Source organism: Aureimonas sp. Leaf454 (assembly GCF_001424685.1).
GTDB lineage: Bacteria > Pseudomonadota > Alphaproteobacteria > Rhizobiales > Rhizobiaceae > Plantimonas.
Genome location: NZ_LMQT01000019.1, coordinates 395,553 through 453,223, shown reverse-complemented (window position 1 = coordinate 453,223; position 57,671 = coordinate 395,553). Strand labels below are relative to the sequence as shown.

Sequence of the window (57,671 nt, the reverse complement as noted above, 5' to 3'; positions counted from 1 at the left end):
CGACGGCGATTGAACGTTGAGGTCGACCAGATTGCCCACAAGCAGGTTGACCCTGTTCTTGATGAAGGGCCAGATCCAGGCCGACACAGCATCCGACGAAGACGCTACCGACACCAGCTGCCACAACCTCGAGCCGTCCTTGTCCTTTTCGGCAACGATCAACTCGACGTTCGACGTGTCCGTACCCGTAAATCGGGAGATCCTGGCTTCCTTGAGCGCCTTCAGAAAGGTCGACGTCTTGACCGACTGCCTCTGGAAATAGGCCATGAGCGTCGGCTCGATGGCGACTTCGTCGGCTTCGGCGTCCGCTGGAGCAGGGTTCGCTGCTTCATCTTCGGAAATGCCCGCGATCGCCGTGGCGTCGGGCTCGTTTGAGGCAGCGTGATCGGTAGCAGGGGACCCTGTCACCGCGGTATCGACGACAGCCTTCGGCGATTCGACAGGTTCGATCCGGGACGAGGACGCTCCGATTTCGACGACAGGCTCGGGTGATGCGACAGGTTCGATCGGAGACACTGGCGCCGCCGTTATCGCAGTCTGCCTGCCGTCCTTGGCAGGTGGCTGTCCCTTGCGATGGTTGCCTTTCCTAGAAGGCTTCCTGATGCCGGTTTTCGGCTGATGGCTGATCTTGTCGTTCATCCTACGGACTACCGTTTCCTGCTAGTGCGGCAGATGCCCATCCGTCGAACGGATAGATGCTGGCGATTTGCTGCAGGGCATATCTTGCGGCGCCTCGATCACCAAGGCGAAGGGCGGTCACCGCCCAGTAGGCGAAGACCTTTCGATGATCATCGGCATGCAGGAGCGCGTCGGAAGCCGTCGTACGGCATTCTTCCCTCAGCATGGCGCTCCACCGATCGGCGTCGGCAAGGCGGTTGGCGAGTGCTATGATGCGGCTGGTTCCATGGTCGATAGGGCAGAGGGGCAATTCTCCGGCTGGCACCGACCCGCGGACCGAGGCTCCGTAGACATCCGGGCCGCGGAGCATGTCGTAGGCGACACCGATCTGTCCCAGACCTGGATCTCCGTCACCCGACAGGTCGTTGCGTATCAGACGCACCAGAGAACACACTGAACGAGCGAGCTTACGGTCCATTCCCTCGAGCTTCTGAAGGGCTTCGCCAAATCTTTCGGTGTGCAAGGCATAGGCGGAGATAAATCCATTGTCGCCAGCCCCTTCCTTCAGCAGGAGGGCGTGCACGTAGGCATAGAGGCCCGACGCATACTCCTCTCCTACTCCGGTGCAGCGAGGATCCTCGAGGAAAATTCGGATCCTGTCGGGATTGGGGATGGCTCGAACAAGATATTCCTGAAATGCCTCTTCGACCTGAGACAGCGCCTCCGTGTCGGCGATCCGAAATTCCAGCCGATAGGACGAGACCGCGGCAGCCATTTTCTTGTCGGGTCGGTTTTCAAGTCGCACTCGAACCGAAGCGTTCGTCGCCGACCCCAGAAGCGCCTCCAGTTTCGCAATGTCGATCGTCTCCTCGGCGGCTCGATCCACCGAAATAATAGCCCTGGTGCAGTTTGCTATCTTGAACTCACCCGGCGTTGCGATCTTCCGTTCACGCCCCACCTCATGGCCCCGCCACATGAGGAGCGGACGACGCAACTGATGCTGGCTCGATGCATGGCGCTGCATCGAGGAGAACTCGGTAAACGTGCTGCTGCAGAAGGGACAGAGGAAATTGACCGGAGCCCTTCCTCCTGGGGAGGGGACCGTCTCGGTATTAGCCTGATAGGCCTCGCGAGCGTCGTCGTAGACCCAGGTGATCCCCATCTTCTCCCCTTACGACCGAATCGTCAGGGTGGATTACAGTGGTCTCCCATTGCAGCTGCAAGAGGAGGTAGCTCGCAGCCAGACGATTTCTGATATGCTGCAATCGTAAGGCTAGCAGGGTGTCGAACATGCCGGATCCGTTTTCCCCAGCTCTCGTCCAGAAGGCGATCGAACGCCTCACGATCCAAGCCTCCTCAGAAATAAAACTCGTCAGAAAGGCCGCGACCGCCAAGGGGCTTTCCGATCTGGTCGCTGCATGTGACGAGGAGCTGGGTCGGCGTCCGTACGATGTGGATGCCGCTACCGCGGTGTCGATTCAGCGATCGGAGGAAGAGACCGAAGGCATGACGCTCGCTGAAGTGGTCCGGCACGCCTTCACGAAAGTCCGCCCGCCAAGCGACGACGAGGTCCGGTATCTGCGATGGCAGGCTGTCAACCCCGGCGGGTCCTATGCCGAGGCCGTTAAGGTCTACGGCAAGAGCGACCTAGGGCTCTGCATCGGCCACCTCGTCTACGATCGCTACGGCTGCTTCCGGCGGTTCATCGACGACAAGGAGGACCAGTCTTCGGTTCTAATCGAGAAGTTCCGGGGGCAGGGGAGCATCCGCTACACGCTCCGCCCCGAGGTGCATCAGGCACTACAGGCAATCGGGGTGGTCTGAACCGACATCTGCCATAATCGATACCGTCCGCGATTCGGCGGCATCGCAGGCAGAGGATACGCAGACCGTGGATGCTCGTGAGTTCAAGGTGACGGACGTGTTGACCCGCAACGAGCGGTTCATCGTTCCCCTCTATCAGCGCCAGTACCAGTGGCACGACGAATACGATGGTGGCAGGACAAAGGCGTTCTGGCTGGACGTCGCGGCGAAGGCTGGAGACGTGCTCGAAGGACAGGCGAAGTTCGACCACTACATGGGCGCCCTGCTTCTGGCCCCCGACGTGTCGCAGCGTTCTTTCGGTTCGACGTTGGTCACTCATGTCGTAGATGGTCAGCAACGGCTGACGACCTTTCTCATTCTGATCGCCGCCATGCGTCAGATCGCGATCGGGCGCGGGTTCGACGGCGTCGCCACGCAGTGCCAGCGCCTTCTCTTCAACGAGACCGGTCGCGCCGACACCGACGAGCTGGCCCGCTTCAAGCTGACGCCGACGCCCAGCGACAGGGACGTTTTCATCGATATTCTCGAGCAGCCGATGGCCGAGGTCCGTCGCAAATATCGAGCGAAGGGGCTCTACTGGGGTGGAGGCGTTCCGAAGAATACCTCGCGACGCGCACTCCGGGCGTACGAATTCTTCCTCGCCCAGATTGAGGAGTTCGTGAAAAACGGGCCTGGCGACGAGACGGAAATCGACATCGATGACGAGACGTCGGCCAATGCCGATGCCTTGTCGATCCCGGTCGAGGAAGACAGGTTTCTCGAGCGACTAAGCGCCGTTCTGGAAGCCGTCGTCTTCCATCTGAAGCTGATCGTCATCACCCTCGGCCCAGAGGACGATGCACAGGTCATCTTCGAAACGCTCAACTCGGCTGGTCAGCCCCTCTTGGCGATGGATCTGGTTCGCAACAACGTCTTCCACAGAGCCGAAGCCCAAAACCGGGGTAGGCAGGACGCTCGCGCCAGAACCGAGAGGCTGTACGACGAGGTATGGGGACCCTTCGACGACGCATGGTGGCGAGAGCCTGCCCCGAATGCTCGCCCGACTCGTCCGAGGATCGACCACTTCCTGGCGAACGTGCTGACCACCGAGACCGGTGATCGGACCACGGTTCGAGAACTCTATGCGGAATATCGGGCGTGGGCCACGCCCAACCGTCGACCGAGATTCGAGGCCGTCGAGGACGAGCTGGCTGTCCTGAACCGCTACGCGCCGGCGTACGAAGCGCTGGAAGGGCGCGTCGACAACGGCTCCACGCTTGCCTGGCTCGGCGAGCGATTGAAGATGTGGCAGAACACCACCGCGTACCCGATCGCCTTTCAGATCGCGGAGCCCGGCGTCGACGAGGGAACCAGGCGCAATATCGCACGCCTCATTGACAGCTATCTCGTCCGCAGGACGCTGTGCGACCTCACGCCTAAGAACCTTAACCAAATATTCCCACGCCTCTCGAGCCGCCTCCGACGCGACGGCGTATCGATCGCCTCCGTGCAGGATTTCTTCGCCGGTCTGGCGGGACCGACCACGAGGTTTCCGGACGACACCGAGCTTCGGACCTGCATTCTGGAAAAGCAGGCGTACGGCCGTATCCCCTCCCGCATCTTGAACGACATCTTCTGGGAGTTCGAGATCGCGTCACGAACGAACATGACCGAGGCGACTAGACGGCCAGGCTCGCTGTGGGTCGAGCATGTGATGCCGCAGACTTGGCAGACGAACTGGCAGATCGTCGACGACACCACGCAGGCCGCCGTCGGACCGGAAGACCCTCGGTATTGGCGACGAGACGCCGCCGTGCACACGTTGGGCAATCTCACCATCGTTACGGACGCCCTCAATCGATCGCTCAGCAATCTGTCGTTCGATACGAAGAAAGTGAAGTTGGTCGAGCATTCCAACCTTACCTTGAACCGGAAGATCGCCAAGCAGACGAGCTGGGACGAAGCAAAAATCGCCGAACGCGGGGAAGCCTTGGCTTCCTTGGCATTCACGATCTGGCCGACACCTGCCGGTCTTCTAGGATGATCGACCGGCTGCCTGACCGCCTTCGCAACTAGAGGTCAGGCAGTCCATCTCAGTATCGGTCGCGACGCCCGCTGATCGCAACAATGAAAAGCGCGATAATGCTGACCAGGACCGAGATGATCCAAAGCACGAACATCCCGATCAGGAGATACCCGTAGATCGGCTTGATCATCGGCGCGAACGGGCTGATGGCATCCAGACGGTCGGCGATGTTGCGCAGCACGAACAACGCTATCGGCAGAACGAACGACATGACGAACGTACCGGGCGATATGTCGACTGCGAGACGCAGCCCGTAAGGCAATTCATAGCTATGCCGGCGAACGAAGCCATATTGGTCGAACCAATTGAGAATCCCCAACATCACACTCGTCATGGCTTTCTTTCCTTTCCGAAGACCGAGAACCAGTCTCTGATGCGATCGAACAAACCGTTGTTGGACGGAACGGACGGCGACGGAGCTGGCGGAAGCGCGACAGCCGTATGATCCTTCGTGACAGCGTTGCCGTAGTGGCGAGCCTTCGCGGCTTGGTCCCTGGACCGTTCCCTTGCGATCTGCTCATCGGACCATGGCCCGGCTTCGATGACCCTCCCGGCCTTGATGACGTAGTGGGATCTGCAGGCGAGACTCCAGTTGCCGACAGACGGGTTCAGCGAGATGGTTTCGCCGTCGTAGGTGAGCCTCCAGTCCGTCGGAGTGATGGGGGTCACGACCTCCTCGCCGCAGCCGCAGCAGCACGAATGCGACGCGGTGCCGAACGCGACCGAGATGTAGAGCACCCCCGGGTCGAGATCGTCGGGCAAGTGTTCGACGAAGCGGTGATCGAGCCTGGAGTGACGCATCATCCCAGATCTCCATTGACGAGCATGTTGCCGTCGGTCGTGTAGGTGCAGTGGTGCTCGCGTTCGAGGTCGCGATAGAACCCTCGGATCTTCTTCCACTTCACGACCGCCAGGATCGCGTTCAACGCGTTCAAATCGGCAACCTGGATGTTGGAGGTGTAGACGTCGTCCGCGCCCCCACCGGCGAAAGAGATGCGACCCTCGTGCACGTGGCTGCGCTGTTCCGGCGTGCTGGCCGTGACGCGCAGGATCCCGCCGAGCGAACCATCGACGAGCTCGAGCCCCATGCCGACATCGACGAAGGACGCGCCGATCTCCTCGAGCTTCGCGACGATCGCACGCTTGGCATCGCCGGCATCCATCGAGATGAAGGCAAAGGTGATGCCGTCGAGCAGGTCGACGTTCTCCGGTGTCAGATGCACGGGATGCGCGGTGATCCTGCGATGCATCCTCGAGTAGATCCCGCTCAGGTAGTCGACCTTCCTGGGGGCGTCGCGAAGATCCTCGATCGATGGAGCGCCAGGCGACCGGAAGGCATTGTGCTGGAGATAGACGTCTCCGTCGAAAATCCGGATCTCCTGGACGGGCGTCTTCGCGACGAAGTCGAGGACATACCCGCCGGTCCCGCCGACGCCGATGATGCCGACTCGTTCATCGGCGAGGAGATCGGTCAACGCGCCGATGCCGGCCCTGTCCGATGCCGTCTCCACGTAGTTGAAGACGTTGTCCTCGTCTTCGTCGGGAACGGCATAGGTCTTCGCGGTCACGCCTCGCTGCAGCGTCGCGGCGGGTCCGGACAGGATGGACGCGTAGGTCGTCATCTTGTGGAAGTAGTCGGTGTACCCCTCGTCCGGCTTGCTCGAGAAGCCGAATTTCGCCCGGACGCCGTGACCGAGATCAATGTCGCCTTCATGGTGGGCGATCGCCGCGATCGGCCTGCCGGTCGCGGAGCAGGGTCGATCCCCGTCGAAGTAGACCACATGCGTATCGGGTCGGACGGTAGTGTCTCCGGCCATCGTGAGACTGGAGATAAGGGTGCCCCGGCGCACCTCGCGCCGGGAGTCGACGTAGGGGACGCCGTGCATGAGGAGGAAACCTCCGTCGATCGCGACGTGGTATCCCTCGTCGCGGAGTCGCCGGAGGTCTGGACTACGATTGAACGGTGCGGGTGACATTGAAGACCGTCCCCTTGTTCTTGACGGCGACGGTTCCGCCGGCACCCAGCTCGCCGCTGTGCGGCACCGACGCGGCGTGGCGGTACGTCATCGAGAAGGTCACGTTGGCGTCGTGGTGGCCCGGAAAGCCGAGAGCGACGACCTGTTCGAACGTCACGGCGGCTTCGGGCACGATACGCAGACGGGAGTTCACGACGATCTCGAAGGTCTGTTCGACCTTGGCGGCCGTGTAGAAGCGCTCGACCCCGTTCGTCGAAAGATCGATGATCTCGCCGTCGGCGACGAGGACGTCGTCGCCCTTGCCTCGAACTTCGAGGAAGATGTCGTTCGCCCCGACATCGACGCCGGCGAGCCGCTTCAGGACCGCACCAGTAGCGAGCCGCCGCCAGGAGAACTCACGTCCGTCGATGAAGATGCGATAGGTTGCGTCGGCTCGAAGAACGACGACCTTCTCCGCGCCCTTGCCACGCAGGTCGTAGCTCTCGTCGAGCCGGATCTCCTCGAGGGAGCCGTCCGGCAGGACCGCGAATGTCACGTACTCTTCGACGGGACGCAACCCAGCTGCCGCGATCAGCTGGCGTCCCAGCACCACCGCGTCGTCGATCCCGATCTGGCGGAAGGCGAGGTTCTCGTCTCCGATCTGGACCTTGTAGTCCTCGCGCCCCGCGTCGGGGCCTGCCTGCTTCTCGTCGGCGCTCATGGCCAGTCCTTTCGAGTTGGGACCGGCACATCAAGTACGCCGATCAGTCGATACGCTAAACAGCATATCGGCGGATCGACGTAGGAGTCAATCTCGATTCAGATTTTCTTAACCGAACAAATCGGGCGGCCGTCGTTGGCGGGTGACGATGTTCAATTCGATCAGCCTGACGGTCGCGGTATCACGCGAGACCTGGAAGCGATCGACGACTCCTTGGACCATTCGCCTCGCCGTGGGTTCGTCCACATGGACGGGCGGTATCTTCCCTTCGCCTTCCCACACGGTCCTCATGCAGGCCTGGACCGCCTTCCTCGGCATCAGGAAGGCGGCAGAAGCGTATTTCGCCTGCCATTCCATCCAGTCCTTGGTAGGCGCGACGACGTCATCGGCATCTCTCCGGCTAACGAGGCTATGCTGGTTTCCGTCGAAAAGGTCGCCACTTCCGAATGCCGACTGGAAGACGGGATCGTGGAAGAGCGCGTGCCCGAACTCATGGGCGAGCGTCGTCCGAAGGCGATTCTGACGCGACTCCGAACTTGAAAGCGTCTCCGAAATCTCGATGACGGGGCGCCGCCCTAGAGTTAATCTCGTCACCCCTTCGACGTCGGAGCCTTCCTCTGAAAGATCGGCGTAGGGATCGAGATCTTCGACATGCTCCTCGATCATGCTGCTCAGATCGTCGGTCGAAATGGGATACTCGATCCTGCCGTACTTCTTCAGGAGGAAGCTTTCCACAAGCGTCTCGCAATCACGGTCGATCTCCATCGGCTCGTAGTGGGGACGTTTTGGAAATCGACCGGTCTGGTCGGGCAGCCATTTCACCATGCGACCATCATCCTCGTCTGAATGCACTCATGGCCTTCACCGCTTCGGACGGGTCCAGGCGGGCTTCCTTGGCTTCCTTGGGCAACGTCCCTGCAAGGTAGAAGAGATAGTCGACGGGAACGTCCAGCACCGCAGCGAATTGATGGATCAGATGGTCCGACGTCGGCTGCCGACGATCCCTTTCGATGTCGTTCAGGTACTGGGGAGAGATCGGCTTGTCGTCCTCCTCCCGGAGAACGCGGGCGGCCAGTTCCTTCTGACTGATCGACTTCTTCTTCCTCTCCGCCGAAATGTACGATCCGAACGTCACGTCACTCATAAGCCCACCCCGAGTTGTCAATCAGCTTATCAGCGAATTACCAGCATTCTTCGATAGCGGATATCGAGAACCTCGGGAAGGGTTAAGACGCGACGACGGGAAGCAGGGAGGCGCAGACCGCTGCCGACCCCGGCCACGGTCCTCTCTTCCGGCTGACAAGGTCACGGCGGCCTCGGAGCGATACTCTATGCTCCGAAAGCCTCGACCCGGCGCCTGTCGTAGAAGGTCGTCAGGAATTCGACGGGATCGAAGGCCGGCCTGATCCCGGCATCTTCGAGCATCGCCTTAGCCCGCAGGAAATGGATGTCGAAGCGCTCGGCGGCCTCGAACAGGGAGATGTGATCGCTCTTGAACTTCTCCGCCCCTGCACGCGTCACGACGGTCTGCGGGCAGCGGTTGACGGCATTGATCTCGACCACGGTCGGAAGATCGCCGGAGTCGGCGAACTTCTTCACGGACTTCGCCGACATGCCCATGAAGACGGCGGCGGCGATCATCGTCAGGCCCGTTCCTTCCTGGCGGCGGACGAGTTGGCGCACCTCTTCCGGATCGAGCATCAGGGCCATGTAGTCGTGCCGGCCGGCCAGCCGTCCCTTCCAGGTCAGCTTCCCGTCCAGGACCAGCGTGACGATCTCCTGAACCGAGCAGACCGCCTTCGCCCTCGTCTCCATGATGTCGTAGATGCCGGGCAGGGAACCTGGCATTTCCTGCGCGCCGTCGAATATGCGCGCTATCAAAACGTCGATGTCGCGAAGTCCGAACTTGTGCTTCGCCCAACGCACGTCCGTCGACATCGTCAAGCTGGGCAGATGTCCGGCCTCGATCATGTAGTTCAGGTGCAGACGCGGAATGCCGGTCCGCTCGATGACCTTCGGCGTCGTCAGGGCCGTCTGCAGATCGACCAGAAGCTGGTCAACGGCTTGCGCGTCGAGCGTGGTGTGGTGATCGCGATGCTTCGCCAGATTGTCGGCGTCGACGTGTCCGGTCCTGACGAGCACCTTCCGCATCGTCCTGGCGTGCGCTCCCGACTGGAGGGATGCCGTCCGGACGGTATGGATGCGCCTTTGTCCGACCGGCGTTCCGAAGAGAACGTCGTCGGCATCGAAGGGAACGGTGTCCAACAGGAAGTCGCGGACGGCTTCGATGGCTGGTGCGTAGGCCTCGTCCGCGATCTTCCTCTCGAGGAATACGTGCACATGCCCGATCGAAGCGCGGGCGCCCCAGACGCCGCGACCGTTGCGGGTGCCGGCATGGATGCCGGCAAGGAAGGTTCGGAGGTCGGCCGGTCCGGAGCCGATCGCCGAGAAGCCCGCTTCCGCGGCGGCATACGACTGAGCGGCGGAAAGCGACGTAGGTCGGACCTTCCTCCCATGGTTCGCCACGGCACCGACGATGCCGCAGAAATCCGCCGCGGCGTGGAAGGGCATCGTATCGAGCCAGACTACCGAGCGGCGCTCGCCGGCAAGACGCCTTCGAAGATAACCCTCGAACGGTGAGGCAGGCACCGATACCGTCTCGCCGACTATCCTATCGATGCTTGGAAGAAGGGCCGCGATCGTTTCCGCGAAATGGAACGGCTCGAACTGCCTCCGTGCCGGCGTCGCCGCGAGGAGCATGATGCCGTGTCGGTCGCAGGAGCGGATATGCGGAACCTGCCATTCGGCCCGCAGATATGGCCCGATCTCGCCATGCCCCGCGGCGTCCTCCCTGACGCACGTCGGACACCAGCGGAAGAATGTTCGATCCGGGCCCTCTCTCCCGAGGTCCTGGCCGTGCAGACGCCAGGACCGGTCCGGCAGGCGTCTCGGCGACCATTGGGCCAGGCGCCCGACTCCCATCCCGCATAGGGAGGCCATCTTCCTGACGGCAGGTTCCAGGCCGAGATCGATGTCCCGGGCGAGGATGCCAGTTTCGGTCCGCAGGTCGCCGATGCTGCGGCCGTTCATGACGGCCAGGCGCGAGAGGTAGCTCACGGCGGTCTCGTGGCGGCCGACCACGGGAGCCCATGAGAACGTCGGACCCTTGGTGCCGCGGCGGACGGCCGAGCTTCTGCGCGCCATGTCAGCTCTCCGTCGCGATGAGAAACGAGCCCGCCGGCAACTCCTTCCAGTCGGAGGCCAGAAACGGGTTCAGTTCGTCGAGGCCGGTGGTGTGGGATGCGGACCGGTAGGCGTTGACGAAGTCCTCCGAGGTCAGCTCGCTGGATCCGCGTACGAGAGCCTTGTGGATCGCTCCGGCGACGATCTGAGCGACTCTCCCGATCTGGTGGTTCGCCGCATGGCACAGGCGATCCTCGAACAGGCTGTCGGTCAGCCCGTCGATGCGAAGGGTCGCAGCGTCGGCCAACTTCCGAACGATCGCCTGCACGATCTTGCAGTCGATCGTCTTGGTCATGTCCAGGGAAGGATACGCCAGGAAGCGACCGCGCCGCTCGATCTGCGGATCGACGCGAGCGATCTCGGTGGCGGTCGGAATACCCGAAAGGACGAAGGAGACGGGCCATCCCTTGTGCTCGAGGATGTCCTTCAACGCGTTCGCCACCGCCTTGCGTTCGAACTCGCTCTTCATGGATCGTGCGAGGTGCTGGGCCTCGTCGATATGCACGACGAGGATCCTGCGAAGCCGGAGCTGATCGCCGAGGATTTCCCAGACGCGGCTTTCCGGAGTGTCGAGCTTCAGGGGATAGCCGACTTCCCGTAGGATCCTCAGTCCGAGGCGCTGCAGCGTGCTCGGGCTCGGCCCCTTGACGGATACCCACGGGACGTAGACGCGTCCGTTCGTCCCGATGGGCGCCAGCGCTTCGTTGGTGTCGAACAGTCGCCTAATGGACCTCGACTTGCCGGCTCCGCTCTCACCCGTGACGAAGAAGCAACGCCCGTCCTCCCGTCGTCCGTCCGCGGAGGTGCCTAGAACGAGATCGAGAAACTCGTCGAAGCCCTCCCTGAGAAGACGGTCTCGAGTGGTCGTGACATAGGCGGCACGGACCTTCGCCATCGAGCGCACGATCTCCTGCCGCATCTCGCCGCGGCGGGCGGCCACGATGGCGGCGACATCGGGAAGGCCGCACGACTGTTCGGTGTTGCTCATGGCTATTCCTCGAAATCGGAATCGAGATTCTCGAATCTGCCCTGCATGGGTTCCGCAGTCGGCCTGACGAACCGTTCCGGCACCGCCGCCTTGCGACGCGTCGTCTTGTCGGCGTCGGCTCTCGCCGCGGGCGTCGTCTCTGCGAGGGCTGCCAGCCTTCCAAGCGGTTCGTCCGATCCCTTGTCGGTCTTCCGGTCGGCGGGATTGCGGAAGGCTGCCAGCTGCTTGCGTCCCACCCCCTTCATGTACTTGTCGAAGGCACTCTGGGTCAGGCAGTGGTTGGGTATTCCCGCGGCCGCCATCGCAGCGAATCCGCCATTGAAGAGGTCGGCTCGGGCCTTCGCACGGACCTTGCGGCCTGCCTCCGCTTCCAACTCGACGAAGTCCTTCCAGTCCTCTCGGTTCGTCAGCCAGTTCCCGAGCTTGATGCCGATCAGTTCTTCGTTCAGGCACGGAACGGTGACGAAGCTGCGACCTCCGAATACGTCACGTCCCCGGACATCTTCCGGTACCTCGAGAAGGATGGAGCCGAGGTCGTCCGGATTGATGCGGAAGACGATCTCGCGGTTCGACTCGTTTCGGAGCAGCCAGGCGACGTCGTCGGAGACGTAGTGGTTGTCCAGAAACAGGATGCCTTCGCGGCCGAGCTTGCGCCTGTGCCGGAGACCGAAGATACGCGTGATATCGTCAGCGCTCGGCGGCGGTGGAATGCCTTCCTCGTCGTTCGCCAGCATGAGCCAGGCGTTCCGCGGCGTCTGCCCGTCCAGGGCTACATGCGGAGTATTGTGGTAGACGTCCACGATCCATCGAACGACGAACTTCAGCAGGTCCTCGAGCGTCAAACTCGCCATGGCCTCGGCGTCGTAGTCGCCCTTCTCCACGACGTTGGAGAACGTCCGACCGCTGAACCAGGCCGGGAACTGCCCCTTCAGCGTTCCGAAGAAGCGCTCGATGTGCCCGCGCATGCGTGGATCGGCGTCGGGAATGGAACGCCCGGCGGCGGTTTCCCGAACCGCATCCTCGAACTCGAGACGAAAGGCCGGACCCTTGTCGGTCACGACCTGGGCAGGCCGTCCGTACATGGGCCAATCCATCTCGCACTTCGCCCATGCTGCAAGGCCCGTCTTGTCGGAGACGACGGATCGCAGGCAGGACTTGGACGTGTGGCCGCTCGGAGCCTCCGCCGACAGGTTGATCCCGACGATCGCGGACGTGCGGCAGTCGATGGCGGCCGACAGCGTGCACCGGACCCTTTCCAGTTCGCCCAACTGCTTCTTCGTCATGCGGTGGACCTGGTCGGAGCGGCACAGGAGCGCCTGCAGATCGACCTCCCAATCGTCGATTTCGATGCGCTGCAAAGGTCGATCGCAGACGATACCCTTGCCGACCATGGTGAACCAGCGTTCGGCCGCATCCTGCCCCTTGCGGCCCGCCATGACGCTGAAGGGATCGAGCGCATCGAGCTGCTTGCGGACGATCCTCGGCGATGTCCGGCAAAGCTGGTCGGATGCCGGACGATCCGCGTTCAGAAGATCGATGGCATCGTGGACGTCCTTGACGATGTCGGCCTTCGATGGCCTCTGCAGACTCATGTACCGTTCGGCGGCCACGGCGATGACGGCGCGGACCTCGGGTCGGAGCTGCTCCCTGTTTCCGCAGTTGGAGCGCTTCTCGCGCAGGGCGCCGATGGTGAAGCCCGCGGCTTCGTAGGCGCGCACCAGCGCATAGAGGGTTGACGCCGAAGGCACCTGCGGGACGGCATGGACCTTGAGCGTCGCGATCCAGCCTTCGAACGTATCCGCGTACCATGCGCCGATGTCGGGACTGAGGAATCGAATGGCGAGGCCGAGAAGCCTCGCCGAGCGTCCGACCCGGGGGCGTTCGAGATACCCGTTCTCGGATTCGAGCTTCAGGAACTCGCGGACCCAGCGATGCCGCAGGTGGATGCGGGCGTACCCTCGCTCGTCGAGATCCTGCAGGTCCGTATCGTCCTGGCGGATTTGCAACTTCTTCGCGATGAGGGAGAAGAAGCCCGGCTCGTGAGCGAAGGTACCTCGCTGGATCGCCTTCGAGATGTCGGCGTCGGACAACCGTGCGAAGTGGTCCTGGACGTAGTCGCCATCGACCAACTGCAGGATGTGGATGCGCTGATCCTTGCCGATGTGCCGGTAGGTGCGGCCGTTGTACGTGACGCGGTCGTAGCGCTCGATCCGGTAGGATGCGGTCTTGGCGGGGACGTGGATGTTCATGGGGGAAGCCTCATCCGCTGTTGCAGCGGGACGGAGGGTGGGAGGATCGGCCTCCCACCCTTACGATCACGAGTTGAAAAGTCGGTTCATGACCATGGTTGCCGAACCGATAAGATGGTTCAGGGGGACCTCGACGATCCCGGCCTGGACGAGTGCGACGGCGGCGCGGAAGCCACGGGAGCCGAGCCCGGTCATGCGACCGACCTCGCCGAGAGCGAAGGAACGTGGGGCGCCGGCGAGCCGATCTCGGACGATCGCCTGACCTTCCTCGTCGAAGTCCGACCCGCATTCCACGACCATTTCGGCATTGCGCACGCGTATCCCGTCGAGATGGCGCTCGGTCACGATGCGGTATTCGTCCGCGAATGGTACGCGGTTGCCGTTGGCGTCCTCTTCGAACGCCTGTTGGGCTATCGTCTGGAGGAGCTCGGCCAGTCCGTCGCGGTGGGCGTCCTCCTCGTACTTGAAGGCGATCGCGACACGACGGCCGCAGATCAGGCGAACGCGGACGTCGAAGCAATGGCTCCGGTCGATGCCGGCACGGTCGAGGAATCGCACGGGACGAACCTGCTCCTCGATCTCGGCGACCTGCGGCGCCGCGACCAGGACGTTGATGCCCTGGTTCTCGAGGCCGCTTTCGAACACGATCGATCGGCGGCGGAATGGATCCACGACGAAGCCCGTTCGCGAACCGCGCTTCCGAGGTGCCGGAAAACGGGACGCGACCGACGGGCGGATCAACGGAACGGCGCGACGCTGGTGCCAGAGGGGATCAACTACACTTTTCGGCATCCCGATCCGCCGGCCATGCCGCCCTCCCGGGCGGGTTGGTCGCCGCAGGAGCGACCGGCAACATCGACGAGACGTCGGCGTATGAGTTCCAGGGCACCAGAATGACGAATGCGCATGATTGTCTCCTGTGGTTCGGACATGAGGAACCGATCGCCGGCAAAGGTGCCGACGTCGGGCGTTTCAAGGATGGGACGGCGGAGCCGGGTCGGTTCTGAAACGGAAGGTCGCGAGTTGACGGCGCAAGAGGGCGCCGCCCCGCGAGGGGCGTGGTGTATCTTTCCGCTGGATGCTCGGAGCAGTTACCGCGGGCAGGGTGCCCGACGGTCTGTCGTCATGCGGCGCCGAGCTGCGCGATGCGAGCCGATGGCTTCGCACTACCAGGCGGCTTCACTCTCTGGATGAGAAGACGATCCGGCTGTTCGAAGCGGCCGGGCTATGGGCGCCGGCGGTTCGTCGAGCGGGAAGTCGCGGAACGGATCAGCAGACCGACGTCACCATCGCGGCTACGGATTTGTCCGAGCCGGTACGCATGCGCGCAAGGGTGAGGGGATCATTGCTGAAGGTCGTGCTCCACATGTTCGTGCTCCTGATGACGCCACCATACGGCACAGCCGCTGAGGTATGGTTAAGACCATCTCCCAAATTGTCTCGGACCTGAAAATGGTTCATGAAGCCGATCTCGCGGCTGCAGGTCGGAGAACAATATGTGAACAGAGCGAAGTGATAGTCAACATCGGGAGTTCGAGTCACTGACGAGCGTCGTCGTCAGGAAAGGACACTGCTTCGTGTCGAACGCTCTCCGGCTATCCGAGGACCTCGAAGCTCCAGCTGAAACTGCTGTACAGAAACTCGCCTTCGCCCAGCCGATCCGTCAGTTTCGCCTTCAGTCTGAAACGGGTGCCAACCGGATAATCCGTACGAAGCTTTCTCGCACATTCGACATGCATGTCGGCTGGGTATCCCTGACCGGGGCAGGGACGGATATGCACCTTGCCGTGCAGCCCGCCGGTCTTGGCCGGTAGATAACTTTCGACCTCCACCATCGAATAGGTCTCGAAGGGTTTTGCCACAATTTTCCTCCCTGCTCGCCGGACGCCGACGATCGTTCCTCTTCAGTCGATACCCATCGCCTTGAACACCGCATCCACAGGGTCTGCGTACAAAGACGTCCGGAATTTGGCGCGCAGATCCGAGGGTCTCGTCGAGATGTCCATGGAGCTTGCCTTGGACGATAGGATCTCTCTCGCTGCGGATGAGATACCATCTTGCCCTACACCAACCTCCATCAGTTCAGTCCGAGCGCCTTCAAGGCAGCAGTCTTGGGATCGCCAAAGAAAACGGGATCGATGTGCTCCATGACGTCAGCGGTGACTTCGAGGAAGCTTCGCTTGTTTTCTATAGGGACGAGCGCACGTTTCGCCCCGTTGTCCATGCCGACCTGGAGCGGCTCGACGAGAGACCGGACTCCCTTGATGTTTCCCTGTACGCTGAGGTCGCCCATGATCAGAGTTGCCGCAATGGCCGGCGCTTTCTTCAAAGCAGAAAACGCGGCAACGAAGAACGCCAATCCGATTTCGCCTTCCGCTCGGTTGTGCATGAGATCGATGACCTCGACATGCAGATCGGACTCGTCCATCTCCCTGGCGATCGAAAGCTCGCCCTTCCGGGTGAGCATGTAGCTGAAGGCGCGATTGATCGACTCTTTGGTGGCGCCGTTGATCCCACCGGCCATCTTCAGTTTCCCCGATCCCGTCGAGAGCGATACCTCGATCCTGTACATTCCCACTGCGCCGTCCATTCCCACGGATGCGCTGTAGACGCTGCCTGGAGCGAGCGGGTCGGACGAGATCATGTTTCGGCCGCCTTGCTCCGGAACACCGACGAAACGCTCCTCGCCGGATTCGATGTCCGTGTAGCTGAAGGACGTCTGGTAGTACTCGAAGGAGCCCATCTTCTTCAGCTGCTCCTTCACCCGCCGGCGACCTTCCATCGCGAACTCCAGCAGCTCCGCGATCTCCTCTTTGGAAGCCTCTCCGTGCGGGTGGATGATCTTCATCAATCCGGATACCGTCTTCTTGACGGCCTTGCGATCACGCGTGACGAGGTGCGAGCCCATCGCGAAATGGCGATCCACGATCTCGGTGAAGTTGTGTCGGCGGAGATCCCGGAGCGCTTCAGCGAGGTAGTCGACCACGAAGCCGTAGTGATCGGTGAAGAGATCGTTCCGCATCTTCGGAATCTCCCAGCCCGGGAGATAGAAGTGAAGTCGGTCGATGAACGCCATGTCGTCGCGAATGACCCTCGGCATCGGCTCGAACAGGTGCCCCGTCTGCACCATGACGTCGATCGGTTGATTGGTATTTCCGTACATCGCGATGCTGGCGTCGCCGGAGGCTGCTTCCTGGCCGCGCTGATAGGTGCCGGACTCGCAATAGGTCTTCATCGTGGTGATGACCTCCTTCGGCATCTTCTCGAGATCGGCCACCTCGTCGAAGCCGACAACGTCCCAGATCTGAACCAGCCCCTTCGACTTCCCTCCCATGTGGCCGAACAGGTTAGCCACCGTGGTTGGGCCCGTCATCAGCGCGGTATAGGGCGAGACCTCCTGGGTCACGTAGCTCTTGCCGGTTCCACGGGGGCCGAGCTCGACGAGATTGTAGTTCCGCTCGGCAAGGGGCACGAGACGAGTCAAAAAAAGCATCTTGAGGCGACGCGGCATTTCGCTGGGTTCGTAACCCATGCTTCGCAGGATCAGATCGATCCACTCGTCGGTCGTGAAATCTGCTCTCATCCGCTGATACTCGGCGAGATCGAAAGCCGCGATCTGGATCGGGTTGAGTTTGTCGATCTTGAAGGGATTCTTGCCCTTGTTGTCCTCGTCGTATTCGAACTTCATCTCGACCTGGGCCCAGATTCCGCCCGTCAGCAGACGTTCGTAGTCCCGGACGTATTCCGAGGGAATGCGGACGAACTTGTTCCCGAAATTGCTCAGCTCGGCCCAATAGTCAGAGTCCACCAGCCGGACCTTGACCTTGTCGATGAACGTCCAACGGCCTTTTTCCTTGACCTTGCTCTGTGCCTTCATCGACTCGTCGGCGCGGATGTAATTGTTGGCCAGCGTATCGTTGACGACTCCAAGGCCCATCTGGATGGCCATTTCGTCGGATGACGCGCAGTACTTCCCTAGAAGGAACTCCAGAACGAAGACAGGTACGTTCGCACCAGTCTTCACCTTGCGGACCAAGTCCTTGCGCACGACCTTGCCGGCAAACAGCCGATTTGCCTTATCGTCGAGCCCGTCGCGAGCTAGGGGCGTGAAGTCGGCCATATTCAAACTCCCAGCCGGACCGGTAGGTCCTTGGACTGGTAGAGGATCGCGTCGGTATTACCGTCGAGAACCTGCACAGTCAGCATCTTGGCTTCCTCGTCAGTTAGCAGGAAGCCTACAGAGACGGTCTTTTTAGGCTCCAACCTGATGGTTCCGTCGGCCTCTCTGGGCATGTCCGCCATTCCGATTGTTGCTACCTGGCGTCCCGCATGGACCGCCACCACGCGAATTGGTCGCTCGACGGAGAACAGGGTGGTTCCGAGGGACACCCGGACCGTGAAGATGCGGTTGGTGATGGCGGCATCGTGCTGGACCTCGACCTGATTCTTGGTGTTGGTGCCGGATTTGTCGGCCTTCAAACGCACGGTGAGAACAGGGATGATCAGTTCTTGCAAGCTTGCACCGCCATGATGATAGGCAAGGTCGCCTCCAGCCCTGAAGACGCCAGTTCCGACCGGAAGGACAAGATCGAGGTCGGACTGGTAGCCAAGCTTGGAAGCCGACACCCGAACGGCTCCGGGAGGGGTTGCACCTCCGCGGCCCACCCAGCATCTTCTGTGTAGGCCGACCTGTGCCCCGCCTGGTGCGTCGATGCGCATGCTCTCGTCGCGATCATGGGCGAAGAAAAGGTGGCCGTGATCGGCCACGATGACGGCATGCTCCACGCCGGCGCCCGCGAGCTTTGTCAGACACCGCGCCAGATCCTCGATGACGCCAGCCATCATCCGGCGAGCATACGAGGTCGCGCCTTCGCCAGCCTCGTCGATCTCCTGGGAGCGGACCATGATCACCGACGCGCCGGCGATCTTGCTGGCCAACGCCTTCGTCGTGCCCTGAAGCACGTTGTCCAGCGTGAGGTCGATGGAGCCAGGCAGCCGGCCCTTCGCGAAAAGCTGGCGCGCCTTCAGGTCGGGTAGGAAGGTGCCGTCCACCTCGGCGCCCAGTTTCCCGTTCCGCTCGACGACGGAGAAGGACGCCGCCGCACCAGGCTGAAGCGCCGCCATGCATACGGGGGTGATGCTCGGCAAGCTGGCCACGGCGTATCGCAGCTTCTGCTCGGTCGCGACTTTCGCGATACGAGCGGACAGTTCAACACCCATCTCGTAGCGCATCGCGTCGACGAGGATGTAGGCCACCGGCTTGGGGCTGCCGGCGACGGATTCCGCATAGACCCGGCTCTGGGGTGTGGCGCCCGGCACGGCCCAGTCGGCCTTCGCAAGGGCCTTGACGAAGCCTTCCGCCATCCGCGCCGCGGTCTCCTCATAGACTTGGCGAACGATCCCCAACGCCTGCTCGTCGATATGCTCCTCGCAGCTCTGGACGACCGTTTCGAGTTCGCGTTGCGCTCTGTCGATCCGGTGCCAGCCATTGGCGTCGGTATAGCGATCGACCCAGATCTTCACCGTGCCGTTCGCCTTTGCGATCGTGCTCTGCACCTCGCTCGCGACCAGCCCCAGGTCGGTCATCAGGCGGCACGCCTGCCAGACGGCACTGCGCTCCTGGGAGCGCTCGATCCAAAAGCTGCCATGACGCTCCTCGATGATAGCGCGTGCATCGGCGAAGCGACGGGCCGCGATGAGCCTGAAGCAATGTCCGACGACCAGGAACTCTTCGATCTTGAAGGTGTCGATGGAGCCGAAAGCGTCACCGTCGATTCCGAGGTCGTCGATCCCGAGCGCTCCCTGGACGAGGTTTGCGATGTCCTCGTAGGCGTCAGCGTCGTCCCGCCTGAGCCTCTCGGCGACGGCGCGCACGGCTTCAATCTGATCTCGCGTGGTTGGCGCGGATACGCCCGGCAAGGTGATGGCGGCCGACGTGGTATCGAGCAGGAACTCGCTGCCCAGCACGTGCCGCTGCGCGACCGACCTCAACCTAGGCAGGCTGGTATCGTCGGGCAGGGTCAAGCCGAGACGTACGGCAAGAAGCTTGCGAAGCTCGGGAACGGCGCCCTTGTCCTGGATGGCCTGATCGGCGTGATCGCCGCGCAGCCACCGAACGATGATGGCGATCGCGTCGGAGGTGTTGTCGAAGATGCCGCGAAGGATGGAGGCATTCTCCCCGTCGGCGCTGGCGGATGCGACCTTGGCCAGGTCGTCGTACCCGACGGCGTCGGACTTGAGGATCTCGTCGATCTGGACATCGTTGAAGCGCTGCTTCAACACGATCCGAGCCATCTGCTTCAACACGGGCCGATAGACGTAGCCGGCCTTTTCGACTTCCATCAACAACGAGCCCTGCTCGTCCCAGACCGTGCCCGAGACATAGACGAGGGTTCGCTCGGGATCGTCGCCCCCGGTCACGTCCTCAATGGCCAGCCTCGTCTCCAGGAACGATCCCGCGAAGGCCGTGAAGTTGGCCGGCACCTCGCCGAAGCGGACTTTGTCGAGCCGGCCGCCGATGCTGGGATCGGCGCCAGTCTCGCCGAAGAACGGTTTCAGATCGCCATTGCGATCGTAGAGCACGACAACCGTGCTGCTCTTGAGGTGGTGGGCGATCTGGGTCGCGATGTAGTCATGAAGAGGATGCACGGTATTTCCGATCATGCCTTGCTCCGCAAGCGGCTTCCAGCCGTTGGCTCGGGAGCTTCGAGGAGCGCCTTCAGTGCTTCCTTCACGGCGTCGCTGCTGCGCTCCCGCACGATGTCGCTCACCGCATGCGATGGCACATCACGCTTTGCCCATTTACCGGCCTCGGACTTGAACCAGAACACGTCTTCGAGGTCGTGCGCGATCGCGATGCTACGGTCCTCGGCACATTTAGGGACCACGCGCTCCGGCCAAAGATGCATGGCCTGACGGGACCAATCGTGCTTGCCCAGTTGAAGTTCACCCCATCTGGCTCGCAACTCCTTCTGCCATGGTTTGTGATTGCCAACCATTCGCCACAGCGGAGCCATCGTTAGAACGGTACCGTCGTCGAGGTTAGGGTTCCACAATGGGGCGACCCGCTTCACCTCATCGGTTAACTGCTTTAGCTCCTCAACTAGCTTCTGCTGGTTTTCTATGGACTTGCGGTCGCGGCTCGAAAGCTCATTGCCACCCTGCAATAGTGCCGCAAGTGCTCGCTCATCACTGATGATTTTCTGCTCCAAAATATCCTGCTTTAGCCGGAAGAACGTGTCCTTAGTCACGGCAGGCGCATAAAGCCAAATGCTATAGTTCCCCGAGGCAGTCGAAATTTGCCAGTAAATCGGCGCCTTACGCTTACTCCTTGTATATTGCTTCAGGTGTGCTGGAAAAAAGTCTCGTTGTAGCCAGTGTTGAACAGATAGTGGGATATGTGCATCTACTCGCTGCAAGACTTCCTCAATGATACGACCCAAGTCATACGGATGCCCAGGATCGTCAACAAGGAAGCCCGCGTGATGATGAAATGGCTCCAGGCCATCGGGAAGCATTCCGACACTTCTTGCAGGAAGCGGATCAAAGGGACTCGGCTCAGGCGATATTATCCGTTCGGCAGTAGCTAGACGCCAATCGAAACGACCAAACGCCACCCCGACTGTCCAGCTAAGCAGAGAGTGGCATTCGTCCCGTGGACTTACGTCCTCTTCGTGGTTGCCGTCAGCAGCGTCCTCTATACCTTCCAAGCTCTCTTTGTTGCTCCCACCACGATCGCCATGAGCAGACGCGATGTCTAAAGTATCAAATCCATACAACCTGAATACGATTTCATCGATTTCGGCCATATTGAGGGATATATCTAATTCCGTGGAACGCAGATCATACTTATCAAAGCGGCGTCGCAGTATGAGGGGAAGCACGAACGCGTTGGATGTCTCTTCAATTTCGTCAATTTTTCGTTTGAGAGACCAACAATTCTTAGAGCAACGCGACAAACTATCGGAATGCTCGTTAAAATCGGGGATGGGAAGCTTCGCTAACGTTCCATTCCTATATAGTCCAAACCCATTTCTTCCCAGCAACAATTTGTGCAAAAAATCTGCGCCAGAAGAGTTTAGTATAGCGGTCAGTGACAGCATATTATGCATATCGCTGAAGGCTTGAGTTCCATTGTCGCTGAATATGCAGCCGGAGGGTGTGATGTGAGGTGCTAACTGGTCAGCTCGCAGGGTCTGAAACATACCAGGTTTGAAATACAGGTGTGTATTTTTGATTATTCTCGACCAATGGCTGCCGTTATAAAGAGAGCCGGCCCAAGCCTTTATTTCATTACCGTCGTCCTTCCAGTTTATTTTCATGTTTACGTCAGCATAAAACGGAGAGAACTTACCGCCTTTGGCAAAATGAATCCATTTTTGATTTATCAAAGGTACCTCCCAGTTAGTTCTTAAGAACCGGAAGTCATCTGAAGACTGTAGTCCTGCGCGGGCCATACGATCTTCGGCCTCAAACGGAGGAAGAATTGAAAACAGATCCCTCAATGCTTCACTTACCCAATAGGCAAATGGAGAACCTGGAATTTTGTGAAAAGAAGCGGGATCTACGTCAAAAACAATCTTGGATGTGACACCTTCCCTGACGCAATTGACGGCGTCGCTCAATACTGATGATTTATCGGTTGCCTGGAGAGCTCTAACGAAGATTGTCATTGATTAACCTCAAGAACATAAGCCGCCGCCTCAACCATAGCATCATCCATTACACCTAGGCCCAGATCGACGAAAATATCTGGACTTGTGTGATTCAGAATAACATTTTGCCTCCAATCTCTGTAGGTTGACAAGAAGAAACAAGTGCGCGATGTAATTGCGCCTAAACGTCCTCCAGGTCGAATTATTTCTACAGATCTTTCAACAAACATTGTCGCCAAGTCTGACTTCGAGCTATTATATTCCTTAAAAACATAATCTTTAGCGCCAGAGCTTGCATCGCCGAACGGCGGATTCATCACTACCACGTCGAAGACTTCGTGGACGATATCGACAATTTTCAACCCTTGAAGCGCGTCATCTGCGAAGAGTCTGCCTTTGTATGTTGATCGTGCTTCTTTGTACATATTCGTCAATGCTTCTCGCAGACGAGATTCAGCCTTCTGCCAGTGCAACATGTCCTGTTCTGCAAATATCCCGCCGTGACCTTTGAAAACCTGCTGTATTAGCTTCGGCAATTCCTGCTCGACTCGCAGGAGCACCCCCAGCTCGGGCAGTCCCTTCAGCAGGAACAGGGTCTTCTCGAACAGCTGGGCATCCAATTCGTCGAGCCCGGCCATGAAGCTCTTGCGAAGATCGAGTTCTGCCGGCGGCGGCACCGCTGCAACGACATGACCGCGCAAGATGCGCGGGCGATCCTGAGCCCTGACATTCCCCTCATGCCAGGCGCGCTGGGCCCGCAGCCAAAGGGCAAGGGACGCGATCTGTGCCGCCCGGGGGTCGATGTCCACGCCATAGATGTTGTTCTCGATGATCAGCCGCGGGACTTCGCGCAGGAAGGCGTCGATGTCTGCATAGGTGTCGGCGAGCGGCTTCAGACCGGCGTGACCGCCAGTGACTCGGTCGAGCGATCCGGCACCATGGGTCTGCTCCCAGGCCCACGCCTCTTGATAGATCTCGTAGAACAGGTCGAAGGCGTAGAGCCCGAAGTGCATCGAGCCGCATGCGGGATCGAGCATCTTGATCGTGCGCGGATCACGCAGGCTGCCTGCCGGCTCGGGCTTCTCGTCCGGCTTGGCCAGAAGGTACTGGCACCGATCCCGCAGGCTCGTTTGGGCCCCCGTCCAGTTGAACCACAGCCGGCCCAGCGTGTTGTCGACCAGGAACTCGACGACGTATCGAGGGGTGAAGAACTGGTTCCGGATCGCCAGTTCGCGGCTATTGCGCGGAGCCTGGGACTCGTCGCGCATCTTCCGGCGTTCGTCGGTGGAGTTGAAATACTGGTAGACCCAACCGATCGTCTCGTCCTCGAACCAGACGCTGGCCAGCTCGGGAGCGTTCAGGATGTCGAGCAGCGTCTCGAACGTTGCTCGCTTCGGCCATAGGGCCGATGCAGGATCACGCCGGTCGAACAGAACCTTCACCTCGGTGGACAGCTCGTCGAAGACGGATTCAAGATACAGGCGATACCCTTCGCCGTCAGGCAGCAGCCTGATCCCCGGGAGAAGCCCCGTGAACTCCAGGTAGCCGCTGGACTGGTCACCGCGGGTCACGCACTCCAGGACGAGGTTGCGGGCCTCCAGAAGCTTGAGGGCGGCGTAGCGGTTGAACGTCGTGAACGCGGCATCGCGGACGTAGTCCTTGACCGCGTCGGCGGGCTTCATCCCCGCGGCCTGCTTGTGCTGGATCGCGGCCACGATCCGGGGGCGGAGGAGGCGCTGGCGTTCGGTCAGGTGGATGCCTGGCTCGGACGCGATCACGCCATCGGGCATCACGTCGTAAGTCCCTTGAAGCTGCTCGTAAATGTCCTGCGTCACCAGGGTCCTTGCGCGCTGCGTCGCACCCTGGAGCAGGTTGCGGGTGTCCTTCTCCATCACACGCTCCAGGTCGCCACGACCTTCTTGCCGGCACCGATGAGGCGGGTGACCTCCTCGCGAATGCCTGCAAGGGTCTGGTCGAGCTGTTCCACGGTCTCGATTCCGTCCTGAAAGAAGTTGGCGACATGCACGGTGGCCAAACGCTCGCCCTCAAGGATCTGGTGCATCTTGTTGATGGCGGCACGCAGCCTTCCCTCGCAGGCGTCGGCTTCCGACCGAAGATGGTGGATCGTCTGGTTATTGAAGGTGCGATCGGCACGAAGACGCAGGGGGCCCGCGATCTCGTCCTGCTGCGCTGGCGTCAACCGTGGCCATTCTGCGCGATGCGAGACTCGTTCGAGGGCCGAGACATAAGCCGTGACGCGTCCATCGAGGGCCTTGTCGTAGCGCCGGCGATATTCGTCGTCGATCTCACCGGATATCTGCTCGATGCGGTGCATTTCCCGGTAGAAGGTTTCGCGCTCCAACAGGTCGCGGAGCGTGTTGCCCTGTCCGATCAAGCCTTCACCGAGATCGGCTTCGTCGACCAGCAGCGGCCACCGCACGCGCAGGCTCTCCCTTGCCCTCGCGAGCATGGCGACCCGAGCGTCGTCGAGAACCTTGTCTACCTCGCCCGCATGCTGGATCGCCTCCCGGATAGCGGCGTGCGAGGCGTTGAAGTCCAGGATCGCGTTGGTCTCGCTGCCGCGCCGGATCGCCTTCATCTGGTCCGAAGCTTGCTCGACCTTCTCGCGTCCAGGCAGGCTGGATTCCCGCAGGCGCCCGAGGACGGCCAGCACCCTGTCCTCCGAACGCGTGATCGCCGCCTGGATCGCCTTGGCGACGACGGTCTCGGAGAGTTCCTTGATCTCCTCGCCGAAGGTCGTCTTGTAGTTCTCGGCGGCGTGCGCGATCTCGATGAAGTCGACACCTTTCTTGGGCCGGAACGTCGTCGCCCGAAAATGCGAGTTGTTCATGAAGGCGTCGCGTGCGGCCACGCTCGTAGCGTCGTCGATGCCCTGGCCCTTGTGCTGGGCCTCGATTTTGCCGGCCCTAAGCAGCGACAACGTTAAGAGGCGCACGGCGTCGAAATCCCAACCGAACGGCGCACGCCCGAACGCTTCCTCAAGCAGCCGGCCGAGGGCGTTTTCCCCGTAGCCCGCCTTTTCCTCGATCTGCCCGAGGATCTCGGAGAGTGGCGAGCGATCAGCCTCGAAGACGGTCCGCCCGTTCTCAGTCTTGATCAGCTTCAGCTCGTTGAACACCGCGGGAAGCCCGTTGAGGTTCTCGGCGGCGAGCAGGACTTCCAGGCCCTTCTGGAGATCGGCGCGCTTGGCCGAGGCTTCGCGGAAGCGGTCGTAGACGTCGGGGAGGATGGCCTTCATGACCTCCACCGCGGCCTTGGCCACGTCGGCCGCGGACCCGGGGCTCCGGTCATTGCCGCGGAAGTAGATCGCGCCCGAAAGGCACGCGATCTTGAGGTAGACCTTCAACTGGTCCGTATGGCGCCTCAGGCGAGCCTTTTCTTCCGTGATGAGGGTGCTCTCGTCCACGGTGGTCGGTCCGTGCCCGTGGTTCGTCACCATCTGGGACGATCGATGGGCTTCCAGCAGCTCCCTGCGGATGTCCCCCGTCAGCGTCGCCACCCAAAACACGGTACCGGCCTCGGCCTGGCTGCGAATGCGGGCCTCGGCGGACATCTTCGCCGACTCGTCTGCATCTCCGGCGATCTGGAGATTGAAAGCGATGTCGCCCTTGGCGAGTTCGTTGCCGGCGACGATCAAGCCCGCCTTGAACGGCTTCGTGTCATGCAGGCTGTATGTCGGGGCCGGCGCCCAGAACCCGGCGATCGTGTCCGCGATCCACTTGTTGTCGCTTGAGCGACTTCCGGCGATGGCGGTGCGCCGCTGCTCCCAATCGTCCTCGGCGGGCGTGGGGATGCGATAGCCGCCATCGCCCATGCGGATGACCAACGCCGTCTCCAACGCCTTCAGGGCGTCCTTGACAGCCGCCAACTCGGCATCGCCGGTGACAGAGGGATGCAGCGTGGCCGCGATGTTTTCCGCAGTCCGGTGGACGCTCTTCACGAATTGAAGCAGGCAAATCACTTTGGCAACGGCTTGGGCCAGCCTGACATCGGGGACGCGGTCGGGGATGGCCGAGATCTTCGCCCGAATGTCGGACGCGATGTTGCCCTCCACGAGGTCGTAAACCTGGTCGAGGCGCACCAGGTTGCCGACGGGCTGGCTCGCGATGTCGATCGACTGATGGATGAGCAGCTGCTGCGCCAGCTTTATGATGGTCCGATTGGCGCCGCCGACGTGCTTGCTGGCGCCGCCTTGGGTGCGAAGCCCGGATACGATCTGGATAATCAAGTCGATCTGGTAAGGCAGCAAAGGGTAGAGATCTACGAACCGCTGCCGCGTCAATTCCGGGAGGCTGATGTCGGCAGTGACCTTCGTCGCCTGGGCGAACCGCCCACGATGATCGTCGAAGATTTTGCCCAGGGTCGCCTCAGCGTTCGCGCTCTTGGACAGCACGCGCCGGCTTGTGACCTCGGAGATGTCCGACGGCTCGAGGTGAACCTGAGAAGGAAAACGGTCCATAAGTCGGGCAAGCTCGATGCGTTTGTCGTCGAGACCGCCGACGAGCTCGCTAAGCTTTTCCTGCGACGTGACTGCGATCCAATGCCGTCCGCGCCCGTGGATGCCGAGCTGCTGCACGATCGCCTGGAGGTCGAGCATCTTCTGGACGTCACGCGCGACGAACTGGCCAACCTCGTCGATGACGAAGATCATCGAATGGCCTGGCCTGCGCCTCTTCATGAGGTCCACGACGCGCCTGGCGAACAGGCCGGCGGTGATGTCGGCCTTGGCGCGGGATTTCGCCCAGCTGTCCGGGACGTGATAGGTAGCGGGCTCCAAGACATGAAGCACCGCGCTAGCCTCGTTTATGGCGAAGGCGAGCATGCCCTTCGCCTTGGACCATTCCTTGCCATATTTTTCGCGATATGCAGTCTCGAAGCCGGCGAGGCGCCCTTGTTCCTCCAGCCCAATCTCTAACTCCGCCAGGTCGAGGTCCTTGGCGTATCCAAGGCTCTCGAGGAACAGCCGATACATGATCTCGGTCAGCATCTGGTTGCCCGTGCGGATGCCACGGTCGGTCGAGACGTCGAAGATGACCGAGTGTGTCGGTATATTCTCGTTGATCGTCTTGAGAACGACCTTCAGGCGGTTGTCCGTAACCCGCTTCGAGAAAAGGTCAGCAGCGCGGTTGGCCCCGATCTCCCTGTTTCCGATCGCGAGCCCGAGATTCTTGGCGAAGCTCGACTTGCCCGATCCGAAAAAGCCTGAGATCCAGATGCCGATGCTGTCGGTCGGCTTCTGGGGTGCCGCTTGGTATTGCTCAAGAATGTCGACGTAATGCGTCTGAATCGCATCGGTGACGACATACTCCTCAATTTCCGACCGCAGAATCTCGGCATCGATCTGATCGACCTTGATGACCTCCTCGATTTTCCTATTGATGTCGTTCGCGAAAAGCGTCCCAATGGTGCTCATGCTCAATCCGGTCAAAAGATTTTGGGGCGATAATTGTGCTCGGCCTGGAGCACGCCCATGAAACGGAGCCCAGCGGCGCCATCGAGGTCGCCGGGATAGAAGAGGACGGTCGGCACGAAGACCTTGCCCTTAAGCTGCTCGAGCAAGGAGAAAGTTCGGTAGACCGGAAACAGCGCACCGGTTCGGGTGATGAAGACCACATCCTTCTGAGGGTCGGACGTCTCCGGCAGACGCTCGCTGACCATGTCGACGAGTGGGCGATACTCTTCCAACACGTTGGCGATCGTCTGGATGGTTTCGGATAATCCGATCTCACGCTCGATCTGGAACCAGTCCTCGAGAGGACGCTGGGACTCCAGCGCCTCTTTCAGACAGTCACCAAGAGAGATATGCGTAACGCGCTTCCCGACATTCTCCAGACGTGTCGCCAACAGTGTGACCGCGTTCCGCAACGCGAATTCTTCACCAGGCGAATAGCGGAAGATCGCATACGGCATGTCGTGATAGGCACTGATCTGCTTCCGCGGATCGCGATCTTCCAGGATAGGCTGGAGCCGATTGAGGCGCGATTGAAACTCGGTCATGCTGCTACCGCTTCGGCGAACGCCAGGCTGTTGGCATAGGGCAGGGAGAGTTGAATAAGGCTGCCGGCGACCTGGTAGTCGACCTTGCGATACTGGTGCAGTAGCAAAAGCCTATTGTGAACGTCGGACGGCGCCATGAATGCGGCGCGCCAGTAGCGGCTTTCGATTGCACGAGATGCACTGCCCTCGATTTCGGCGATCAGAAGCAGATGAAAAACGAATGCGCCGTCATCGAGGCCTGGATGGTTCAGCGTTTTGACCGGTGACGTTCCCGAAAGGAGCCCAAGGTCGGTGGAGTTTTTGAGCAAATCTCGTGCGGCGCGAACTACTCCATATTGGGAAAGAGGTGCCTTCTGCGCCAGCTGCCAGGAACTAGTTACGAACGGTCGAATTTCCTCTGCACGCACTTGGTAACGGCCATTTCCGCGCTCCTCATACAGCCAGTCCAAGACGAATGCGCCGAAAGGCTGTTCGGTGATGATGAGCCAAAGCCGGTAGCAGTCCCGCCAGTCTGCAAACGAGATGCCGCTTTTTGATAGTTGGATAAGCGGACGGATAGCATCGATATCGGTCAACCGCGCCCGGATTGTCGAGTGAACCTCAGCTTCCCACGCCGTAGTTCGAAATTGCCCTTCCAGTCCTCGCTTGAGATTCAGATCGACACCGACCTCGAAGTCCCATTGCGAGAATAGATCAAATGTCTCCGCTGCGAGCGGACCCTTCCTCAACAGGCGCTGGGAGAAGAGCTTCGGCGTTTTCATAGACCGCCTAGCCTTGCATACGGAACCACAAGCCTGTCTCCGCCGCGCTCGAAGCCCAACGCCAGAAGCGCCAGTTCTCTGCGGGTCGAGCCGAAGGTCCCAGGCAATTGAATAGAACGTCCTTCCACCGATCGACGCAGATCCTTGGACGCGGCCACGTCGCTGTCGTTTACCAGGCCAAGTCTCCGCATCAGTGAAGCAAGATCACCTTCGAGCGGCATCGCTATCGCATCGAAAAACTCGGACCACTTCGCGGCGTCATCGAGCCAAACGTCCCACACCGCTTCGACCTGCTCTTCGATTTCCTGCGGCAGTCGCCAGAGGGTAGCCGACTTCGGGGGGTTGAAGTGTTCGTCGCAGCGCTGCTTTGCTACCGCGAAGACGGCACGTGCCTGTGCGAATGCATGCGTGCGTGGAAAGCCTCGTTTGAACACCATGGCGCCGGTCGAGGACAACGCCTTGTTGGTGTTCCACCATTTGGCGCGGTCCATCTCACCGTGACGAGCAACGGCGACACGGGTTTTGAATAGCTGCGTAGCGTCGATCGGATCCGTAATCAAAACCAAATCCACGGCTCAGCAACGAACACGAAAGAACTTCCGATAAGCTTACACGTTTTTCCACTGGTCAGAGTGCACAAACAGTTCATTTTTCAACCACGTTTCTTGATGCGTCCACGCAATCTCTCACTGCCTCCTCTACAAGGAGGTAGGCATGCGTCCGACGATCCAGCGCCAACTTCTTAAGACGGATGATCAAATCGGGATCCAGATAGACGAGAAGCGGTTCTCGTCCGTCTGCACGGCGACTGGTCCGTCTCGTTTCATCTTCCGTCACCGAATCACCGCTAGATATCTGGCCTGCGCGATAGCAGCAGAAACCGATCCCGCGTGACGAGCATTTCACGTGCTCGCGAAACCACGCCGTGCTAGTGTGTCGAGATCGACACAGATCACGGACGCTTGGAACGATGCCACGAACGACGAAGACAGTGATGCTCGAAAGGACGCCACGGCGGCAACGCTGAAGGCGGATGGCATCGCACGCCCGAAATCGGGCAGTCTTCCCAGCTCGGACGATCGCCGGGCTTAGTTCCGAGGTCCGGCTCCATGACCAGCCAGCGCCTTCTCATCATTTCCGATCTGCATCAGGGGGAGGGTGGTCCACCCTACGATCCTGCTCGCCTGAGCGATCAGTTCGACATCGTGGTCGTTGCCGGCGACTGCGCCGGCCGTTTGACGTCTTCGATCACGTGGCTTGCGGACCGCTTCGCCGGCACGCCGACGATCTACACGCCCGGCAATCACGACTTCTACCGCGACGAAGGCCCCGACGGCTTCACGATCGAGGACGAGACGGAGGCCGGACAGGAGCTTGCGGACCGGCTCGGGATCCATCTTCTCGTCGACGGGGAGGCGAACGTCGGCGGACTGCGCTTCCTGGGTTCGACCCTGTGGACCGATCTGCGCGCCGGCGTCCATCACAGCCTCTCGCACGCCTCCGGCGATGCGCGCAGAGGCATGAACGATTACCGACGGATCCATCGACGATCGTCCACGCGGCGATCGCGGCGGCTCGATCCTTCCGACACTCTCAGCCTCCATCATGGCTCGCGACGCTTCTTGGAAAGCGCGTTCTCGACGAGCGATGGGTCGCGGACGGTCGTCGTCTCGCATCACGCGCCCAGCATCCGATCGTTGGAGATTCCGTCCGCGGATCTGAACCAGTGCTACGCTTCGGACCTCGAGCCCGAGATCGAACGTTGGCGACCGAACCTCTGGGTTCATGGACACATCCATACCGCACGGGACTATCGGATCGGGAGCACGCGCATCGTCTGCAATCCAGCCGGTCGTGCGGAGGAACGAACCGGTTTCGACCCCGGACTGATCGTTGACGTCGACTGACGTCGGCGACGACGACGATCCTTCGAGAGCTACGCTTTACAGCCGATCGTCGCATCCGTAATCGAGCGGAGATCGGAACGGCCGTCGAAATGAACGTGCGGGATGCATAGATGCGATCCAACCGACACCGAAGATCACGGGCAACCACATGTTCCAGAACAAGGCGATCCGAGCTGCTCTCGGGGCCGCATCACTCGTTGCGGCGACCACGTTCGACCACCCGGCAGAGGCCAAGACCAAGGCCAAGCCGATCAGCATCGTCGCATTCGGCGACAGCCTCACCGCAGGCTACCGGCTCGATCGCAGCGAGGCCTTTCCCGCAAGGCTGCAACAGGCGTTGAAGAAGCGCGGATACGACGTCACTGTCCTGAGCGCGGGCATCTCGGGCGACACCAGCGATGGCGGTCTCGCCCGTGTCGCTCGCGACGTGCCGAAGTCCGCCGACCTCGTCATTCTCGAACTCGGCGCGAACGACATCCTGCGGGGAGTTCCGCCGACTGTGACGGAACGCAATCTCGACGCGATCCTCGATCGCCTGAAAAGCAACGGCAGCGACGTCGTGCTGGCCGGGATGATCGCGCCTCCCGGGATGGGGAACGCGTTTTCCCGATCGTTCAACACCATCTTCGAACGGTTGGCCGCCAAGCATGGGGCTACTCTGTATCCGTTCTTCCTGAAGGGGGTGGCGATGCGTTCCGGTTACAATCTCGGCGACGGCATCCATCCGAACGCTGCCGGAGTGGATCGGATCGTCGAAGGGATCCTTCCCGTCGTGACCGCTCGCCTCGACGCGTTGTCGTGAGTTCGGTCGGTCCGAGATCGCTCTGGTCCGCCGCGGATCAGCACCTGTTCGAGCGTTCCCTCGCAGCTGTTCCGGCAGGATATAGCTGCGGAATGTTCGGGGGTAGGCGATGGTCCGCTACGAAGAAACCGTCCCCCGACGGTAGCCGGATCTGGTTGTTCGCGGAGGAACTCGGTGCGAACGGGATCGTCAGCTTCAACGCGTACCGCCTGACTGACGGGACGTTCCTGGTGAAGCCTTGTGAGATGTCCATGGCGAAGGTCGAGGAGTTCGTCCTCGGTTATCGCATGGGCCAGAATTCGGACGGATCGGTCGAGACCAGGCCGCTCGTACCGGACGACGGCCGCAATCTGCGTGGCGCCCGTCGTTAACCGAAACGGCCCACGTGCGAATCAAAACGCTTGCCTCTTCGTCTCCGTACCTCTTATGTTCTCACCATGATCGAGCTTCGAATGAAAACGCCCGTAGCCGCGATGCGGCTTGAGAAACGCCGGAGATAGAGGGTTCCACCCCGTCCTCCGGCGCCTGACGGCGTGCGGCCCGCAGCGGCTCCGGAGCGACGACCATGAACGACTCCCTCGATCATAATTCCAGATCTGCCGACACTATCGACTGCCGGAGCTTCCGATCAGGGCCGGATCGTCGGCGCTTCCTCCCGTTCAGCACGGTCCGCTGCGACGGAAGACCGACCTTCCGCACCCAGCTCGCCCGCGACCTTGGCGTTCTCCTCGATCTGGACGACGAGATCGCCGCTTGGCGCTGTCTTCCTGCAGCCGTCGAATTCCACGATTCCGATGGTGAGATCCTATCCCACGCGCCCGATTTCCTGGTGCTTAACGAAGACGGCTCGACGATCCTTATGGATGCGGAAGGGCCCATCGGGATCAGACCCTGCGATCCGACGACCGCCTACAGGTCCATTTCGACGAGCGAGATCCGGACCGAACCTGCGCTGACCAATGCACGGGAGATGATGCGGTACGCCCGGCGGACGGTCTCGCTGGGCGATCGTGTGCGACTTCTCGCCTGGCTCGAGGAGGCAGGTTCCGTGACGTTGATCGAAGCCGCATCGGCGATGCGCGAGTCGGGAGAACCGGTCGGCGCGGTGCTTGCGATGGTGCTGAAACGGCATGTCGCGATCGAATGGCACGAGATGCCGATCGGGCCCGAGACCCAGGTCAGACTGCGAAGATGAGCCTGGAATCCATCGTACGGACAAGCACACAGAGGCGTAGGGCCATGACCCGAGCTGCACCTATCGACGACATCCAGGACGCGGACGCGTCCGAAGACATAGATCTCGCAGCCTTCCTTCGGGTTGAACAGACCGCGTCCGCCCGGGAGGCGGTCGTCGGGCTGCGTCCATCGGCCAGACTGGTCTACAGGACGATGCTGTCGGCCATTCCGCCACGGACCCGGCAGGCGCTGGCGTCCCACCGTCCGCAATTGATCGTCCTGCGCATACCTTCGGATGCCTGGGCGGAGCCTGCGGTCGAAGCTTTCGAGGCCGTCGCCATGGCGATCCGCGGCACGCACCTGCGGACGGCCCACCATTACTCTCCTTCCGTCGTGAAGTCCGGCAGACGCGGCAGCTTCACGGCCGAGGAGATTCTGAAGGATCTCTACGGCGACACGGTCTGCTGCATCGTCGGCCGTAGCGACACATTGCCGGGCCGGGTGGCGGCATTCGTCGACTTCGAACATCAGGTCGCGCCGTTGACCAACGACGGCATCAGGACATCGTTCGCGGTCAGATTTCCGGAACGCCCTGACGTCCTGCCCCACGATCTGCGTGCGGATGCGGTTCCGCCCGACGTCTTCGATCTGATCATGAAGAAGGCTCTGGATTCCGACGACGCGATTCGGCTGCTGCGGGCGGTGGATACGACAGCTGTCGGTGTCCGTGCGACCGGCGACCGAGCTCGTCTCGAAGACCTTCACGGCTACGGAGAAGCTCAGGATTGGGGCCTTCGACTGGTCGCCGATCTGGCTTCGTTTCAAGCCGGCCGCATCACGTGGGCCGACGTCGATTCCGGCTGTCTGCTCGTCGGTCCGCCCGGCACGGGCAAGACGCTGTTCGCCTCGGCGCTGGCCGAGTCCGCTGGCTGTGTCTTCCTGCCGACATCGTATGCGGACTGGCAATCGGCGAAGTCCGGGCACCTTGGCGACCTCATGAAGAGGATGCGCCATGTGTTTGACGAGGCCGCATCCAGCACACCGTCGATCGTCTTCATCGACGAGATCGACACGTTGCCGGCACGCGGTGGCGCCAGCAGTCACGACGACTGGTGGCGCTCCATCACCAACGGACTGCTCGAGTGCCTGGACGGTACAAGCCGCCGAGAGGGCGTGATCATATTGGCGGCTTGCAACGACGGAACGAACCTCGATCCAGCGTTGGTTCGATCGGGACGTCTCGACCGGCGGTTCACGATCGATCTTCCAGACGAAAACGCGCTCGTCGGCATCTTCCGCAGCCATCTCGGCGAGAGCATCGCCGACGATGCCGTGCAGCCGATTGCCACGGCGCTGGCTGGAACGACATCGGGTGCGGACGTCGCCCGCATCGCCCGGGATGCACGGCGCATTGCGAGATTGGCGGGAAGGAGCGTTCAAGTAGAGGATCTGCTTTCCATCGCGCTGCCGCCGGAGACGAGGCCCACTGCCGTTCTTCGGCGGGTCGCCATCCACGAGGCGGGACATGCCGTCGTGCACATGCTGCTCGGCGGGAGACCGTCATCCCTGTCGATCGTTCGAGATGGAACGTCGGCAGGAGCGGTGGTCCTGGACTTCAGCGAGAGTTCGGTCGAAGGACTGAGGCAGGACATTGAAGCGTTGATCATTCCGATCCTTGCCGGCCGGGCCGCCGAGGAGATCGTCCTTGGCTCGGCTTCGGCGGGTGCCGGAGGCTCTGACTCTTCCGATCTGGGTCAGGCGACCGCGTGGCTGATGCGGATCGAGGCGCAGTTCGGTCTTGGGGACCACCTGTCATACGGTCAGCAGATCGACGGCGGGTCGGTTGAGGTCCGGCTGCGGCGTCTTTATGCCGAGGCGTTGATGATCGTTTCGCAACATCGCTCGGCGGTGTTGGCTCTGGCCGAACTGGCGCTGGAGCGACGGGTCCTCGGACGCGCAGTCCTGGCAACTTTCGCCAAGACGCATCTGACCTGAATCAGAGTCGAGCGACAATATGAAAAGGGCCGCGGTGGAGACGCCGCGGCCCTTTTCGTTCAGTTTCTTCGTCGGTGCTAAGCCATTGTTTCTGCTGGTTCGAGTTCAGAACAAAGGTGACTTTTCACAGAACATTGGTGTTCTCGACACAAACGGAACAATCAACTGCACCCGGAACTACCTCCGCAGGTGTCGCACTTCAGGCAGGTGCCGTTGCGCACCATGGTGAAATTGGCGCATTCCGAGCAGCTTTCGCCGGTGTAGCCGCGCATGAGGGCCTGGGCGCGGCGGTCGGCGCTGGTGGGCTTGGGAGAGCCGGAGGCCTCCACGCGCGCCTTGTCCTCCTCGCTCGCCGCGAAGGCGAGGGGACTGTCGAAGAGCCCCTGGGCCGGCGAGACGTCGGCGACGGGAGACGGCTTGGCCAGCGGAGCCTCCGCGCCGCGACGGAAGGCGACAGGCTCGCTCGCCGTCGAGGGCTTGGCCGCCGTCGCCGCGCGCACCGAACCGGTGCCGATGGCGGTGGCGCGGACCCCGCCGATGGGCGTGGCGGGCGCCGCGACGGCGGGCGTCACGGCTTTCGGCGCGGGAGCCGCCGCCGAACCGACAGGCTCGGTCGAGGAGACCAGGCGGAACTTCGCGGTCTGGCCGCGCACCATGCCGGACGAGATCGGCAGCGGCGCGGGCTTGTCGCCCTCCACGCCGCGACCCACCGTCGAGGCGCCGAAATCCTCGGGCTGGACATGAGCGAGATCCTGCCGTCCCAGATAGGACACGGCGAGTTCGCGGAAGATGTAGTCGAGGATCGACGTGGCGTTCTTGATCGCCTCGTTCCCCTGCACCATGCCTGCCGGCTCGAAGCGCGTGAAGGTGAAGGCCTCCACATATTCCTCCAGCGGCACGCCGAACTGCAGCCCGAGCGAGATGGCGATCGCGAAGTTGTTCATCATCGCACGGAAGGCGGCGCCCTCCTTGTGCATGTCGATGAAGATCTCGCCGAGACGACCGTCGTCGAATTCGCCGGTGCGCAGGTAGACCTTGTGCCCTCCGACGATCGCCTTCTGGGTGTAGCCCTTGCGGCGGTTCGGCAGCTTCTCGCGGTCACGCACCACCTTCTCGACGATCCGCTCCACGATGCGCTCGGCGACTTCCGTCGCGCGGGCCGCCGACGGCGCGGCGATGAGGGCGGCGGTCGCCTCCTCGACGATGTCGTCCTCGTCGTCGCTGTCTTCGGCGATGAGCGATGCGTTCAAGGGCTGCGAGAGCTTGGAGCCGTCGCGGTAGAGCGCGTTCGCCTTCAGCGCGAGCTTCCACGACAGCATGTAGGCGCTCGTGCAATCCTCGACGGTCGCCTCGTTCGGCATGTTGATCGTCTTGGAGATTGCGCCCGAGATGAACGGCTGAGCTGCCGCCATCATGCGGATGTGGCTCTCCACCGAGAGGAACCGCTTGCCGATGCGCCCGCAGGCGTTCGCGCAGTCGAAGACCGGCAGATGCTTGTCCTTGAGGTGCGGCGCGCCTTCGAGCGTCATCGCGCCGCAGACATGCACGTTCGCCGCCTCGATGTCTCCCTTGGAGAAGCCGAGATGGGGCAGGAGCTCGAAGCTGAAATCGGCGAGCTGCGCATCGGTGACGCCGAGCACGTCGCGGCAGAAAGCCTCGCCGAGCGTCCACTTGTTGAACACGAACTTGATGTCGAAGGCGCTCTTCAAGGCACCGTTCAGCGCCGCGATCTCGCCATCGCCGAAGCCCTTGGCGCGCAGGGAGCCGGGATTGATGGCGGGCGCCTGGTTCAGATTGCCGTGGCCGACCGCATAGGCTTCGATCTCCGCGATCTCGGCTTCCGAGTAGCCGAGCGTGCGCAGCGCCGCGGGGACCGCGTTGTTGATGATCTTGAAGTAGCCGCCGCCGGCGAGCTTCTTGAACTTGACCAGGGCGAAGTCCGGCTCGATGCCCGTCGTGTCGCAGTCCATGACGAGGCCGATCGTGCCGGTCGGCGCGATGACCGAGACCTGCGCGTTGCGATAGCCGTGCTTGGTGCCGAGTTCGACGGCATGGCTCCAGGCGGCCTTCGCGCGGCCGGAGAGCCGCTTGTCCTTCAACGACGTGTGGTCGAGCGGCACCGGGTCGACGGCGAGGCCCTCGTAACCGTTGGCGATGCCATGCGCGGCTCTGGCATGGTTGCGCATGACGCGCAGCATATGGTCCGCATTGCGCTCATAGTCGGGGAAGGGGCCGAGCTTCTCGGCCATCTCGGCCGAGGTCGCGTAGGAGACGCCCGTCATGAGAGCCGAAACGGCGGCGCAGATCGCGCGGCCTTCGGCGGAGTCATAGGGAATGCCGGACGTCATCAGGAACCCGCCGATATTGGCAAAGCCGAGGCCGAGCGTGCGGTAATCGTAGGAGCGCTGAGCGATTTCCTTGGAGGGAAATTGCGCCATCAGGACCGAGATCTCGAGGACGATCGTCCACAAACGCGTCGCATGTTCGAAGGCGTCCGTGTCGAAACGGCCCGTCGCTTCGCGGAACTGGAGAAGGTTCAGCGAGGCGAGATTGCAGGCGGTGTCGTCGAGGAACATGTATTCCGAGCACGGATTGGAGGCGATGATCTCGCCCCCTTCCGGGCAGGTGTGCCAGTCGTTGATCGTCGTGTGGAACTGGATGCCGGGATCGGCCGAGGCCCACGCGGCGTAGCCGACCTGGCTCCACAACTCGCGCGCCTTCAGGGTTTTCACGACGCGCCCGTCGCGCCGAGCCGTCAGATTCCAGTCGCCGTCGGACTCGACGAGACGCAGGAAGTCGTCGGTGACGCGCACCGAATTGTTCGAGTTCTGGCCGGCGACCGTCAGATAGGCTTCCGAGTCCCAGTCGGTGTCGAGAACCGGAAACTCGATGTCCGTGTAGCCCTGGCGCGCGAACTGGATCACGCGCTTGATGTAGTTCTCGGGAACCTGGGCACGCTTGGCGTCCTTGACCGCGCGCTTCAGCGCCGGGTTCTTCATCGGCTCGAAGCAGTCGCCTTCGGGGCCCTCGCAGTTCACGCAGGCCGAGAGAATGAGTTTCAGGTGCTTGGAGACGGTCTTGGAGCCGGTGACGAGGGCGGCGACCTTCTCCTCCTCGCGGACCTTCCACATGATGTACTTCTCGATGTCGGGATGATCGATGTCGACCACCACCATCTTGGCGGCACGGCGCGTCGTGCCGCCCGACTTGATGGCGCCGGCGGCGCGGTCGCCGATCTTGAGGAAGCTCATCAGGCCCGACGACTTGCCGCCGCCGGCGAGCTTTTCGCCCTCGCCACGCAGCTTGGAGAAGTTGGAGCCTGTGCCGGAGCCGTATTTGAAGAGCCGCGCCTCGCGGACCCAGAGATCCATGATGCCGCCGTCGTTGACGAGATCATCGGCGACCGACTGGATGAAGCAGGCGTGCGGCTGCGGGTGCTCGTAGGCCGAGGTGGAACGGGTCAGCTCGCCGGTCAGGTGATCGACGTAGAAATGCCCCTGGCCGGGGCCGTCGATGCCATAGGCCCAGTGAAGGCCCGTGTTGAACCATTGCGGGGAATTCGGCGCGACCTTCTGGGTCGCCAGCATGAAGGCGAGCTCGTCGCGGAAGGTGCGCGCGTCCTCCTCGGACGCGAAATAGCCGCCCTTCCAGCCCCAATAGGTCCAGGTGCCCGCGAGTCGGTCGAAGACCTGCCGCGCATCCATTTCCGAGCCCGTGCGCTCGTCTTCGGGCAGGGTGGCGAGCGCCTCCTCGTCGGGCACCGAACGCCACAGCCACGACGGAACGTCGTTCTCCTCGACACGGCGCAGGATCTTCGGCACGCCGGCCTTGCGGAAGTACTTCTGGGCGAGAATGTCGGCCGCCACCTGGCTGAACTGGGCGGGAACGGCGATACCCTCCAGGCGAAAGACGACCGAGCCGTCCGGATTCTTGATTTCGCTCGTCGCCTCGCGGAACGGGATCGTCGCATAGGCGCTTTCGCCGGCCTTGGTCGAACGGCGCTCGATCGTCATGCCCATGGGTCTGTCCTCAAAACGTCTGGCGATGGGACGCGAAGGTCCGATCACCGAATCCAGGTTCGGCGTTGCCCGGTCGAAGCCGGTGGTCATCTAGTGGGCAGCCTGTCGGTAGCCACCATATATAGTAGATGCGATAGGCTTAAGCGAGTCTTTCGATGCCGTCCAGATGGCGCCGGGGCATCCCCGGGAGAATCGAAAAATTCGGTTAAAATGCCCGGCATCGCGGCCGAGCCGGCCTCTGCAGATGAAATCCGGGACGAGCAGACCGGTTTCCGTCCCATTCGGATATCCACAGGTTTCCTGACCGACGCACGACCGCGTCTCCCGATGCACCCGCAGAGCGGCAGACTAGCAACGTCTCGACGCGCCTGCACGGCTCGGCACCCGCGCCCGCATGGGGATAACGGGCATAACCGCCACGCGCCTCGCAAGGGGAGGAGCGAACGTGCTCAGTGATCCTGAATCGAACACGGAACCTTGACGTCGAGCCGCAGCATCCCTTCTTAACGCGCGAAGCGTTGGGATCATGACGATCCCGCTTCGCACGGTGCCGCGGGGCGAACGTCCGCGGGGAGTTCAGGACATGACGAAGACCGATCGCGCGGGCCCGGGTGACGGGGACCAGCAACGCGCGGCTTACGGTAAGGCTGACCTTCTGGACTCGCCGCCCGAAGAGGCGTTCGACCGCGTGACGCGGCTGGTGGCGCGGCTGCTCGACGTACCCGTCTCTCTGGTCACGATCCTCGACGAGGATCGGCAGTTCTTCAAAGGTGAGATCGGCCTGCCCGAGCCCTGGCATTCCGCCCGGCAGACGCCGCTGAGCCACTCGTTCTGCCAGCATGTCGTGCGCACGGGGGCGCCGCTCGTCATCGACGACGCGCGGGCCGATCCGCTCGTGTGCGACAATCTCGCGATACGCGACCTCGGCGTCGAGGCCTATCTCGGTTATCCCCTGCGTCAGGCCGACGGCAAGGTGATCGGCTCGCTCTGCGCGATCGACAGCCGGGTTCACATCTGGTCCCAAACCGATCGCTCGATCCTCGCCGATCTCGCCGGCATCGTCGAGACCGAACTGTTCCTGCGCAACGAGATCCGACGCCGCGAAGCGGCCGAGGTGGCGCGCACGCTGCTCATGCGCGAGATGGAGCATCGCGTGAAGAACAGCTTCGCCAAGGTCCAGGCGATCGTCAGCCTTTCGCTGCGCGAGGGCGGCGATGCCGCGGTCATCCGCAAGTCCGTCACGCAGCGTATCGCGGCCTTGGCGCGCACGCAGTCGCTTCTCACCGATGTCGGCGCGCGCGGGACGACGGTCGGCGACATTCTGGCCAACGAACTCAGCCATTACGAGGCGACCGGCGCCCTCGTCTGCGACAGCGGGCGCCTCGACATTTCCGGCGAGCCCGTGCCCGTCACCGAGGAGGAAGCCGCTTCCATCGGCATGGTCGCCCATGAACTCGCGACCAATGCGGCCAAGTACGGAGCGATCGCGAAGGGCGGCTCGATCGCCGTGTCCTGGCAGGCGACCGCGACCGCAAGCGGCCGACGTCTGCGCCTGGAATGGCGGGAGACCGGCATCGCGATCGAGGAAGAACCCTCGCGGACGGGGTTCGGGTCGACCCTGCTCGAGACCCTGGTGGTTCGCCAGCACGGCGGCTCCATCGACCGCGCCTGGCTGCCGTCCGGCCTCGTGCTCGTCGCCGAGCTCGATCTCGTCGGCTGACCGCGCGTCGGCCTTCGATCGGAACGTTCGGCCGATCTGCGCCGAACGGCTCGGCGCGAGCGCTCGACCGTTCGAGCTGCCGGATCCTCAGCCGGCCGTGCCCTTGGCGATCGGGGCCTGGAAGCTGAGGCCGAGATCCCAGGGAAAGAAGATCCAGGTGTCCTGGCTGACCTCGGTGATGAACGTATCGACGAGCGGCCGACCCTTCGGCTTGGCGTAGACGGTCGCGAAATGGGCCTTGGGCAACATCGCCCGCACGAGCCCGGCGGTCTTGCCCGTATCGGTGAGATCGTCGACGATCAGGATTCCCTCGCCCTCGTCCTCGAGAAGCTGCGGGGCCACTTCCTTGAGAACGCGCAGTTCTCCCTGCTCGGAATAGTCGTGGTAGGACGCGATGCACACGGTCTCGATCATCCGCGTTCCAAGCTCGCGCGAGATGATCGCCGCCGGCACCAGCCCGCCCCGAGTGATGCAGACGATCGCCTTCCATTCCGGCCGTATGCCGGCCAGCCGCCAGGCCAGCGCCCGCGCATCGCGGTGGAACTGGTCCCAGGAAACGGGGAAGGACTTCTCGACGCTCGACATGGCGACACTCCGGACAAGGCTGGCCGGTCTTAGACGGAGGGACCGGGCGCGACAAGACCGAGGGTGTGGCCCACTTCGTTCAGCATCGCCTCGACATCCGCCTTGGCCGACGCGAGCCGGGCAGCGTCGCGCGAGCGCAGAACGATCTCGGCGGAAAAGCCGTTCGTCCCGCCACCGAACCGGGGATAGGATCCGATCGCGACCCCGGGATGGCGTCCTTGCACCGCACGCAGCGGCGTTCCAATATCGCCCTCTCCGAAGGGGCAGTCGACGGCGGCGCTGAGCATCGGCGTGCCGGTCGGCAGAAGCTTCAGGACATGGTCGAGCATCGCCTGGAAGACCGAGGGCACGCCGGCCATGACGAAGACGTTGTCGACCCGGAAGCCGGGCGCGACCGAGACGGGATTCTCGATGAGGCTCGCGCCTTGGGGCGTCCTCGTCATGCGCCGGCGGGCTTCGGTGAAGGGCATCTCGCGCCGTTCGTAATGCGCCGCGAGGAGGGCGACGGCCTCCGGATGCTCGGTGACGGGCAGGGCGAAGGCCGCGCCGATCGCATCCGCCGTCACGTCGTCATGCGTCGGGCCGATGCCGCCGGAGGTGAAGACGTAATCGTATTCGCGGCGCAGCGTGTTGACCGTGTCGGCGATCCTCGACGGTTCGTCGCCGACGATGCGCACCTCGCAGAGATCGATGCCGGCCGCGGTCAGCACCTCCGCGAGATGGCCGATGTTCTTGTCCTTGGTCCGCCCGGACAGGATCTCGTCGCCGATGGCGAGCATGGCGGTCTTCGGTGATTGCGTTGTCGTCATGGGCGGGCGCTCGGGAATGGGATCGGCGAGTCCGAGGCGGACTCGATCCGGAGATCAGAGCGGTGCGGCGCGGCGAAATGCAAGGCGCCACTGACGGATATCGTGACCGTGTCGTTTCGTTGACGGATCGTGCCGGCAGGCGTGGCTTCCATCGCGTCCATCCCTGTGTCAGGAGGTGCCGCAGCGGCACCAGGAACGGTTCGCCGCATGATTGAGGAAGACAAATGGCCAAGGTGCTGGTGCTCTATTATTCGAGCTACGGACATATCGAGACGATGGCGAAGGCCGTCGCGGAAGGTGCGGCGAGCGCCGGCGCCACCGTCGATATCAAACGCGTACCGGAAACAGCGCCGCCGGAAGTCGTCGCTGCCGCCTATTTCAAGACCGACAGCGAACATCCCGTCGCCCAGCCGGACGATCTGGTCGGCTACGATGCGATCATCGTCGGAACTCCCACGCGCTACGGCAACATGAGCTCGCAGCTGTCCACGTTCTGGGATCGCACCGGCGGCATCTGGCTGCAGGGAAAACTGATCGGCAAGGTCGGCGGCGCATTCTCCTCCAGCGCGACGCAGCATGGCGGCAACGAGGCGACGATCCTATCGCTGCACAAGGTGTTTCTGCACCACGGTCTGATGATCGTCGGTCTGCCCTATTCGTTCCAGGGACAGATGGACAACAGCGAGGTCGCAGGCGGTTCGCCCTATGGCGCGACCACGATCGCGAATGGCGATGGCTCGCGCCAGCCGAGCCAGATCGAGCTGGACGGCGCGCGCTTCCAGGGCAAGCACATCGCGGAAATCGCGACCAAGCTCTTCGGCTGAGAAGAGGCGCGCCGCGCAAGGGTGCGGCGAGAAACGGGAGAAAGCGCCAGCGACGGCGCTTCCTTCCAAAGCGGCCTGTCGCCGGACGACGGGCTCGACCCGCGCCGGCGTTGGACCGTCTGTCCATCGTCCGGCGATCAGACCGTCAAGGGCTCCCGCGCCGTCGGCCGAACGGCCTGTGACACCGGCTCCCGCGGCTCGGACAGCTTCCGGTTTCGAGCCTTCCGCGTACCGAAGGAGACGTGAGGACGAACCGATCGTCGGGCAGGAACCGAAGGCTACCCGTCGGTCCCGGCGCGTCCGGGAGCCGTCGTCGTTGCGAGGCCGACGTCAGGCCCACTCCGTCAGACGCGGAACGACGTTCCCTGTCGGCGTTCGATCGGCTCGCTGCTTCAGGCCGTCCGCAGGGGGCGGACGAGGTCCGTGTAGTGGTGCGGCTGGCGCATCAGGACGAGGTCCTTTCGCCGCACGACATGGGTCGGATAGGGACCGCCGACCGTGCCCGTGTCGATCGTCGCGACGGCATGAGCCGCGTTGTCGCCGACGATGGCTTCCTGGCGGGGGAACAGGAACGTGTCGGGTCCGAAGACGCCGGACAGGCCGGGATAGCCGGCGAGCGGCGCCCGAACGTTGGCGAAGGCGAGCCAGCAATTGTTCTCGCCCGCGCGGACCCGGTACTGGTGCCAGTGGATCGGATCCGCGCCGGTCGGGATCGGGGCGGGCTGCGCGACGCGGCTGCCGTCGTGACCGAAATGGAAGCGATCCTTCACCGCCGCGGGGCAGGCGATGAGGTCGCAGCCGCGCAAGGCGAGCACGCGCCCCGCTTCCGGAAAGCTCGCATCGTGCCCGATGAGGAGACCCAGGCGGGCGAAGGGCAGATCGAAGACGGCCCATTCGTCGCCCGCGCTGGCCCAATCCTTGTCGTGTTCCGTGAGGTGGATCTTGCGATAGATGCCGATGAGGCCCTCCGGTCCCGCGAGAGCGGCGCTGTCGAAGCGGCGCTCGTCCTCGATCTCCGCGAAGCCGGCGACGAGATACAGGCCGAGCCGTGAAGCCGACGCCGAAAATTCGGCGATCAGGGGATCGTCCGGCGTCACGGCGCTCGCCGCGGGATCGCCGAGGCCGGTGATGGCGCGTTCGGGAAAGACGACGAGTTCGGCGCCGTCCGCCTTGGCGACCTCCGCCAGCCGCACGATCTCGGCGAGATTGGCCCGGGCATCGGGACCCGGCGCGAACTCGGCCACTGCGATCGCGGCCTTGCGACCCTCCGGAAGCGGGCGATGCCCGTACAGCCGAAAGAAGTCGCCGGGATTCCAGGCGAAGGTGTTGGTCATCAGTTCGCGGTAGAGATCGGGCCGCCGCTGCGCCAGTATCGGCTCGCCCCAGACCCTGCGCGCGCGGGCGACGAAGGGATCGATGTCGGCATAGGCGATGCCGTCCCCGCCGTCGACGCAGGCGAGAATGGTCGCGTCCGGGGCGATGATGCAGCTGCCGCCGGAGAACTGGACGCCCCGCTCAAGGCCCCAGCGGTTGGCTTCCACGAGATAGCAGCCGTTCTCGAAGGCCCGGTTGATCCAGTAAGGCGCGGGCGTGCGTTCGGCGAGCCAGTTGGAGACGTGGCAGATCACGTCGGCACCGCCGAGACCGGCGATGCGTGCGGTCTCGATGAAGTGGATGTCCATGCAGATCAGCAGGGCGATCCGCCCGAGCGGCGTCTGGAAGACGGCATGGCCGAGATCGCCGGAGGCCGCCCATTTCGGCTCGGAAATATAGGGATGGGTCTTGCGATGCGTGCCGACGACGCCCGTCGGTCCGATCAGCACGGCCGAATTGTAGTAGAGGCCGGTCGCGGGGTCGACCTCGGGCAGGCCGACCACGATGTGGACGTCCCGAGCCTTGGCGAGCGCCGCGAAGCGGTCCGTGGTCGGGCCGGGTATCGTCTCGACGAAGGGCTCAACCTCCGTCCGGTCGTGCCAGCAATAGCCGGTCGTCCCCATTTCCGGCGTCACGATCAACTTCGCGCCGGCGGCAGCGGCGGTCTCGACCATTGCCAGCAGCCCGTCGATGTTGCGTGCCTTCTCGAACATGGTCGGCTCGAACTGGACGGCGGCGGTCTTGAAGGGGGCGCTCATAGGGCAAACCTCGATCGACGGGAAGCGACAGGCTCCAGCCCGCACCATGGTCGGGCCGGAGCCGGGACGGAGCGGGTTCAGCGCGGCGTGCCGGCGATCGATTTCAGGATAGAGGCGCCGACCGTGTATTTCGGGTCGACCATGTTGCCGAGGCGGATGCGGCCGCACTGGGTCAGCAGCATGTAGGCGTCGATTTCCTCGAAGCCGAAATCCTTGGCGAGCCAGCGGATCAGTTCGCGATAGGCGCCGCGGGCGGCATCTTCCATCGGCCGCGACGAGCCGATCGTCATGTAGAAGCGATCGTTCTCGAGACGCGGCGACCTGATCGTCCAGCCCTTGATCAAATCGACCTGGACGGTGGTCACCGTCGGGTGCTCGATGGCGACGCCGCAGAGTTCGCCGTCCCCTTGCGCCGCATGACAGTCGCCAAGGAAGAGATAGGCGCCCTTCGTGTTCACGGGCAGGTAGATCACCGCGCCGGGCGCGACGTCGGGCAGGTCCATGTTGCCGCCGTAATAGTCGGGGACGAGCGAGGAAATCGCCTCGATCTCCGGCGCCGTGCCGATCGTGCCGATGAAGGGCTCGTAGGGTAGCGTGATGCGCTCGTTCCACTTGACGCCGGTCTCGGCGTCGACCTCCACCTTCTTCACACGCTCGGGCAGGGGCTGGGTGAGGAGCGCGGTGTCGGCGGTCGGAACGAGCCCGCCGAATTCGGGCATGATCACGGTCGTCCCACGCGGCTGGGGCCCACGCGGCACGATGCTCTTGATGTGGACCGCGAGGCAGTCGCCCTTTTCAGCGCCGTTGATCCAGACGGGCCCGTTCTGCGGGTTGAGGAAGGGAAAGTTGAGCTTCTCGCTCGGCATGTCCTGTTCGGTCTGGATCGCGCCCTCGAAAGCGTCGTGCGTCTCGGCCGAGATGACCGCGCCCGGATCGACCGCGAGGATCGGCTCGGCGAACGCGCCGTAGACGTAGTGGTACGTGCCTTGGCTTTCCTCGGTGATCGCGTGCTCGCTGCGCGCCTCTCCCTTGGCGACGCCCTTGCGGGCCATGATGGAATCCTCGAACCAGCTCATCGGAGCCTCCTTCTTCTGATGATGTTTGACGTTCTGCCTCAGACCGCGAGATAGCGGCGCACGGCATCGCGATCCTCGAGGGCGTCGGGGGTGATCGCGTCGGTGATCCGTCCCTTGTCCATGACATAGGCACGCTGGGCCATGGCGCGGATCATGTCGATGTTCTGCTCCACGAAGACGATGGTGACGCCGGTGGCGCGGTTCAGCTCCACCATGATGCGGGCGATGTCCTGGACGATGTTCGGCTGGATTCCCTCCGAGGGTTCGTCGAGGAGGATCAGCGAGGGCGCGCCCATGAGGACGCGGCCGATGGCGAGCTGCTGCTGCTGGCCGCCCGACATCGTGCCGGCGCGCTGATGGCGGCGCTCGGCGAGGATCGGAAAGAACGAGAAGATCTGCTCCAGCCGCTCCTTCGGTGCCGGAGCGCCCGCGATGCATTCGCCGACCGCGAGATTTTCCGAAACGCTCATGCGCGGGAAGACGTCGCGGCCCTGCGGAACGTAGCCGATGCCGAGCCGCGCGCGCTGGTGGGCGGACAGGGAGTCCATCGCCTGGCCGCGAAAGACGATCGAACCCTTGTCGACGGGAAGAAGGCCGATCAGGCTCTTCATCAGCGTCGACTTGCCGACGCCGTTCCGCCCGATGACGGCGACGATCTCGCCCTCGCGGACCTCCATGTCGACGCCTTGCAGCACCGGCTTGCCGCCATAGCCGGAGCGAAGGCCGACCGTGTTGAGGATGGTCTCCTTACGCATGGACCTCTCCGAGATAGATCGCGGCGACCCGGGGATCGGCGACGATCTCCTCGATCGTGCCTTGCGCGAAGATCTTGCCGAAATGCAGCACCGTGACCGCCTGCGCGATCTGGCGCACGAAGGCCATGTCGTGCTCGACCGCGAGAATCGTGACGCCCTGGCGGTTGAGCGCCTGCACCATTTCGCCGGTCGCGAAGGTTTCGTCCGGCGTCATGCCCGCCGTCGGCTCGTCGAGAAGGAGGAGCCGCGGCTTCAGGGCGATGGCCATGCCGATCTCCAGCCATTGCTTCTGCCCGTGGCTGAGATTGCCCGCGAGCGCCGACGCGTCGGCCTGAAGCTTCAGGAATTCGAGCAGGCGGTCGATCTCCTCGGGCAGCCTCTGCGCGCTCTCGTGGTGCTGGAGCGCGATCTGGAGATTCTGGCGCACCGACAGCGCCTTGAAGATGCCCGGCACCTGGAACTTGACGCTGATGCCCCGGCGGATCCGCTGGAACGGCTTGTCCAGGGTGATGTCGGCGTCTTCGTAGAGGATCTGCCCGGAGGTCGGCAGATGCTCGCCGAGGATCAGTCGGAAGAGCGTCGACTTGCCGGCCCCGTTCGGCCCGATCAGGCAGTGGATCTTGCCGTGTTCGAGGTCGAAATCGACGCCGCCGGTGACGTGGAGGCCGCCGAACCACTTGTTCAGCGCGCGGGTCTGGAGAATCGCGGCCATCACAGGGCCTCCCGCTCGCGGACCCGCCGACGCAGTCGTCCCGACAGGAGGGAGCCGAGCCCGTGGACGAGGCCGTTCGGCGCGACGAGAACGGTCGCGACGAGAAGGAGGCCCATGACGACGATGGCATATTGGCTGCCGTAGATCGTCAGCGCCTGGAAGCCGGCCAGCACCAGGAGCGTGCCGAGCAGCGTGGTCGTCAGATCGGACCGACCGCCGACGGCGACCCAGACGATCGGCAGCGAGGCCGCCGTCATGCCCATGGAGGCCGGCGTGATGTAATTGCCCCAGGACGTGTAGAGGACGCCGGACAGTCCCGCGAGCGCCGAGCCGATGACGAAGGCTGCCAACTGGTAGCGCCGGATGTCGTAGCCGAGCATCTCCGCGCGCTGCGGGTTCTCGCGGATCGCGACGAGGACGTTGCCGAAGCGCGAGTTCACGAGGATGCGCAAGGCCAGATAGGCGAGCGTCAGCAGCGCCAGCGTCACGTAGTAGAGCGGGATGTCGGGAAAGAGCGCGATGTCGCCGCCCGGCCAGGGAATGGTGAGGCTCGGCATGCCGCCCATTCCGTTGAAGCCGTTGAGGCGCGCCGCTCCGATCTTCCATTCCGGCCCGGCGGTCTGCGACATGAACCGCTCGAGGACGAGCGTCACGGACAGTGTGACGATGCCGAGGAAGACGCCCGAGATGCGACCGAAGAACAGGAAGTAGCCGAGCACGGCTGCAAAGAGCGCCGAGAGGAGCACGGCGGCGAGGAGCGCGAAGAGCGTCAGGCCGTAGGCGTCTCCGAGATTGATCGAGATGACGCTGTAGGCATAGCCCGCCACGCCGAAGAAGGCGGTCTGCCCGAAGGAGAGCGCTCCGCCATAGCCCCAGATGAGGCTGAGGCCGAGCGCCATGAAGGCCCAGTTGAAGAAGTAGACGTTGTTGCCGACGTCGTAGCCGTCCGCAAAGAGCGGATAGGCCGAGGCGGCGGCGAGGACGAGAAGGAAGAGCGACCAGAATCGGAGACCCTTGCCGAGCGTCTGCGGGCCTTCGAGAAGCGCCAGCCAGCGCGGCGTCTTGGATGCGCGTGCCATGGAGATCAGGCCCTTTCGCGCAGGATCCAGCCCGAGATGCCTCGGGGCAGGACGCGGATGACGACGATGACGGCGACGAGCAGCCCGATTTGGCCGAAAAGCTGTCCCTGCCAGGAGGTCAGCGCGGCCTTGACGATGCCGAGCACGGCGGCGGCGGGCGCGGTGCCGAGGAAGATGTCGGCCCCGCCGACGACGACGGTGACGAAGGCCTCGACCACGAAGGCGCTGCCCATGGTCGGCACCAGCGTCATGGTCGGGGCGTAGAGACCGCCGGCCAGACCCGCGAGCGCCGCCCCGAGCCCGAAAGTCAGGGAATAGATGAGGCTCGTGTTGACGCCGAGCGCTTCGGCGATGTGCGGCACCTGGATCGTGGCGCGGGCCATGGTGCCGAAGCGCGTCTTGGTGAAGACGAGCCAGAGGCAGAGCAGCGTCAGGAGCGCCGCGCCGACGAGGACGAGGCGATAGACGGAATAGGTGTAGGGGCCGACGGCGAAGGAGCCGAAGGGCGTGCCCGTGCCCTGGAGCGTGGAGCCGAGAAGGATGAGCGTGCCTTGCGTGGCGATCATCGAGACGCCCCAGGTGGCGACGATCGTATCCAGCGGCCGCTCGTAGAGATGGCGGATGACGAGGCGCTCCAGCGCCATGCCGACGATGCCGGCGACCGCCGCGCCGAGGAGGATGGCGAGGGGAAGCGGCAGGCCCATCCGGGCCGCGCTCGTCGAGACATAGGCGCCGCAGAGGATGAACTCGCCATGCGCGAGGTTGATGACGCCCATCATGCCGAAGATGACGGCGAGGCCGCAGGCGGAGAGGACGAGGAAGGCGAAAGCGTCGCCCGCTTGGTAGAGAAAGGTGAAGGCGCCGTAGAGGACGTCCATCGTGCCATCCGGATTGGGAGAAACAGGTTCGACGGAGGAGGCCGGCCGGGCGCTCTCGGCCCGGCCGGTGTCGTGTCAGCCCTTCGGCGGGGGATTGGACGGCGTGTACTGCTCGCTCGGATCGTTCTTCGTCAGGTCGCAGCCGGCGTCGCCCAGCCAATAGGGCTTGATGTCGTCCCAGACTTTGGGAAAGCTGATCGAGTGATCCTCGCCGACCTTGGCCAGATAGATCGTGTGCGACATGTGCTGGCTCTTCGGGTCTAGGCAGACCTTGCCCTCCGGCGCGTCGAAGCAGACGTCGCCCTTGGCGATCTCGGCGCGCAGCGACTCCTTGTCGGTCTTTCCGCCGGCCCGCTCGATCATCGACTTGTAGAGGTAGACGGCCGTGTAGGAGTTTTCCGCCTCCTGGTTGATGTAGGGCTCGTCCGGGAACTTCTTGTGCCACTTCTCGACGAAGGCCTTGGACGCCGGCGTATCGACCTCCTCGATGTAGTTGACGGTCGCGTACATGTTGGAAAGGCTCGGCGGCTTGAAGCGCTTGTGCTCGTAGCCCTGTCCGACGTTCACCGACGAGGCCATCGGCACCTTGAGGTTCGCCGCGCCGGCCTGCTCGTAATAGGACGCCTGCGCCGTGCCGACGAGCAGCGTCACGAGGACGTCCGGCTTGGCGGCCTGGATGTTCTGGATGGTCTGGGAGAACTGCGAGACGCCGAGCGGGATGAACTCCTCGCCGACCATCTCTCCACCGTTCTCCTTGACGATGTTGCGCACCCATTCGGCGGAGATCTGGCCGAAATTGTAGTCCGCGGCGATCGTGTAGACCTTCTTGCCGTAGGTCTCCATCATGTACGGAATGAGCGTCGAGAACTGCTGCTCGGGCACGGCGCCCGTCACGATCATGTTGGCGTCGCAGACGCCGCCTTCGTACTGGTTGTTGTAGAAGGCGAGCCCGTCGAACTGGTTGACGATCGGGCGATAGGCCTCGCGCGAAGCCGAGGAGAAGCCGGCGAAGACCGCATCCACCTTGTCGCGCTGCAGGACGCGCCGCATGAACTCCTGGTAGCGCGTGTTGTCCGACTGCGTGTCGTAGACGACGAGCTCCAGCGGACGGCCCGCAATGCCGCCGGCGGCGTTGATCTCCTCGGTGGCGAGCTCGATGCCATGGACCTTGCCGATCGTGGCGACGGCGAAGTCGCCGGACTGGTCTTCGAGGACGCCGAGCTTGATCGCTTCCTGGGCGAAGCTGGCGCCGGACAATAGGAGGAGTGTTCCGAGCGCCGCGAGGACGCCGGAGGATCGCATCTTCATCTTGGATCTCCGTCAGGGGATGGATCGGCGGGTCAGTCCACCGCGGCCCTCGTGAGAGGAGCCGCGGGATTGTCGAGATCGTCGTCCGTCCGTTTCCGGACGAGCTGCTCGCAATGGGCTTCGAGGCTGAGGCGGGCTCGCATGGCCTCCCGGCGAAGCGCCTGGAAGGCCGCGTCGTCGTCGAGACCCCGCTCGGCGACGGTCGAAAGGATCGCCTTGACCACGTAGCGACGCTGGCGGCGGCGCAATTCCAGCTCCTCCACGGCGGCAGCGAGAGCCGATTTCCGCAGATGTTCGTTCACCGCGAGATAGAGCGCGGAATAAACGGAGCCGCCATAGACCGGTTTGGGCAAAAAGGCCGTCGCGCCCGCCTGCAGCAGCGCACGAAGTCGGCTCGGTGCCTCGACGCCGACGAGGCCGATCACCGGGAGGATCGCGAGGTCGGCGACGGGGCCGGTCGGCACGATCGGCGGGGCCTGGAGATCTCCGTCGAGAAAGAGGACGTCGCGGGATCCGTCGAGACCCGCGAGGGGCGCGTCGGCCCGCTCCGCGCCGACGATTTCGACGTGGAGCCCGAGCTTGCCGAGCGTTCCCGACAGCGCTTCGACCGCGCGCGTGTCGAGCGAGGCAATCAGCGCGCGGCACTGGCTGAAGTTCTGCACGAAGCGCACGACGCTCATGACACGATCCTCAGGGCGGGCCGGAGAACCGGCTGTTCAAGGGCGGCGGACGAACGCACGAGATAGGGATCGGGGCGGACGGGTTCCTGCGCCTCCATCAGGATGTCGAACTGTCCGTCGGTCCGGGACCGCCCGATGCGGGGCGTGAGATAGGCATGGAGCGTCTGCGGGTCGATCGAGACGGCGCCCTGCGGCGCATCCAGCCTCTGCCCGCCGACCCCGGCTCGAACGGGGGCGATCGCATCGGTTCCGGCCGCCGTCAGCGCCCGTGCCAAAAGCTTCACCGCGATATAGGCGGCCTCCGCTTCGGCCGAGGCGACGGGTCCGCGGGGGAAGGCCCGATTGTAGGCCTCGACGAAGCGGTGATTGGCCTCGCTGTCGATGCTCGCGAAATAGACGGACGAGGAGAGATGACCGTCGACGGCGTCTGCGCCGATCTCCAGAAGTTCCGGCTCGGAGAGATTGCAGCTCGCCACGGGAAAGCGGCGGGCCTGATCGATGCCCCGCGCCCGGCATTCGGCGCGAAAAGCGCGGAAGAAGGCGTAGGCGGACTCGCCGATCAAGGAATTGAAGACGAAATCCGGCTCGGCATCGAGGATCGCGCCGACGATCTGCGCCATGTCGGTTTCGCCGACGGGAAGGTAGCGTTCGGCCAGGATCGCGCCGCCGCGCTGGCCGAGTTCGTCGCGCAGGACGCGGTTGCTTTCCCAGGCCCAGATGTAGTTCGAGCCGATGCAGAAGGCCCGGCGTCCGTGGCGGGCGACGAGGAAATCCACCAGCGGAACCATGTGATGGTTCGGCGCCGCGCCGGTGTAGACGACGTTCTCCGAGCTTTCGAAGCCCTCGTAATGGGCAGGGTACCAGAGCAGCGCGTCGCGCTTTTCGAAGATCGGGATCACCTCCTTGCGGGAGGAGGAGGTGTAGCAGCCCACGACATGGCGGATGCCGCGATCGAGCATCGCCTCGACGGCCGGTGCGTATTGCGACAGGCGACCTGCGGGATCGACGACGAAGGGATCGAGCACGACACCGCCGGCGCGATCCGCCGCGGCCTCCTCGCAGGCGAGCAGCGCCCCGTTCAGCATCGTGCGCCCCACGGTTCCGTAGGAGCCGGTGGCGGAAAACAGAATGCCGATCGGAACGCTCAACTGCGTCATCGCACCATCCAGAACGCAAAAAGCCCCTCAGCATGACTGCTGCGGGGCGACACTGCCGAGTTCAATTGTTCAACATCTTGGCGCGACTTTGGGCAGCTCTGCCCCGCGCTTAAGGATTAAGCTGAAGGACGGATGCGAACGTGTCAAGCGGGGAATTGAACGAAGCCGCATCGATCCTTCCGAGCCCTTGCACAACGGTTCGAGGGTCCCGACCATACGCGTACGGGCGCGCATCGAAACCTCGAACTCCAGGGCGCTCCGAACCGTGAGGGGAAACAGGAATGGATCTCGGACTGAAGGGCCGCAAGGCACTCGTCACCGGCGGCACGCGCGGCATCGGGCGGGCCATCGCGGAAACACTGGCCAAAGAGGGCGCGAACGTCGCGATCTGCTCGCGGAAGGGCGACGAGGCGGAGAGCGTCGCATCGGAACTCCGAAGCTTCGGCGTTGCGACTCTGGGTGGTGGCGTCGACGTCTCCGACGGGGCGGCTCTCGGCGCTTTCGTCGCGCGGAGCGCGGAGGCGCTGGGGGGGCTCGACATCGTGGTCGCCAATGTCAGCGCCCTGGCCGTCGGGGCCGACGAGGACAGCTGGCGCAAGGGCTTCGAGACCGACATCATGGGCACGGTCCGGCTTGTCGACGCGGCCATGCCCTTCCTCGAGAAGAGCGATGCGGCCTCGATCGTCACGATCTCCTCGGTCTCGGGACGCGAGATCGACTTCGCCGCCGGACCCTACGGCGCGTTCAAGGCGGCGCTGATCCATTACACGCAGGGGCTCGCCTACCAGCTCGCGGCCCGCAACATCCGCGCCAACAGCGTTTCGCCGGGCAACACCTACTTCGCCGGCGGCGTCTGGGAGCAGATCGAGACCGGCAATCCCGAACTCTTCGCCGCATCCCTGGCTCTCAATCCGACGGGTCGCATGGCGACGCCTCAAGAGATCGCCAACGCCGCCGTCTTCCTGGCCAGTCCGATCGCGAGCTTCATCACCGGAACCAACCTCGTCGTCGACGGTGCCCTGACGCGCGGCGTCCAATTCTGAAGAGTGGCAGCCTCGGGCTCGCGAGTCCGGCGGCGGACCGGCTGGCGTCCTTCGATTCGCACGCCGCATCCGCGCCGCGATCCCGGGCTGTGCGATGACGAACCTGGAGCCGGTCGCAGCCGACGCGCTGCTGCCGTTTGTCGAGCCGCGCTCTTCCGGATTTGCGACGTCACGGCATGCAGCCTGCAACGAAAGGTGGTGCGGGCGGCGGGACTCGAACCCGCACGGGACGAAGCCCGAGGGATTTTAAGTCCCTTGCGTCTACCATTTCGCCACGCCCGCAGACCATGCGGCAGAGGGCTCTCACCGACCCCGACCCGAGGGACGTCGACGGGTCCGGCACACGCTCTCCCACCGTTTGCCTAGCGCGTTTCACGGCGGTGCTCAATCCGCTTCGTCGGCACCGCCTCGCCGGTGCTCGGCGGTTCGCGTCCGGTCCGGCGCATCATGTGCCGATCTGAAAGGCGAGGCCGACCGCATCCCGCCAAGGCCCGGTCCGACGATGAAGGGCCGGAGAAAGACCTGTTGGCGACGGGCCGTTGGCGCGAAGGGAGGGCGACGACGCGAAAGAGCTACGCTAAAACATCGGCGTCGCCGGATGTGGATGCCCCATGAATTTCTCCGAAGTCGTCAAGCAGATCGAGCAGTTCATTTTCGAACTGCTGATGTGGGTCATTTTCTACCCTTATACGCTCGTGCGGGTTCTGTTCCGGCCGACGAAGATGCTCCGATATGTCGGCGAGGAGATCACCGCCGATCCGGACACGGCCTTCGGCAACGCCATCCGGCCGCCGCTCTTCCTCTTTCTCTGCATCGCCATCGGATCGGTGATCGCACCGATCGGCGCCGAACAGGCGAAGGTCCTGGCGCAGAACGAAGTGGGGCGGCTTTTGAACGCATCCTGGATCAACCTCCTCGCGTTCCGAACGCTTGGCTTTTCGGCCTTCGCTCTGGCCGGCGCCCTGATCATCGACCTCATCACACCCGGAACCGTCACGCGGAACTCGCTGAAGCTGCCATTCTACCAGCAGTGCTACGTCTGCGGCCCCTTCGCGCTGGGCTTTTCGCCGACCCTCGTGCGGCTGGACACCGGCACGGAAGTGCTTCTCCTTCTGCTGCTGGCCTTCGAGATCTGGCTTCTCGTCGTGCAGACCCTGTTCTTCCGCCGCATGGCCGGGACCGGCCGGATCAAGAGCGCGCTCCTTGCCTCCGCGGTCCTCCTCATCGGCAACGTCTCGCTGGCGGCGATCCCGGTGATCGCCAACGCCGTGATGCCGTAGGACGTTTCGGCTTCGCCGATGCCGAGAGGCCCCAGCGACGACGGATGGGTGGAGGGAGCCGCGGCCGGGCGAGGAAGGGGACCTGCCGCGACGAACCGGCCGCACCCCGTCCCACCCGAATTCAGCCGGCTTGGCGCATTCCCGCTGGACGCCGCGTTCCGGCGCTGCACAATGAACCGATCGAACCAGCCGGACGCCCGCGATGACCAGATCTTCAGCCCTCAGCTCTTTCGCGACCGCAGCACCCCATCTTGTCGATGTCGCGATGGGCCGCGCGCCGGCCGATCTCGTGATCCGGCAGGGGCGCTGGGTGAACGTCCATTCCGGTGAGATCATCGAGAACACCGACATCGCCGTCCGCGACGGGCGCTTCGCCTATTGCGGACCGGATGCCACGCACACGATCGGGCCGGAGACCGAGATCGTCGAGGCGAACGGGCGCTATCTCGTTCCCGGTCTCTGCGACGCGCACATGCATGTCGAGAGCGGCATGGTGACGGTGACGGAATTCTGCCGTGCGGTGATCCCGCACGGCACGACGTCGATGTTCATCGATCCCCACGAGATCGCGAACGTTCTCGGCCTTCCCGGCGTGCGGCTGATGCACGACGAGGCGATGGCGCAGCCGGTCAACGTCTTCGTCCAGATGCCGTCCTGCGTGCCCTCGGCGCCGGGGCTGGAGGAAGGCGGTGCCGTGCTCGGCGCGGCCGAGATCGCCGAGGCCATGGCATGGCCGAACATCGTCGGCCTCGGCGAGGTCATGAACTTCCCCGGCGTTTGCGCCAACGATCCGACCATGGTGGGTGCGATCGAAGCGACGCGGCGCGCCGGCAAGACCGTCGGCGGCCACTACGCGTCGCCGGATCTGGGACGGGCCTTCCACGGCTACGTCGCCGGTGGCCCGGAGGACGATCACGAAGGCACGCGCGCCGCCGACGCCGCCGCCCGCGTGCGTCAGGGCATGAAGGCGATGCTGCGCCTCGGCTCCGCCTGGTACGACGTCGCCGAGCAGGTCAAGGCCGTGACCGAGATGGGCCTCGACAGCCGGCACTTCATCCTCTGCACCGACGATTGCCATTCCGGCACTCTCGTGCGCGAGGGCCACATGGACCGCGTCGTGCGCCATGCCATCGCCCAGGGCCTGAAGCCGATCACGGCGATCCAGATGGCGACCTTGAACACGGCCGAGCACTTTGGCCTCGCTCGCGAACTCGGCTCGATCGCGCCGGGGCGTCGGGCCGATGTCCTCCTCGTGTCCGACCTCGCGACGCTCGCCATCGATGCGGTCTATGCACGCGGCGTGAAGCTGGCCGAGGCCGGGCGCCTCGCCGCCGAACTGCCGGCCTATCCCTATCCCGCCTCCGCCAAGTCCACCGTCCGGCTCGGCAAGCGTCTCGAGCCCGCCGACTTCGCGGTGAAGGCTCCCGAAGGCTCCAACGCGGCCCATGTCCGGGTGATCGGGGTCGTCGAGAACCAGGCGCCGACGCGCGCCCTTGAAGCGCGCCTGCCGGTGGTGGACGGCTTGGTCGAACCGGATCCCGCGGCCGACGTCTGCCACATCGCCCTGGTCGAGCGGCACCGCGCGACGGGAGCGGTGACCAACGCCTTCGTGACGGGCTTTCGCTATCGAGGCCGCTGCGCGATGGCGTCGACCGTTGCCCATGACAGTCACCACATGATCGTCGTCGGCACGGATCGGGACGATATGGCGCGGGCGGCGAACCGGCTCGGGGAGGTCGGCGGCGGCGTCGTCTTCTTCGCGGACGGCGAGGAGAGGGCGATGATCGAGATGCCGATCGCCGGCCTCATGTCGGACGAACGCGCCGAGATCGTCGCGGCGAAGGCGGATCGGCTGATCGAGGCGATGCACGCCGCCGGATGCACGCTGAACAACGCCTACATGCAGCACTCGCTGCTCGCCCTCGTGGTGATTCCGAGTCTTCGCATCTCCGACAAGGGGCTCGTCGACGTCGAACGGTTCGAGGTGGTCGACCTCTTCCTCTGAGCCCTTCGGGGCGGGCGACGGACTTTACATTTCCGGGCGTCTGGAACATTGCGGGGGCGGGATGCGCCTGGCGCATCCGACCCTCCAGGAGCCGCTCCATGCCTGCCCGTCTTCCCGTCCTCGACGGCGCCAGCCGCGCCGCGTCCATCGCCGCTTCCGAGGCGCGTCTGTCCCGCATTCTTTCGCGGACGGGCGGGAACGACATTATCCTTCCGACGGTGGAGCGGGCCGGCGCAGAGCCGCGCTCGGGAACGGTGGCCCGGTCATGAGCGAGAGCGCCTTCCTGGACCGGGTCCTGTCGGCCGAACGATCGATCCGCCAGCTCTTTCCGGCGACGCCGCTTCAGTTGAACGACCATCTCTCCGCCCGCTACGACGCGCGCATCTACCTGAAGCGCGAGGATCTGACGCCGGTCCGTTCCTACAAGATCCGGGGCGCCTTCAACTTCATGCGCAAGCGGCTGGAGGAGGGATCGGCCGTCGGCGCCTTCACCTGCGCCTCCGCCGGCAACCACGCGCAGGGCTTCGCCTTCGCCTGCCGGCATTTCGGATTGAAGGGCCGCGTCTTCATGCCGGTGACGACGCCGCAGCAGAAGATCCAGAAGACGACGACCTTCGGGGCCGGCGCGGTCGA

Annotated in this window: 48 protein-coding genes and 1 tRNA gene (2 of these 49 cut by a window edge); 15 read left to right on the top strand and 34 right to left on the bottom strand. The window is 63.3% G+C overall.

The window, feature by feature from the left end:
* Positions 1 to 639, bottom strand: the beginning of a protein-coding gene (locus ASG43_RS13545) for a hypothetical protein (RefSeq protein ID WP_156386692.1). It extends 654 nt beyond the left edge of the window; the window shows 639 of its 1,293 coding nt (coding positions 1-639); its start codon is at positions 637 to 639; its stop codon lies beyond the left edge, outside the window.
* Between the two features lies 1 nt (position 640).
* The gene (locus ASG43_RS13540) at positions 641 to 1,780 is read right to left on the bottom strand and encodes a hypothetical protein (protein ID WP_056505786.1); all 1,140 of its coding nucleotides are present in this window, start codon (positions 1,778 to 1,780) and stop codon (positions 641 to 643) included.
* A 128-nt stretch (positions 1,781 to 1,908) separates the two neighbouring features.
* On the opposite strand from ASG43_RS13540, the gene ASG43_RS13535 reads away from it, so the two are divergent.
* Together ASG43_RS13535 and ASG43_RS13530 are read left to right on the top strand one after the other, a co-directional pair.
* Positions 1,909 to 2,442 (top strand): hypothetical protein, encoded by a 534-nt coding sequence (locus ASG43_RS13535; protein ID WP_056505785.1) that lies wholly within the window; start codon positions 1,909 to 1,911, stop codon positions 2,440 to 2,442.
* A 67-nt stretch (positions 2,443 to 2,509) separates the two neighbouring features.
* Positions 2,510 to 4,465 carry a DUF262 domain-containing protein gene (locus tag ASG43_RS13530; RefSeq protein WP_056505782.1) on the top strand — a complete coding sequence of 652 codons (1,956 nt, stop codon included), beginning with the start codon at positions 2,510 to 2,512 and terminating at the stop codon, positions 4,463 to 4,465.
* 49 nt (positions 4,466 to 4,514) lie between these two features.
* Here the strand turns inward: ASG43_RS13530 and ASG43_RS13525 are convergent, their stop codons facing one another.
* The 7 genes from ASG43_RS13525 to ASG43_RS23585 form a co-directional block, all read right to left on the bottom strand.
* On the bottom strand, positions 4,515 to 4,841 hold the full coding sequence (locus ASG43_RS13525; RefSeq protein WP_056505779.1) for a hypothetical protein: 327 nt from the start codon (positions 4,839 to 4,841) through the stop codon (positions 4,515 to 4,517).
* Positions 4,838 to 5,311 carry a DUF6527 family protein gene (locus ASG43_RS13520; RefSeq protein ID WP_056505775.1) on the bottom strand — a complete coding sequence of 158 codons (474 nt, stop codon included), beginning with the start codon at positions 5,309 to 5,311 and terminating at the stop codon, positions 4,838 to 4,840. Before ASG43_RS13520 ends, ASG43_RS13525 begins: the two co-directional genes overlap by 4 nt.
* Positions 5,308 to 6,483 (bottom strand): ThiF family adenylyltransferase, encoded by a 1,176-nt coding sequence (locus ASG43_RS13515; RefSeq protein ID WP_056505774.1) that lies wholly within the window; start codon positions 6,481 to 6,483, stop codon positions 5,308 to 5,310. The genes ASG43_RS13520 and ASG43_RS13515 overlap by 4 nt, the downstream gene beginning before the upstream one ends.
* Positions 6,458 to 7,183 carry a multiubiquitin domain-containing protein gene (locus ASG43_RS13510; protein WP_056505771.1) on the bottom strand — a complete coding sequence of 242 codons (726 nt, stop codon included), beginning with the start codon at positions 7,181 to 7,183 and terminating at the stop codon, positions 6,458 to 6,460. The genes ASG43_RS13515 and ASG43_RS13510 overlap by 26 nt, the downstream gene beginning before the upstream one ends.
* Before the next feature lie 108 nt (positions 7,184 to 7,291).
* The gene (locus ASG43_RS13505) at positions 7,292 to 8,008 is read right to left on the bottom strand and encodes an ImmA/IrrE family metallo-endopeptidase (protein ID WP_056505768.1); all 717 of its coding nucleotides are present in this window, start codon (positions 8,006 to 8,008) and stop codon (positions 7,292 to 7,294) included.
* A 7-nt stretch (positions 8,009 to 8,015) separates the two neighbouring features.
* Positions 8,016 to 8,327: a helix-turn-helix transcriptional regulator gene (locus ASG43_RS13500; protein WP_056505765.1), complete on the bottom strand. Its 312-nt coding sequence runs from the start codon at positions 8,325 to 8,327 to the stop codon at positions 8,016 to 8,018.
* A 185-nt stretch (positions 8,328 to 8,512) separates the two neighbouring features.
* Positions 8,513 to 9,127: a hypothetical protein gene (locus tag ASG43_RS23585; RefSeq protein WP_244488089.1), complete on the bottom strand. Its 615-nt coding sequence runs from the start codon at positions 9,125 to 9,127 to the stop codon at positions 8,513 to 8,515.
* Between the two features lie 9 nt (positions 9,128 to 9,136).
* On the opposite strand from ASG43_RS23585, the gene ASG43_RS23580 reads away from it, so the two are divergent.
* Positions 9,137 to 9,823 (top strand): hypothetical protein, encoded by a 687-nt coding sequence (locus ASG43_RS23580; RefSeq protein ID WP_244488088.1) that lies wholly within the window; start codon positions 9,137 to 9,139, stop codon positions 9,821 to 9,823.
* Between the two features lie 565 nt (positions 9,824 to 10,388).
* Here ASG43_RS23580 and ASG43_RS13490 read toward each other — a convergent pair.
* The 12 genes from ASG43_RS13490 to ASG43_RS13425 all read right to left on the bottom strand — a co-directional run bounded on the left by ASG43_RS13490 (position 10,389) and on the right by ASG43_RS13425 (position 29,656).
* Positions 10,389 to 11,414 carry an ATP-binding protein gene (locus tag ASG43_RS13490; RefSeq protein ID WP_056505753.1) on the bottom strand — a complete coding sequence of 342 codons (1,026 nt, stop codon included), beginning with the start codon at positions 11,412 to 11,414 and terminating at the stop codon, positions 10,389 to 10,391.
* Positions 11,415 to 11,416: 2 nt separating this feature from the next.
* Positions 11,417 to 13,663: a hypothetical protein gene (locus ASG43_RS13485; protein ID WP_056505752.1), complete on the bottom strand. Its 2,247-nt coding sequence runs from the start codon at positions 13,661 to 13,663 to the stop codon at positions 11,417 to 11,419.
* 66 nt (positions 13,664 to 13,729) lie between these two features.
* Positions 13,730 to 14,308: a hypothetical protein gene (locus ASG43_RS13480; RefSeq protein ID WP_156386691.1), complete on the bottom strand. Its 579-nt coding sequence runs from the start codon at positions 14,306 to 14,308 to the stop codon at positions 13,730 to 13,732.
* Between the two features lie 950 nt (positions 14,309 to 15,258).
* Positions 15,259 to 15,525: a hypothetical protein gene (locus ASG43_RS13470; RefSeq protein ID WP_056505749.1), complete on the bottom strand. Its 267-nt coding sequence runs from the start codon at positions 15,523 to 15,525 to the stop codon at positions 15,259 to 15,261.
* Positions 15,526 to 15,740: 215 nt separating this feature from the next.
* Complete coding sequence (brxL, locus tag ASG43_RS13465) at positions 15,741 to 17,783, bottom strand: protease Lon-related BREX system protein BrxL (protein ID WP_056505746.1); 2,043 nt, start codon at positions 17,781 to 17,783, stop codon at positions 15,741 to 15,743.
* A gap of 2 nt (positions 17,784 to 17,785) precedes the next feature.
* Positions 17,786 to 20,326 carry a PglZ domain-containing protein gene (locus ASG43_RS13460; protein WP_056505745.1) on the bottom strand — a complete coding sequence of 847 codons (2,541 nt, stop codon included), beginning with the start codon at positions 20,324 to 20,326 and terminating at the stop codon, positions 17,786 to 17,788.
* A complete protein-coding gene (locus ASG43_RS22830) occupies positions 20,323 to 22,335 on the bottom strand; it encodes a type II restriction endonuclease subunit M (RefSeq protein WP_156386690.1) in 2,013 nt (670 codons plus the stop codon). The genes ASG43_RS13460 and ASG43_RS22830 overlap by 4 nt, the downstream gene beginning before the upstream one ends.
* Positions 22,332 to 24,209 carry an N-6 DNA methylase gene (locus ASG43_RS13445; RefSeq protein ID WP_056505739.1) on the bottom strand — a complete coding sequence of 626 codons (1,878 nt, stop codon included), beginning with the start codon at positions 24,207 to 24,209 and terminating at the stop codon, positions 22,332 to 22,334. The genes ASG43_RS22830 and ASG43_RS13445 overlap by 4 nt, the downstream gene beginning before the upstream one ends.
* A complete protein-coding gene (gene brxC, locus ASG43_RS13440; RefSeq protein ID WP_056505736.1) occupies positions 24,209 to 27,751 on the bottom strand; it encodes a BREX system P-loop protein BrxC in 3,543 nt (1,180 codons plus the stop codon). Before brxC ends, ASG43_RS13445 begins: the two co-directional genes overlap by 1 nt.
* Positions 27,752 to 27,762: 11 nt before the next feature.
* Positions 27,763 to 28,335 carry a BREX protein BrxB domain-containing protein gene (locus ASG43_RS13435; protein ID WP_056505734.1) on the bottom strand — a complete coding sequence of 191 codons (573 nt, stop codon included), beginning with the start codon at positions 28,333 to 28,335 and terminating at the stop codon, positions 27,763 to 27,765.
* Positions 28,332 to 29,096: a hypothetical protein gene (locus tag ASG43_RS13430; protein ID WP_056505731.1), complete on the bottom strand. Its 765-nt coding sequence runs from the start codon at positions 29,094 to 29,096 to the stop codon at positions 28,332 to 28,334. The genes ASG43_RS13435 and ASG43_RS13430 overlap by 4 nt, the downstream gene beginning before the upstream one ends.
* Complete coding sequence (locus ASG43_RS13425) at positions 29,093 to 29,656, bottom strand: BrxE family protein (protein ID WP_056505881.1); 564 nt, start codon at positions 29,654 to 29,656, stop codon at positions 29,093 to 29,095. The genes ASG43_RS13430 and ASG43_RS13425 overlap by 4 nt, the downstream gene beginning before the upstream one ends.
* A gap of 549 nt (positions 29,657 to 30,205) precedes the next feature.
* Here ASG43_RS13425 and ASG43_RS13420 point away from each other — a divergent pair.
* From ASG43_RS13420 to ASG43_RS13400, 5 genes are all read left to right on the top strand, one after another.
* Positions 30,206 to 31,003 (top strand): metallophosphoesterase, encoded by a 798-nt coding sequence (locus ASG43_RS13420; RefSeq protein WP_056505730.1) that lies wholly within the window; start codon positions 30,206 to 30,208, stop codon positions 31,001 to 31,003.
* Between the two features lie 148 nt (positions 31,004 to 31,151).
* Positions 31,152 to 31,805, top strand: a complete 654-nt coding sequence (locus tag ASG43_RS13415) for an arylesterase (RefSeq protein WP_056505727.1) — start codon at positions 31,152 to 31,154, stop codon at positions 31,803 to 31,805.
* 155 nt (positions 31,806 to 31,960) lie between these two features.
* The gene (locus ASG43_RS23800) at positions 31,961 to 32,176 is read left to right on the top strand and encodes a hypothetical protein (protein ID WP_348271080.1); all 216 of its coding nucleotides are present in this window, start codon (positions 31,961 to 31,963) and stop codon (positions 32,174 to 32,176) included.
* Between the two features lie 677 nt (positions 32,177 to 32,853).
* The gene (locus tag ASG43_RS23160; RefSeq protein WP_156382108.1) at positions 32,854 to 33,000 is read left to right on the top strand and encodes a hypothetical protein; all 147 of its coding nucleotides are present in this window, start codon (positions 32,854 to 32,856) and stop codon (positions 32,998 to 33,000) included.
* Between the two features lie 44 nt (positions 33,001 to 33,044).
* Positions 33,045 to 34,976, top strand: coding sequence for an AAA family ATPase (locus ASG43_RS13400; RefSeq protein WP_056505719.1), 1,932 nt, complete (start codon positions 33,045 to 33,047; stop codon positions 34,974 to 34,976).
* A 161-nt stretch (positions 34,977 to 35,137) separates the two neighbouring features.
* Here the strand turns inward: ASG43_RS13400 and ASG43_RS13395 are convergent, their stop codons facing one another.
* Complete coding sequence (locus ASG43_RS13395; RefSeq protein ID WP_056505878.1) at positions 35,138 to 38,989, bottom strand: vitamin B12-dependent ribonucleotide reductase; 3,852 nt, start codon at positions 38,987 to 38,989, stop codon at positions 35,138 to 35,140.
* A 589-nt stretch (positions 38,990 to 39,578) separates the two neighbouring features.
* Here ASG43_RS13395 and ASG43_RS13390 point away from each other — a divergent pair.
* Complete coding sequence (locus ASG43_RS13390; RefSeq protein WP_162244724.1) at positions 39,579 to 40,715, top strand: GAF domain-containing protein; 1,137 nt, start codon at positions 39,579 to 39,581, stop codon at positions 40,713 to 40,715.
* Positions 40,716 to 40,802: 87 nt separating this feature from the next.
* Here ASG43_RS13390 and gpt read toward each other — a convergent pair whose 3' ends face one another.
* Positions 40,803 to 41,300: a xanthine phosphoribosyltransferase gene (gene gpt, locus ASG43_RS13385; protein WP_056505702.1), complete on the bottom strand. Its 498-nt coding sequence runs from the start codon at positions 41,298 to 41,300 to the stop codon at positions 40,803 to 40,805.
* Between the two features lie 29 nt (positions 41,301 to 41,329).
* Entirely contained in the window at positions 41,330 to 42,109 is a 780-nt protein-coding gene (locus ASG43_RS13380; RefSeq protein WP_056505699.1) for a competence/damage-inducible protein A, read from the bottom strand.
* 224 nt (positions 42,110 to 42,333) lie between these two features.
* On the opposite strand from ASG43_RS13380, the gene wrbA reads away from it, so the two are divergent.
* Positions 42,334 to 42,933 (top strand): NAD(P)H:quinone oxidoreductase, encoded by a 600-nt coding sequence (gene wrbA / locus ASG43_RS13375; protein ID WP_056505698.1) that lies wholly within the window; start codon positions 42,334 to 42,336, stop codon positions 42,931 to 42,933.
* Positions 42,934 to 43,325: 392 nt separating this feature from the next.
* Here wrbA and ASG43_RS13370 read toward each other — a convergent pair whose 3' ends face one another.
* The 9 genes from ASG43_RS13370 to ASG43_RS13330 all read right to left on the bottom strand — a co-directional run bounded on the left by ASG43_RS13370 (position 43,326) and on the right by ASG43_RS13330 (position 52,710).
* Entirely contained in the window at positions 43,326 to 45,065 is a 1,740-nt protein-coding gene (locus ASG43_RS13370; RefSeq protein WP_056505695.1) for a nitrilase-related carbon-nitrogen hydrolase, read from the bottom strand.
* Between the two features lie 77 nt (positions 45,066 to 45,142).
* A complete protein-coding gene (locus ASG43_RS13365; RefSeq protein WP_056505692.1) occupies positions 45,143 to 46,141 on the bottom strand; it encodes an acetamidase/formamidase family protein in 999 nt (332 codons plus the stop codon).
* Between the two features lie 38 nt (positions 46,142 to 46,179).
* Positions 46,180 to 46,896 carry an ABC transporter ATP-binding protein gene (locus ASG43_RS13360; RefSeq protein WP_056505690.1) on the bottom strand — a complete coding sequence of 239 codons (717 nt, stop codon included), beginning with the start codon at positions 46,894 to 46,896 and terminating at the stop codon, positions 46,180 to 46,182.
* Positions 46,889 to 47,608: an ABC transporter ATP-binding protein gene (locus ASG43_RS13355; protein WP_056505687.1), complete on the bottom strand. Its 720-nt coding sequence runs from the start codon at positions 47,606 to 47,608 to the stop codon at positions 46,889 to 46,891. Before ASG43_RS13355 ends, ASG43_RS13360 begins: the two co-directional genes overlap by 8 nt.
* Positions 47,608 to 48,687 (bottom strand): branched-chain amino acid ABC transporter permease, encoded by a 1,080-nt coding sequence (locus tag ASG43_RS13350; protein WP_056505684.1) that lies wholly within the window; start codon positions 48,685 to 48,687, stop codon positions 47,608 to 47,610. The genes ASG43_RS13355 and ASG43_RS13350 overlap by 1 nt, the downstream gene beginning before the upstream one ends.
* Before the next feature lie 5 nt (positions 48,688 to 48,692).
* Entirely contained in the window at positions 48,693 to 49,565 is an 873-nt protein-coding gene (locus ASG43_RS13345; RefSeq protein ID WP_056505681.1) for a branched-chain amino acid ABC transporter permease, read from the bottom strand.
* Between the two features lie 75 nt (positions 49,566 to 49,640).
* Positions 49,641 to 50,873, bottom strand: coding sequence for an urea ABC transporter substrate-binding protein (locus ASG43_RS13340; RefSeq protein WP_056505679.1), 1,233 nt, complete (start codon positions 50,871 to 50,873; stop codon positions 49,641 to 49,643).
* A 32-nt stretch (positions 50,874 to 50,905) separates the two neighbouring features.
* Positions 50,906 to 51,553, bottom strand: a complete 648-nt coding sequence (locus tag ASG43_RS13335) for an ANTAR domain-containing protein (RefSeq protein WP_056505676.1) — start codon at positions 51,551 to 51,553, stop codon at positions 50,906 to 50,908.
* Positions 51,550 to 52,710: a transporter substrate-binding domain-containing protein gene (locus tag ASG43_RS13330; RefSeq protein WP_056505673.1), complete on the bottom strand. Its 1,161-nt coding sequence runs from the start codon at positions 52,708 to 52,710 to the stop codon at positions 51,550 to 51,552. Before ASG43_RS13330 ends, ASG43_RS13335 begins: the two co-directional genes overlap by 4 nt.
* 281 nt (positions 52,711 to 52,991) lie before the next feature.
* Between ASG43_RS13330 and ASG43_RS13325 the strand changes: the two genes are divergently transcribed.
* Entirely contained in the window at positions 52,992 to 53,753 is a 762-nt protein-coding gene (locus ASG43_RS13325; RefSeq protein WP_056505672.1) for an SDR family NAD(P)-dependent oxidoreductase, read from the top strand.
* Positions 53,754 to 53,949: 196 nt separating this feature from the next.
* On the opposite strand, the gene ASG43_RS13320 is transcribed toward ASG43_RS13325, so the two are convergent.
* Positions 53,950 to 54,035, bottom strand: a tRNA-Leu gene (locus ASG43_RS13320).
* 329 nt (positions 54,036 to 54,364) lie between these two features.
* On the opposite strand from ASG43_RS13320, the gene ASG43_RS13315 reads away from it, so the two are divergent.
* From ASG43_RS13315 to ilvA, 4 genes are all read left to right on the top strand, one after another.
* The gene (locus ASG43_RS13315) at positions 54,365 to 55,033 is read left to right on the top strand and encodes a hypothetical protein (protein ID WP_056505669.1); all 669 of its coding nucleotides are present in this window, start codon (positions 54,365 to 54,367) and stop codon (positions 55,031 to 55,033) included.
* A 202-nt stretch (positions 55,034 to 55,235) separates the two neighbouring features.
* Positions 55,236 to 57,038, top strand: coding sequence for an adenine deaminase (ade, locus tag ASG43_RS13310; RefSeq protein ID WP_056505665.1), 1,803 nt, complete (start codon positions 55,236 to 55,238; stop codon positions 57,036 to 57,038).
* A gap of 98 nt (positions 57,039 to 57,136) precedes the next feature.
* A complete protein-coding gene (locus tag ASG43_RS23400) occupies positions 57,137 to 57,307 on the top strand; it encodes a hypothetical protein (RefSeq protein WP_156386689.1) in 171 nt (56 codons plus the stop codon).
* Positions 57,304 to 57,671: the beginning of a threonine ammonia-lyase IlvA gene (gene ilvA / locus ASG43_RS13305; protein ID WP_056505662.1), read on the top strand. Its footprint extends 889 nt past the window's final position; only the first 368 of its 1,257 coding nucleotides appear in the window; it begins with the start codon at positions 57,304 to 57,306; its stop codon lies off the right edge, out of view. The genes ASG43_RS23400 and ilvA overlap by 4 nt, the downstream gene beginning before the upstream one ends.

Excerpts from the sequence above, each read along its gene's own strand:
- ASG43_RS13540 (WP_056505786.1), bottom strand. The coding sequence starts at position 1,780 with ATGGGGATCACCTGGGTCTACGACGACGCTCGCGAGGCCTATCAGGCT.
- ASG43_RS13535 (WP_056505785.1), top strand. The coding sequence starts at position 1,909 with ATGCCGGATCCGTTTTCCCCAGCTCTCGTCCAGAAGGCGATCGAACGC.
- ASG43_RS13525 (WP_056505779.1), bottom strand. The coding sequence starts at position 4,841 with ATGACGAGTGTGATGTTGGGGATTCTCAATTGGTTCGACCAATATGGC.
- ASG43_RS13520 (WP_056505775.1), bottom strand. The coding sequence starts at position 5,311 with ATGATGCGTCACTCCAGGCTCGATCACCGCTTCGTCGAACACTTGCCC.
- ASG43_RS13515 (WP_056505774.1), bottom strand. The coding sequence starts at position 6,483 with ATGTCACCCGCACCGTTCAATCGTAGTCCAGACCTCCGGCGACTCCGC.
- ASG43_RS13510 (WP_056505771.1), bottom strand. The coding sequence starts at position 7,183 with ATGAGCGCCGACGAGAAGCAGGCAGGCCCCGACGCGGGGCGCGAGGAC.
- ASG43_RS13505 (WP_056505768.1), bottom strand. The coding sequence starts at position 8,008 with ATGGTGAAATGGCTGCCCGACCAGACCGGTCGATTTCCAAAACGTCCC.
- ASG43_RS13500 (WP_056505765.1), bottom strand. The coding sequence starts at position 8,327 with ATGAGTGACGTGACGTTCGGATCGTACATTTCGGCGGAGAGGAAGAAG.
- ASG43_RS23580 (WP_244488088.1), top strand. The coding sequence starts at position 9,137 with ATGTCCGGCCTCGATCATGTAGTTCAGGTGCAGACGCGGAATGCCGGT.
- ASG43_RS13490 (WP_056505753.1), bottom strand. The coding sequence starts at position 11,414 with ATGAGCAACACCGAACAGTCGTGCGGCCTTCCCGATGTCGCCGCCATC.
- ASG43_RS13485 (WP_056505752.1), bottom strand. The coding sequence starts at position 13,663 with ATGAACATCCACGTCCCCGCCAAGACCGCATCCTACCGGATCGAGCGC.
- brxL (WP_056505746.1), bottom strand. The coding sequence starts at position 17,783 with ATGGCCGACTTCACGCCCCTAGCTCGCGACGGGCTCGACGATAAGGCA.
- ASG43_RS13460 (WP_056505745.1), bottom strand. The coding sequence starts at position 20,326 with ATGATCGGAAATACCGTGCATCCTCTTCATGACTACATCGCGACCCAG.
- ASG43_RS22830 (WP_156386690.1), bottom strand. The coding sequence starts at position 22,335 with ATGACAATCTTCGTTAGAGCTCTCCAGGCAACCGATAAATCATCAGTA.
- ASG43_RS13445 (WP_056505739.1), bottom strand. The coding sequence starts at position 24,209 with ATGGAGAAGGACACCCGCAACCTGCTCCAGGGTGCGACGCAGCGCGCA.
- brxC (WP_056505736.1), bottom strand. The coding sequence starts at position 27,751 with ATGAGCACCATTGGGACGCTTTTCGCGAACGACATCAATAGGAAAATC.
- ASG43_RS13435 (WP_056505734.1), bottom strand. The coding sequence starts at position 28,335 with ATGACCGAGTTTCAATCGCGCCTCAATCGGCTCCAGCCTATCCTGGAA.
- ASG43_RS13430 (WP_056505731.1), bottom strand. The coding sequence starts at position 29,096 with ATGAAAACGCCGAAGCTCTTCTCCCAGCGCCTGTTGAGGAAGGGTCCG.
- ASG43_RS13420 (WP_056505730.1), top strand. The coding sequence starts at position 30,206 with ATGACCAGCCAGCGCCTTCTCATCATTTCCGATCTGCATCAGGGGGAG.
- ASG43_RS13415 (WP_056505727.1), top strand. The coding sequence starts at position 31,152 with ATGTTCCAGAACAAGGCGATCCGAGCTGCTCTCGGGGCCGCATCACTC.
- ASG43_RS13400 (WP_056505719.1), top strand. The coding sequence starts at position 33,045 with ATGACCCGAGCTGCACCTATCGACGACATCCAGGACGCGGACGCGTCC.
- ASG43_RS13395 (WP_056505878.1), bottom strand. The coding sequence starts at position 38,989 with ATGACGATCGAGCGCCGTTCGACCAAGGCCGGCGAAAGCGCCTATGCG.
- ASG43_RS13390 (WP_162244724.1), top strand. The coding sequence starts at position 39,579 with ATGACGAAGACCGATCGCGCGGGCCCGGGTGACGGGGACCAGCAACGC.
- gpt (WP_056505702.1), bottom strand. The coding sequence starts at position 41,300 with ATGTCGAGCGTCGAGAAGTCCTTCCCCGTTTCCTGGGACCAGTTCCAC.
- ASG43_RS13380 (WP_056505699.1), bottom strand. The coding sequence starts at position 42,109 with ATGACGACAACGCAATCACCGAAGACCGCCATGCTCGCCATCGGCGAC.
- wrbA (WP_056505698.1), top strand. The coding sequence starts at position 42,334 with ATGGCCAAGGTGCTGGTGCTCTATTATTCGAGCTACGGACATATCGAG.
- ASG43_RS13370 (WP_056505695.1), bottom strand. The coding sequence starts at position 45,065 with ATGAGCGCCCCCTTCAAGACCGCCGCCGTCCAGTTCGAGCCGACCATG.
- ASG43_RS13365 (WP_056505692.1), bottom strand. The coding sequence starts at position 46,141 with ATGAGCTGGTTCGAGGATTCCATCATGGCCCGCAAGGGCGTCGCCAAG.
- ASG43_RS13360 (WP_056505690.1), bottom strand. The coding sequence starts at position 46,896 with ATGCGTAAGGAGACCATCCTCAACACGGTCGGCCTTCGCTCCGGCTAT.
- ASG43_RS13355 (WP_056505687.1), bottom strand. The coding sequence starts at position 47,608 with ATGGCCGCGATTCTCCAGACCCGCGCGCTGAACAAGTGGTTCGGCGGC.
- ASG43_RS13350 (WP_056505684.1), bottom strand. The coding sequence starts at position 48,687 with ATGGCACGCGCATCCAAGACGCCGCGCTGGCTGGCGCTTCTCGAAGGC.
- ASG43_RS13345 (WP_056505681.1), bottom strand. The coding sequence starts at position 49,565 with ATGGACGTCCTCTACGGCGCCTTCACCTTTCTCTACCAAGCGGGCGAC.
- ASG43_RS13340 (WP_056505679.1), bottom strand. The coding sequence starts at position 50,873 with ATGAAGATGCGATCCTCCGGCGTCCTCGCGGCGCTCGGAACACTCCTC.
- ASG43_RS13335 (WP_056505676.1), bottom strand. The coding sequence starts at position 51,553 with ATGAGCGTCGTGCGCTTCGTGCAGAACTTCAGCCAGTGCCGCGCGCTG.
- ASG43_RS13330 (WP_056505673.1), bottom strand. The coding sequence starts at position 52,710 with ATGACGCAGTTGAGCGTTCCGATCGGCATTCTGTTTTCCGCCACCGGC.
- ASG43_RS13325 (WP_056505672.1), top strand. The coding sequence starts at position 52,992 with ATGGATCTCGGACTGAAGGGCCGCAAGGCACTCGTCACCGGCGGCACG.
- ASG43_RS13315 (WP_056505669.1), top strand. The coding sequence starts at position 54,365 with ATGAATTTCTCCGAAGTCGTCAAGCAGATCGAGCAGTTCATTTTCGAA.
- ade (WP_056505665.1), top strand. The coding sequence starts at position 55,236 with ATGACCAGATCTTCAGCCCTCAGCTCTTTCGCGACCGCAGCACCCCAT.
- ASG43_RS23400 (WP_156386689.1), top strand. The coding sequence starts at position 57,137 with ATGCCTGCCCGTCTTCCCGTCCTCGACGGCGCCAGCCGCGCCGCGTCC.